63 protein-coding genes and 1 pseudogene (1 of these 64 running past the window's edge) are annotated in these 57671 nt (G+C 39.1%); 55 read left to right on the top strand and 9 right to left on the bottom strand.

Annotated elements, in window-relative coordinates:
* The first annotated feature begins 230 nt into the window (after positions 1-230).
* From BLO53_RS01060 to BLO53_RS01005, 12 genes are all read left to right on the top strand, one after another.
* Complete coding sequence (locus BLO53_RS01060) at positions 231-1151, top strand: class B sortase (RefSeq protein ID WP_176757100.1); 921 nt, start codon at positions 231-233, stop codon at positions 1149-1151.
* A 139-nt stretch (positions 1152-1290) separates the two neighbouring features.
* Entirely contained in the window at positions 1291-2310 is a 1020-nt protein-coding gene (locus tag BLO53_RS01055) for a leucine-rich repeat domain-containing protein (protein ID WP_092058403.1), read from the top strand.
* Positions 2279-2494, top strand: a complete 216-nt coding sequence (locus tag BLO53_RS01050) for a hypothetical protein (protein WP_092058401.1) — start codon at positions 2279-2281, stop codon at positions 2492-2494. Before BLO53_RS01055 ends, BLO53_RS01050 begins: the two co-directional genes overlap by 32 nt.
* A gap of 35 nt (positions 2495-2529) precedes the next feature.
* Positions 2530-3144 carry an MBL fold metallo-hydrolase gene (locus BLO53_RS01045; protein ID WP_092058399.1) on the top strand — a complete coding sequence of 205 codons (615 nt, stop codon included), beginning with the start codon at positions 2530-2532 and terminating at the stop codon, positions 3142-3144.
* Between the two features lie 22 nt (positions 3145-3166).
* Positions 3167-4327, top strand: a complete 1161-nt coding sequence (locus BLO53_RS01040; RefSeq protein WP_092058397.1) for a macrolide family glycosyltransferase — start codon at positions 3167-3169, stop codon at positions 4325-4327.
* Positions 4328-4688: 361 nt separating this feature from the next.
* Positions 4689-6098 carry an ATP-binding cassette domain-containing protein gene (locus tag BLO53_RS01035; protein ID WP_330388776.1) on the top strand — a complete coding sequence of 470 codons (1410 nt, stop codon included), beginning with the start codon at positions 4689-4691 and terminating at the stop codon, positions 6096-6098.
* Positions 6099-6225: 127 nt separating this feature from the next.
* Positions 6226-6678, top strand: a complete 453-nt coding sequence (locus BLO53_RS01030; RefSeq protein WP_092058395.1) for a GNAT family N-acetyltransferase — start codon at positions 6226-6228, stop codon at positions 6676-6678.
* Between the two features lie 38 nt (positions 6679-6716).
* The gene (locus tag BLO53_RS01025; RefSeq protein WP_092058394.1) at positions 6717-7481 is read left to right on the top strand and encodes a hypothetical protein; all 765 of its coding nucleotides are present in this window, start codon (positions 6717-6719) and stop codon (positions 7479-7481) included.
* A gap of 24 nt (positions 7482-7505) precedes the next feature.
* Complete coding sequence (locus BLO53_RS01020; protein ID WP_092058392.1) at positions 7506-8381, top strand: aminoglycoside 6-adenylyltransferase; 876 nt, start codon at positions 7506-7508, stop codon at positions 8379-8381.
* Entirely contained in the window at positions 8359-8988 is a 630-nt protein-coding gene (locus tag BLO53_RS01015; protein ID WP_092058389.1) for an esterase, read from the top strand. Before BLO53_RS01020 ends, BLO53_RS01015 begins: the two co-directional genes overlap by 23 nt.
* 18 nt (positions 8989-9006) lie before the next feature.
* Positions 9007-9885 (top strand): SPL family radical SAM protein, encoded by an 879-nt coding sequence (locus tag BLO53_RS01010; protein ID WP_092058388.1) that lies wholly within the window; start codon positions 9007-9009, stop codon positions 9883-9885.
* Complete coding sequence (locus BLO53_RS01005) at positions 9882-10652, top strand: HD domain-containing protein (RefSeq protein WP_092058386.1); 771 nt, start codon at positions 9882-9884, stop codon at positions 10650-10652. The genes BLO53_RS01010 and BLO53_RS01005 overlap by 4 nt, the downstream gene beginning before the upstream one ends.
* A 55-nt stretch (positions 10653-10707) precedes the next feature.
* Here the strand turns inward: BLO53_RS01005 and BLO53_RS01000 are convergent, their stop codons facing one another.
* On the bottom strand, positions 10708-10992 hold the full coding sequence (locus tag BLO53_RS01000; RefSeq protein ID WP_092058384.1) for a hypothetical protein: 285 nt from the start codon (positions 10990-10992) through the stop codon (positions 10708-10710).
* Between the two features lie 245 nt (positions 10993-11237).
* Here BLO53_RS01000 and BLO53_RS00995 point away from each other — a divergent pair, with 245 nt between their 5' ends.
* The 38 genes from BLO53_RS00995 to BLO53_RS00805 all read left to right on the top strand — a co-directional run bounded on the left by BLO53_RS00995 (position 11238) and on the right by BLO53_RS00805 (position 42170).
* On the top strand, positions 11238-11492 hold the full coding sequence (locus tag BLO53_RS00995; RefSeq protein ID WP_092058382.1) for a flavin reductase family protein: 255 nt from the start codon (positions 11238-11240) through the stop codon (positions 11490-11492).
* Positions 11493-11526: 34 nt separating this feature from the next.
* Positions 11527-11964, top strand: a complete 438-nt coding sequence (locus BLO53_RS00990; RefSeq protein WP_092058380.1) for a GNAT family N-acetyltransferase — start codon at positions 11527-11529, stop codon at positions 11962-11964.
* Positions 11965-12033: 69 nt separating this feature from the next.
* On the top strand, positions 12034-12249 hold the full coding sequence (locus tag BLO53_RS00985) for an aspartate dehydrogenase (RefSeq protein ID WP_092058378.1): 216 nt from the start codon (positions 12034-12036) through the stop codon (positions 12247-12249).
* A gap of 699 nt (positions 12250-12948) precedes the next feature.
* A complete protein-coding gene (locus tag BLO53_RS00980) occupies positions 12949-13314 on the top strand; it encodes a hypothetical protein (RefSeq protein WP_092058376.1) in 366 nt (121 codons plus the stop codon).
* A 139-nt stretch (positions 13315-13453) separates the two neighbouring features.
* The gene (locus BLO53_RS00975; protein ID WP_242875263.1) at positions 13454-13738 is read left to right on the top strand and encodes a helix-turn-helix domain-containing protein; all 285 of its coding nucleotides are present in this window, start codon (positions 13454-13456) and stop codon (positions 13736-13738) included.
* Positions 13728-14018 (top strand): hypothetical protein, encoded by a 291-nt coding sequence (locus tag BLO53_RS00970; RefSeq protein ID WP_092058375.1) that lies wholly within the window; start codon positions 13728-13730, stop codon positions 14016-14018. The genes BLO53_RS00975 and BLO53_RS00970 overlap by 11 nt, the downstream gene beginning before the upstream one ends.
* Positions 14019-14301: 283 nt before the next feature.
* Positions 14302-15381, top strand: coding sequence for a DUF5688 family protein (locus BLO53_RS00965; protein ID WP_092058373.1), 1080 nt, complete (start codon positions 14302-14304; stop codon positions 15379-15381).
* 104 nt (positions 15382-15485) lie between these two features.
* Positions 15486-15692, top strand: a complete 207-nt coding sequence (locus BLO53_RS00960; RefSeq protein ID WP_092058371.1) for a hypothetical protein — start codon at positions 15486-15488, stop codon at positions 15690-15692.
* 4 nt (positions 15693-15696) lie between these two features.
* Positions 15697-16566, top strand: a complete 870-nt coding sequence (locus tag BLO53_RS00955; RefSeq protein WP_092058369.1) for a DUF6017 domain-containing protein — start codon at positions 15697-15699, stop codon at positions 16564-16566.
* A gap of 15 nt (positions 16567-16581) precedes the next feature.
* Positions 16582-16992 carry a hypothetical protein gene (locus BLO53_RS00950; RefSeq protein ID WP_092058367.1) on the top strand — a complete coding sequence of 137 codons (411 nt, stop codon included), beginning with the start codon at positions 16582-16584 and terminating at the stop codon, positions 16990-16992.
* A gap of 34 nt (positions 16993-17026) precedes the next feature.
* Positions 17027-17530, top strand: a complete 504-nt coding sequence (locus BLO53_RS00945; RefSeq protein ID WP_092058365.1) for a PcfB family protein — start codon at positions 17027-17029, stop codon at positions 17528-17530.
* Positions 17527-19287, top strand: a complete 1761-nt coding sequence (locus tag BLO53_RS00940) for a VirD4-like conjugal transfer protein, CD1115 family (protein ID WP_092058363.1) — start codon at positions 17527-17529, stop codon at positions 19285-19287. Before BLO53_RS00945 ends, BLO53_RS00940 begins: the two co-directional genes overlap by 4 nt.
* Positions 19288-19581: 294 nt before the next feature.
* Positions 19582-19794 (top strand): Maff2 family mobile element protein, encoded by a 213-nt coding sequence (locus BLO53_RS00935; protein WP_092058361.1) that lies wholly within the window; start codon positions 19582-19584, stop codon positions 19792-19794.
* A gap of 95 nt (positions 19795-19889) precedes the next feature.
* Entirely contained in the window at positions 19890-20756 is an 867-nt protein-coding gene (locus BLO53_RS00930; protein ID WP_092058360.1) for a VirB6/TrbL-like conjugal transfer protein, CD1112 family, read from the top strand.
* 15 nt (positions 20757-20771) lie between these two features.
* Positions 20772-21191, top strand: a complete 420-nt coding sequence (locus BLO53_RS00925) for a PrgI family protein (protein WP_092058358.1) — start codon at positions 20772-20774, stop codon at positions 21189-21191.
* The gene (locus BLO53_RS00920) at positions 21172-23565 is read left to right on the top strand and encodes a VirB4-like conjugal transfer ATPase, CD1110 family (RefSeq protein ID WP_176757109.1); all 2394 of its coding nucleotides are present in this window, start codon (positions 21172-21174) and stop codon (positions 23563-23565) included. Before BLO53_RS00925 ends, BLO53_RS00920 begins: the two co-directional genes overlap by 20 nt.
* A gap of 18 nt (positions 23566-23583) precedes the next feature.
* Complete coding sequence (locus BLO53_RS00915) at positions 23584-25329, top strand: C40 family peptidase (RefSeq protein ID WP_092058354.1); 1746 nt, start codon at positions 23584-23586, stop codon at positions 25327-25329.
* 9 nt (positions 25330-25338) lie between these two features.
* Complete coding sequence (locus BLO53_RS00910; RefSeq protein WP_092058352.1) at positions 25339-25659, top strand: DUF4315 family protein; 321 nt, start codon at positions 25339-25341, stop codon at positions 25657-25659.
* Positions 25646-26461 carry a DUF4366 domain-containing protein gene (locus tag BLO53_RS00905; RefSeq protein ID WP_242875262.1) on the top strand — a complete coding sequence of 272 codons (816 nt, stop codon included), beginning with the start codon at positions 25646-25648 and terminating at the stop codon, positions 26459-26461. Before BLO53_RS00910 ends, BLO53_RS00905 begins: the two co-directional genes overlap by 14 nt.
* Positions 26461-26619, top strand: coding sequence for a hypothetical protein (locus BLO53_RS19035; protein WP_176757098.1), 159 nt, complete (start codon positions 26461-26463; stop codon positions 26617-26619). Before BLO53_RS00905 ends, BLO53_RS19035 begins: the two co-directional genes overlap by 1 nt.
* Positions 26620-27867, top strand: coding sequence for an ArdC family protein (locus tag BLO53_RS00900; protein WP_092058350.1), 1248 nt, complete (start codon positions 26620-26622; stop codon positions 27865-27867).
* Between the two features lie 17 nt (positions 27868-27884).
* On the top strand, positions 27885-28091 hold the full coding sequence (locus BLO53_RS00895) for a hypothetical protein (protein ID WP_092058348.1): 207 nt from the start codon (positions 27885-27887) through the stop codon (positions 28089-28091).
* Positions 28092-28096: 5 nt separating this feature from the next.
* Positions 28097-28453, top strand: a complete 357-nt coding sequence (locus BLO53_RS00890; RefSeq protein WP_092058346.1) for a DUF4316 domain-containing protein — start codon at positions 28097-28099, stop codon at positions 28451-28453.
* 2 nt (positions 28454-28455) lie between these two features.
* Positions 28456-28785, top strand: coding sequence for a plasmid mobilization protein (locus BLO53_RS00885; RefSeq protein WP_092058344.1), 330 nt, complete (start codon positions 28456-28458; stop codon positions 28783-28785).
* A 19-nt stretch (positions 28786-28804) separates the two neighbouring features.
* Positions 28805-30226: a relaxase/mobilization nuclease domain-containing protein gene (locus BLO53_RS00880; RefSeq protein WP_092058342.1), complete on the top strand. Its 1422-nt coding sequence runs from the start codon at positions 28805-28807 to the stop codon at positions 30224-30226.
* A 303-nt stretch (positions 30227-30529) separates the two neighbouring features.
* Positions 30530-31135, top strand: coding sequence for a recombinase family protein (locus BLO53_RS00870; protein WP_092058339.1), 606 nt, complete (start codon positions 30530-30532; stop codon positions 31133-31135).
* Positions 31136-31364: 229 nt separating this feature from the next.
* Complete coding sequence (locus BLO53_RS00865) at positions 31365-32381, top strand: glycosyltransferase family 2 protein (protein ID WP_092058337.1); 1017 nt, start codon at positions 31365-31367, stop codon at positions 32379-32381.
* Positions 32368-33228 carry a glycosyltransferase family 2 protein gene (locus BLO53_RS00860; protein WP_092058335.1) on the top strand — a complete coding sequence of 287 codons (861 nt, stop codon included), beginning with the start codon at positions 32368-32370 and terminating at the stop codon, positions 33226-33228. Before BLO53_RS00865 ends, BLO53_RS00860 begins: the two co-directional genes overlap by 14 nt.
* On the top strand, positions 33191-34171 hold the full coding sequence (locus BLO53_RS00855) for a glycosyltransferase (protein ID WP_176757097.1): 981 nt from the start codon (positions 33191-33193) through the stop codon (positions 34169-34171). Before BLO53_RS00860 ends, BLO53_RS00855 begins: the two co-directional genes overlap by 38 nt.
* Positions 34171-34578: a sugar 3,4-ketoisomerase gene (locus tag BLO53_RS00850; protein WP_092058332.1), complete on the top strand. Its 408-nt coding sequence runs from the start codon at positions 34171-34173 to the stop codon at positions 34576-34578. The genes BLO53_RS00855 and BLO53_RS00850 overlap by 1 nt, the downstream gene beginning before the upstream one ends.
* Positions 34575-35108 (top strand): GNAT family N-acetyltransferase, encoded by a 534-nt coding sequence (locus tag BLO53_RS00845; RefSeq protein WP_092058330.1) that lies wholly within the window; start codon positions 34575-34577, stop codon positions 35106-35108. The genes BLO53_RS00850 and BLO53_RS00845 overlap by 4 nt, the downstream gene beginning before the upstream one ends.
* On the top strand, positions 35092-36105 hold the full coding sequence (locus BLO53_RS00840; protein WP_092058329.1) for a glycosyltransferase family 2 protein: 1014 nt from the start codon (positions 35092-35094) through the stop codon (positions 36103-36105). The genes BLO53_RS00845 and BLO53_RS00840 overlap by 17 nt, the downstream gene beginning before the upstream one ends.
* The gene (locus BLO53_RS00835; RefSeq protein WP_092058327.1) at positions 36071-37090 is read left to right on the top strand and encodes a hypothetical protein; all 1020 of its coding nucleotides are present in this window, start codon (positions 36071-36073) and stop codon (positions 37088-37090) included. The genes BLO53_RS00840 and BLO53_RS00835 overlap by 35 nt, the downstream gene beginning before the upstream one ends.
* Before the next feature lie 26 nt (positions 37091-37116).
* Positions 37117-38001, top strand: coding sequence for a putative sugar O-methyltransferase (locus BLO53_RS00830; RefSeq protein ID WP_092058325.1), 885 nt, complete (start codon positions 37117-37119; stop codon positions 37999-38001).
* Between the two features lie 13 nt (positions 38002-38014).
* Positions 38015-39532: a lipopolysaccharide biosynthesis protein gene (locus BLO53_RS00825; RefSeq protein ID WP_092058324.1), complete on the top strand. Its 1518-nt coding sequence runs from the start codon at positions 38015-38017 to the stop codon at positions 39530-39532.
* A gap of 39 nt (positions 39533-39571) precedes the next feature.
* On the top strand, positions 39572-40174 hold the full coding sequence (locus BLO53_RS00820; protein WP_092058322.1) for a hypothetical protein: 603 nt from the start codon (positions 39572-39574) through the stop codon (positions 40172-40174).
* Between the two features lie 25 nt (positions 40175-40199).
* On the top strand, positions 40200-41303 hold the full coding sequence (locus tag BLO53_RS00815) for a DegT/DnrJ/EryC1/StrS family aminotransferase (protein WP_330388773.1): 1104 nt from the start codon (positions 40200-40202) through the stop codon (positions 41301-41303).
* Positions 41304-41450: 147 nt separating this feature from the next.
* Positions 41451-42170, top strand: coding sequence for an acyltransferase family protein (locus BLO53_RS00805; RefSeq protein ID WP_176757096.1), 720 nt, complete (start codon positions 41451-41453; stop codon positions 42168-42170).
* Positions 42171-42250: 80 nt separating this feature from the next.
* Here the strand turns inward: BLO53_RS00805 and BLO53_RS19920 are convergent.
* Positions 42251-42556: pseudogene (locus BLO53_RS19920) on the bottom strand (hypothetical protein); the annotation flags it as partial.
* A gap of 172 nt (positions 42557-42728) precedes the next feature.
* Here BLO53_RS19920 and BLO53_RS00795 point away from each other — a divergent pair.
* The 3 genes from BLO53_RS00795 to BLO53_RS00785 are packed head-to-tail and all read left to right on the top strand — an operon-like array spanning position 42729 to position 46715.
* A complete protein-coding gene (locus tag BLO53_RS00795; protein WP_092058313.1) occupies positions 42729-44708 on the top strand; it encodes a tyrosine-type recombinase/integrase in 1980 nt (659 codons plus the stop codon).
* Positions 44695-45678, top strand: a complete 984-nt coding sequence (locus BLO53_RS00790) for a tyrosine-type recombinase/integrase (protein WP_092058311.1) — start codon at positions 44695-44697, stop codon at positions 45676-45678. Before BLO53_RS00795 ends, BLO53_RS00790 begins: the two co-directional genes overlap by 14 nt.
* A complete protein-coding gene (locus tag BLO53_RS00785; protein WP_092058310.1) occupies positions 45675-46715 on the top strand; it encodes a tyrosine-type recombinase/integrase in 1041 nt (346 codons plus the stop codon). The genes BLO53_RS00790 and BLO53_RS00785 overlap by 4 nt, the downstream gene beginning before the upstream one ends.
* A 5-nt stretch (positions 46716-46720) precedes the next feature.
* Here the strand turns inward: BLO53_RS00785 and tnpC are convergent, their stop codons facing one another.
* From tnpC to tnpA, 6 genes are all read right to left on the bottom strand, one after another.
* Positions 46721-48154: an IS66 family transposase gene (gene tnpC / locus BLO53_RS00780; RefSeq protein ID WP_176757095.1), complete on the bottom strand. Its 1434-nt coding sequence runs from the start codon at positions 48152-48154 to the stop codon at positions 46721-46723.
* Between the two features lie 270 nt (positions 48155-48424).
* On the bottom strand, positions 48425-48721 hold the full coding sequence (gene tnpB / locus BLO53_RS00775) for an IS66 family insertion sequence element accessory protein TnpB (RefSeq protein WP_092058306.1): 297 nt from the start codon (positions 48719-48721) through the stop codon (positions 48425-48427).
* Positions 48722-48839: 118 nt separating this feature from the next.
* On the bottom strand, positions 48840-49862 hold the full coding sequence (locus BLO53_RS00770; protein ID WP_092058304.1) for a tyrosine-type recombinase/integrase: 1023 nt from the start codon (positions 49860-49862) through the stop codon (positions 48840-48842).
* Complete coding sequence (locus tag BLO53_RS00765) at positions 49855-50844, bottom strand: tyrosine-type recombinase/integrase (protein WP_092058303.1); 990 nt, start codon at positions 50842-50844, stop codon at positions 49855-49857. The genes BLO53_RS00770 and BLO53_RS00765 overlap by 8 nt, the downstream gene beginning before the upstream one ends.
* Position 50845: 1 nt before the next feature.
* Positions 50846-52063: a tyrosine-type recombinase/integrase gene (locus BLO53_RS00760; RefSeq protein ID WP_092058301.1), complete on the bottom strand. Its 1218-nt coding sequence runs from the start codon at positions 52061-52063 to the stop codon at positions 50846-50848.
* 188 nt (positions 52064-52251) lie between these two features.
* Positions 52252-52644 carry an IS66 family insertion sequence element accessory protein TnpA gene (gene tnpA / locus BLO53_RS00755; RefSeq protein WP_092058299.1) on the bottom strand — a complete coding sequence of 131 codons (393 nt, stop codon included), beginning with the start codon at positions 52642-52644 and terminating at the stop codon, positions 52252-52254.
* Between the two features lie 518 nt (positions 52645-53162).
* Here tnpA and BLO53_RS00745 point away from each other — a divergent pair.
* Together BLO53_RS00745 and BLO53_RS00740 are read left to right on the top strand one after the other, a co-directional pair.
* Entirely contained in the window at positions 53163-54482 is a 1320-nt protein-coding gene (locus tag BLO53_RS00745) for a hypothetical protein (RefSeq protein WP_092058295.1), read from the top strand.
* A gap of 192 nt (positions 54483-54674) precedes the next feature.
* Positions 54675-56063: an ATP-binding protein gene (locus BLO53_RS00740; RefSeq protein ID WP_092058293.1), complete on the top strand. Its 1389-nt coding sequence runs from the start codon at positions 54675-54677 to the stop codon at positions 56061-56063.
* 60 nt (positions 56064-56123) lie between these two features.
* On the opposite strand, the gene BLO53_RS00735 is transcribed toward BLO53_RS00740, so the two are convergent.
* Positions 56124-57671, bottom strand: partial view of an AAA family ATPase gene (locus BLO53_RS00735; RefSeq protein WP_092058291.1) — the 3' portion only. Its footprint extends 291 nt past the window's final position; the window shows 1548 of its 1839 coding nt (coding positions 292-1839); its start codon lies off the right edge, out of view; the stop codon is at positions 56124-56126.

Here is a 57671-nt window from a genome sequence, read left to right as displayed (position 1 = left end):
GTGCAAAAAGCATAGCACCGGTTTTCTTTTTGATGTTCACAAAATGTTTTCTTTTTTAGGATTGACTTATTGGGGACTAATTAGATAAAATCTTTCGGTGTGCTTTTTGGTATGGTTTTTTCAGATTATAAATTGGTAAAAGAGAAATGAAGAATTTACTATCGAAATTTAAAACTTTTAATAATAATCATAGAAAGCTTGTTCCTTTTTTGATTTATTTTGAGATTCTAGTGATTTTTTTTGCCAGTATCTTTAAGGGAATCAGGAGACATTTTGTAGTGGTGCTTGCAGCTCTTTTGCTGATACTTGGCATGTTTGCTGCTGTGAAGCTGATTCCGGGAAGAAGTGAATCTTCTGGGGCTTGCAATGGGCCTGAGGTTGTAGAAACGGTTTCTGTAGCATCAATATCTGAGGCTTCTTCTGAGGCGGATGAGGCAGGTGATACATTGAGTTCTTCTGAGACTATTGACTTAGGTGATGCGGTGACTTCCACTGAAAGTACTGAATCTTCCTCAAAGAATGGTGAGAAGAGTTCGGAAACCAAGGAAATTGTTGATACGATCATAATTGGTGAGGATGTGGGCCAGAATATATCTCAGGAAGCTTTTGATAAGTTTGTGCAGAGATATACTGATACTGTGGGCTGGCTTTATTTTGAAGATGAGAGATTGAGTTACCCTATAATGCGCAGTAACGACAATGACAAGTATGCTGAAGATGATTATGCGGGCAATGAGTCTGAGACGGGAGCGATTTTCCTTGATTTTAGATGCGATCCAGAGTTTACAGATTCTAATTCCATCATATATGGCCATAATATGAGAAACCGCACTATGTTTGGTGCACTCAGAATTTACAAAGAGGATCTTAGCTTTTTGGATCAGCACAAGTACTTCCAGATCAGGACCTCTAATGGAATATCAAGATATATGATCTTTGCATTTATGGATGTTCCCAAGGATTCTTATATCTATGATGTTTATGGTAAGAATCCTTCCAATATGAGGGAGTATCTTGATACAATCGAGTACAAGACTTACATAGATACTGGTATTGAGCCAACAGTAGATGACCAGATCGTGATGTTGTCTACCTGCACTAAGTCAGATGACCTTTATTTTGTAATGTTCGCAGTTAAGGTTGATGAATAAGATAAATGAAAGATGAGGCAGACTTTAAGTCTGTCTTATTTTTTTCTTATTTGATGTGATGATATTGAATCGCTAAATCGTTGATGATACTATGTTTTTTGGGGAAGAAATACAAAAAACTAAAAAGGGGATTTAGTGTATGAGAAAAAAGTTATGGGGTGTTACTATGTCTACGTTGTGTGCTGTAGTATCAGCAGCCACAGTCTTTTCTTCAACAGTTTCCTACGCTTCTGACAATTCAGACGAAATTACAACTGAAGATGAAATCGAAGCCGAAAGTGATGAGGCTAGCGAGGCTGCTAGAGAGAGCTCCGAGGATGACGCAGCTTCTTTGAATGTGACATTAAGCGAAGATACCTTGGATGAAGCTGACACTGAGGCAGAAGCAGTTACTGATTTTATTAGCGAGAGTAAGATTCTATCAGAAAAAGAGAGCGGCGTTTCTGTAAATGATCTGTCAGAGGAAGAAGATAATATTTCCTGGTCCTATGACACAAAGACCAACACTCTTACAATTAGTGGTTCTGGTGCAATAGGAGATTTTGACAGCAATAAGGATCAGCCCTGGTATAGTTATAGAACTAAGGCCAAATATGTTGTTATCGAAGAAGGTATTACAAGAATTGGCAAGAGGAGCTTTGCCGACTTTAATAACTACTCATCCACAATTGGAGGAAGAGTTGAGTTTAAATTTCCTTCTACATTAAAGTCAATTGGAGCTTATGCTTTTGCCTATGCAAGCACTTTTGATGATTTTGTGATTCCTGAAAGTGTTACGGAAATTGAGTCTTATGCACTGGCAAATGCTCGAATTAATGGACGCCTATATATAAAAGCACCAGTTAAAAAACTTGAAGCAAATAGCTTTAATGGTATTCAGGTTAATAAGTTTTTCTTACCTGATACACTTGAAGAGATTGGTGAAAAGGCATTTTGTAATGCACTTAGTATAAGGGACGTTACTTTCCCTGCAAGCGTTAAGAAGATTGATTCAAAAGCTTTTTCTATCAGAGCTCTTAAAACTGTTAAGTTTGAAGGCGAAGCTCCCGAGATAGCTGCAGATGCTTTTAAAGGTTCAGTTAAAAACTTAGCTGTTACATATGATGGATGTAAAAGATCTTTTAGAGATGTTACAGCAGACAGGCTTTATCTCTTTTGACGGCAAAGATTACTATGCTAATGAGAAGGGACACCTTGCCAAGCAGACATTCTTCTATGTGGATGGCAGCAAGTACTATGCTAAGGGTGACTTCACACTTGCCAAGAATGAGACCATTACAAAGTGGGGCAAGAAATATACTTTTGATGAAAATGGACGAATTGCCGTAGAATTTTTGCTATAATTAAGATAAACTAGGCTTGATTGGAGGGACAGAACATGGCAGCAACACTACTATATCAGGGACATGCAAGTGTCAGAATTGTCACAGTTGATAAGAAGGTTATTTACATCGATCCCTTTATGGGTGATGGGTACGACCTTCCTGCAGATCTTATTCTAATGACTCATGATCATTATGATCATGTCCAGGATAAGCTTATTTCAAAAAGAAATGATGGCTGCAGAGTTATAAAGTGGTCAGATGCTCTATCTGGTGGCCAGCATAATGATTACAAGCTTGGCTATGTTCACGTTGAAAGCGTTGAGGCAGGATACAACAAGAACCATGATGCTTCAGAGTGTGTGGGATTTATACTTACCTTTCCTGATGGTATACAGGTTTATTTTTCCGGGGACACATCTACAACACCGCATATGACAAGGCTGGAATCTAGAACGCTTGATTATGCCTTTTTGTGCTGTGATGGCGTTTACAATATGAACGTAGATGAGGCCTCGAGGTGCGCCAAAATTATTGGCGCCAGGCACAATATACCTTATCACATGGAACCAGTTAAAGATAAGACCGGCTTTGATATTAAGGTCGCTGAGAGATTTGATGGACCGGGCAAGATAATATTACGACCCGGAGAAGAACTGGAACTTGTTTGACAGGATATAAAAGGGGAGAAAAATGAGAATAGCATGGTTTTGTATTCCTGCTCACGGGCATACCAATCCGACACTTGGGCTAGTTAGAGCTTTAACTGACGCTGGGCATGAAATCTATTATTTTTCATTTGAGATGTTTAGAGAAAAAATAGAAAATGCCGGTGCTTTTTTTATTCCATGTGATAGTTTTGATTTCAAGATGGAAGATAAAGAAAACGCTGATCGGGTTGGCAAGGATCAGGCTTTTGCTGTTGAACTTCTTGTTTCATCGACACTGGCTTTGGATGAGATGGTAACAGAAAAAATATGTGAACTGCGGCCAGATGCTATTGTGGCAGATTCTATAGCGTATTGGGGCAAACTTGCGGCAATGAAGCATGGTATTCCATTTATCTCATCAACGACTACATTTGCCTTTAATAGATATTCATCCAGGTATATGAAACATGGTATCGCGGAAACTCTGAAAATGTTGTTCTCTATGCCTAAGGTGAATAAGCAGATCAGACGACTTCAGGAAAAAGGATACCCAGTCAAAGGACTCCTTGATATTGTACAGAATGATAATGATACAAACACGATTGTGTATACATCAAAATATTTTCAGCCGTGTTCAGATACTTTTTCTGACAAGTATCATTTCATAGGCCCGTCAATTCGGCCAATCAGTGATAACTTTGAAAAGAAGGCAGAGAAGACTATTTATATTTCTATGGGTACAGTAAATCAGAATAGGGAGTTTTACCGCAACTGCATCAGTGCTTTGGGTAAAAAAGATTATCAAGTAATCATATCGATGGGAACAAATACCGATCATTTCGATGATATGCCTGATAATATTGAAATTTATGAGAGCGTAGATCAGATGGCAGTTCTTTCAATTGCTGATGCTTTCATTACTCATTGCGGAATGAATTCGGCTTCAGAAGGGCTGTATTTTGGTGTTCCACTTATCTTATTTCCGCAGACGCCGGAGCAGGGTGCGGTGGCTAGAAGAGTAGAAGAACTTGGAGCCGGTATAAGGTTATCTTCAATAGATGAAGCTGCTATTCTAGACACGGTTACACGGATTTTTGGAGACAAGAGTTTTAAGCAAGGGGCTGAAAAAGTATCTGAAAGCTTCAAGAATAGTGGTGGTATCAAAGAAGCAGTGGGTTTTATAGAAAGTATAGGAAAAATATGATGGACCCTAGTGACGAAGTCAGCGGTCCATTTTCAGCTGACAAGATAAAATTATATTGCAACTGTTTGGGACCAATGCTATCATGAAAATAGTTTTAAAATATAAGGAAAGAGCGCTTTGCGTTTAGGTGAAGGAATGTTTATTAGATAATTTAGCTTGAGTGAACACTATTATTTTTTTTATAGCTGCTTATGCGGCTGTTTTGTGTACGCTTAAACTAGATTATCATGCATTTTTAGCCTAACTGTTTTAGTTGGTTTATTTGTGTGAGTCTATTTTGCGTATGCAAAATAGGCTCATTTTTATGATACGAGGAAATCGTCATAGGAGCGGCATTAAGCAGCGGAATTGGAGGCGATATATGCTACAGATTAAGGACTTGACTATAACACATCGCAAAGATTTAAGGATTATACTTGAAAAATTTAATATGACTTTAAACGACGGGGATAAAGCGGTTATTATTGGAGAAGAAGGAAATGGAAAATCTACTCTTATGAAGTGGATTTATGATCCGCAGATGGCTGAAGAGTACACTGAATGCGAGGGAGAACTGATAACTGGCGGAGAAGTGATGAGGTATCTTCCCCAGGAACTGCCTGATGCAGACAAAAACAAATCTCTTTATGAGTACTTCTCAGAGGGAAATCTCTTTTTTGACAAGGATCCAAAAGAACTATCTGAACTAGCCAAGGAATTTAATGTTCCGATTGATTTTTTTTATAGCGAACAGAGCATGGGGAGCCTCTCTGGTGGTGAGAAGGTAAAGGCCCAGTTATTAAGGATTATAATCGATAAGCCGTCAGTTCTTTTGCTGGACGAGCCGTCAAACGATATCGATATCAGTACGCTGGAATTGTTGGAAAAACTAATAAATGGGTGGAAGCAAATAGTTCTTTTTATATCCCATGATGAGACCCTTATCGAGAATACTGCGAATGTAGTGATACATATTGAGCAGATCATGAGGAAAACTAAGAGCAGGTACACGATTGTCAGGGATGGATACAGGAATTATATTGAGAAAAGAGCCGAAAACTTCCAGAGGCAGGAACAGCAGGCGTTAAATGACAGACGAGCCAAGAAAATCAGAGATGAAAAATACAAAAGAGTGTATGATTCCGTAGATAGTGCTCTTGCCAATATTTCCAAAGGAGCTAGAGATGCACCAGGTAAAAATTTAAAAGACAAGATGCACACTGTTAAGGCCATGGGAAAGCGCTTTGCAAAAGAAGATGAGAACATGACCAAGATGCCCGAGCAGGAAGAAGCAATATTTTTTAAGCTGGGGGCTGATGATGCCAGGATGCCTGCTGGCAAGACGGTTATTGAGTATCAGCTTGATGAGCTTAGAACTCCGGATGATACAAAGGTTTTGGCAAAAGATATATTTCTGAGAGTAAGAGGCTCTGAGAAAATCTGCATTGTTGGAACTAATGGAGCAGGAAAGACGACACTTCTTAAAAAGATGGCCAAGGAACTACTATCAAGGAGCGATATAAAGGCTCAGTACATGCCACAAAACTATGAGGAACTTCTTGACCTTGATATGACGCCTGTGGAGTTTCTGGATGAAACAGGAGATAAAGAAGTACGGACCCGCATCAGGACTTACCTTGGGTCACTTAAATATACAGCAGATGAGATGGACCACCCTATAAGAGAGCTGTCGGGCGGGCAAAAAGCAAAGGTGCTTCTACTAAAGATGAGCTTATCTGATGCGAATGTTCTAATCCTAGATGAGCCTACAAGAAACTTTTCGCCGCTCTAGGGACCAGTTATCAGGAAGATGATAGCTCTTTTCCCAGGGGCTGTGATCAGCATTTCACATGACAGAAAGTTTATTGATGAGGTTTGTACAACAGTATATACACTAACAGAGAAGGGGCTTTATAAAAATGAGTGAATATAAATATTGTAATCTTAGAGAAAAACAAGAATTAAAGGAAACTGCAGCCAATTGGTTTCATGAAAAATGGGGCGTTCCTAAAGAGGCTTATCTGGAATGTATGGAGGCGTATCTTAAGGGGGATACGGAGTATGGCTGGTATTTGTGCCTTGATGGTGACAAGATAGTTGGTGGCCTTGGTGTTATAGACAATGATTTTCATGACAGAAAAGATCTTACGCCCAATATTTGCACTGTGTACACAGAAGAGGAGTATAGGTGTCAGGGAATTGCAGGTGTGTTGCTTAATATGGCGGTTGAGAATCTGAAAACCAAAGGAATTACGCCAGTTTATCTTGTTACGGATCATGTAGGATTCTACGAGCGATATGGCTGGGAGTTCTTCTGTATGGCACAGGGCGATGGAGAACCTGAAATGACTAGACTCTATATGCATAGGTGATGGATTTTGGTGGCCAGAGTCTACGAAAGGAGAAATGAATGAATTATTTTATCGAAGGAATTCAAGGTAGTGGCAAGAGTACTCTTGTAAGGAAACTTTCTGAGAAATATACTGATTATAAGGCTATATGTGAAGGCGACTATTCACCTGTTGAACTTGCCTGGTGTGCTTATGTTGATGAGAAAACATATAGTGAGATTCTAGATAAATACAGCGCTATTCGAAGTGAAATTGAGGAAAAGAGTTTTGAGGAAGATGACCACATAATTATCTGCTATACCCAAATTATTACCGATATTCCGGGATTTCATAAGGATCTTGAACAATATGAAATCTATAATGGGCGCATTAGTAAAGAGGACTTTAGAGAGCTGGTACTTAGGAGATTTCTAAAATGGAACGGGGATAAGAATATCTTTGAATGCTCCATATTCCAGAACATTGTTGAGGATATGATCCTGTTTCAGAATTGTAGTGATCAGGATATTATCGATTTTTATAAGAGGGTAAAAGAGGCTCTTTCTGGAAAGGAGTATCAGATACTGTATCTTAAAACTGATGATATAGCTTCAAATATTGATACTATAAGAAAAGAGAGATCTGATGATAAAGGAAATGAAATGTGGTTTCCTCTTATGATGCAGTATTTTGATAATTCGCCTTATGCGTTGGAAAAGGATGTTTCAGGAACTGAGGCGCTTTATGAACATTTCAAGCATAGGCAGGAATTGGAACTTAGGATTTGTAAAGAAGTATTTGAAGGTAACTGCAAAGTGCTATGTTCGAAGAACTATAGCTTGTGACACATGAAAGTATTCGGGGAAAATATGAAAACATACGATGAAATGCTTGAACTTATCATAAAAACAGCTAAAGAAGACGAGAGAATTCGTGCGGCGACAATGGAAGGCTCTGCGGTTACACCAGGTGCAGTCCGGGATGGCTTTTCAGACTTTGACATAACCTTTTTTGTCTCAGATATCAGAGAATTCACTTCTGACAAAGAATACATGAAAAGATTTGGAGACATCCTGATCATGCAGACTCCGGATGACTGGTATATGGAACCTTATGATTACGACGGGAAGAACCGATTCGCATATCTTACACAATACAAGGACGGCAACAGGATTGATCTGACTTTTCTAGATGTTTCACAGATTGGAAAACAGAAAGGCTTTAATGAGCCTAGAACAATACTCATAAACAAAGACGGTTTTTCTGAGTTAAAAGAGATTACATCTGGCGATATATTTTTTGTCAAAAAGCCAAGTGAGTTTGAATTTTATAATACTGTAAATGAATTTAGATGGGTCAGTAATTATGCCACAAAGGGGCTTTGTAGGCATCAGTTTTACTATGCCAGATATTCCATGGAACATTTGATGATGAATATGTTCATGAAGATGATAAACTGGAAGGTTGGTATCGATAATGACTTTAAGGTAACCACCGGTTCTTTTTCCAAGTATCTTAGCAAATATCTCACGGAAGAAGAGATGCAGCGTTTTGAGGGAATCTTTGCAGGCGGAACCTATGAAGACATGTGGGATAAGCTATTTCGCATGTATGATTACTTTGAAGACTTATCAATTTACGTTGCTGACAAACTTGGATTTTCACTTGACCTTGAAGAATCCCGGAATGTACGGGACTTCATGCAGAAGAGACACGAAAGCTATGAAAACATACGAATTTGGTAATGCAGATTCCAATATTGTTCTGATTCAGCCAGTTGATGATCACGACCTTGAAGAAATCGAAAATGAATTTGCGGCAATCTCTAGTAGCTGCGATATGAACGTGCACCTGATTGCTGTCAGGATAAATAATTGGAACAATGATCTTTCCCCTTGGGAAGCGCCGGCAGTATTTGGAAAAGAGAACTTTGGAGGAGATGCATCAACGACTCTTTGCGAGCTTTTGAAGTTATGCAATGACAAAGGAAAAAAATATTACATTGGCGGCTATTCGCTAGCTGGCCTATTTGCCCTGTGGGCAGCATATCAGACGGATATTTTTGAAGGTGTTGCGGCTGCGTCCCCTTCCATGTGGTTTCCGGGATTTGTTGATTATATGAAAAAGAATGAAATTAAAACTGATTCAGTTTACCTTAGCCTTGGAGATAGGGAAGAAAAGGCACGTAATCCTATTATGGCGACTGTAGGAGATAGAATAAGGGAAGCTCAGATAATGTTAAAAGAGAAAGGCGTAAACTGCATTCTCGAATGGAACGAGGGTAATCATTTTAAAGATGCTGACATTAGGACAGCCAAGGCATTTGCCTGGGTTCTGAATAACAAAAACTAAAAAGAGGATTTTGTAAATATGCATTTTGTAAGCGCAAAAGGAATTTTGACGAAGAATTCAGGATTTACAGGAATGAACATATATCGCGGCTGCAGTCACGGATGCATCTACTGTGACAGCAGAAGTAAATGTTATCAGTTTACTCATCCCTTTGAAGATATAGAAGTGAAGCAAAACGCGCCAGAACTTCTAGATGCGGCATTAAGATCCAAAAGAAAAAAGTGTATGATCGGTACAGGTTCGATGTCCGACCCTTATATGCACTGCGAGGAAAACTTGAGGTTGACGAGAAGGTGTTTTGAGATTATTTTGCAATATGGTTTTGGAGCTGCAGTTATAACCAAGTCGGATCGCATTCTTCAGGACCTGGATCTTCTTGATGAAATCAATAAAAGAGCTAAATGTGTAGTGCAGATCACGCTTACAACCTATGATGACGAGTTATGCAAGATTATTGAGCCTAATGTTTGTAACACAAAACGCCGTATACAGGTACTTAAAAAGATGCAGGAAAGAGGGATACCTACCGTTGTTTGGCTATCTCCAATACTGCCTTATATCAATGATACCAAGGATAATATAACAGCAATCTTAAATGAATGTGCAGAGGCAGGCGTAAAAGGAATCATCAATTTCGGAATGGGGCTGACACTTAGAGAAGGTGATCGCGAGTATTACTATGCGGCACTTGATAAGCATTTTCCTGGGCTGAAGGAGAAGTATATAAAAAAATATGGTAATTCTTATAACCTTGTAAGCCCTAATGCTAAGGAACTTACAGAAGCTTTTTATGAAATTTGCCAAAAGAACAAGATCATTTGCAAACCGGAGGAATGCTTTCAGTATATAAACGAATTACCAGAAAAATATGAGCAGATGAGGTTATTTGATTTATGAAAATAGACAGAAAAAAAGTTAGAGAGCTGTTTGCAGCGTATACGAGGAATTATGATCCAAATGATCCTAAGATAGCGCTTAAGATAGCTCATACTTATAGAGTTGCAGATAATTGTGAGAAAATAGCAGTGAGTCTGAACCTTACCGAAGAGGAGATCGAGTTTGCTTGGCTGTCGGGAATGCTACATGATATTGGCAGATTTGAGCAGGTCAAAAGATATAACACCTTCATAGACTCTGAATCGGTAGACCATGCCGAATTTGGTGCGGATCTTCTTTTTGGTGATGAAGGGCTTATTACAGAATATGTTGATTTTAGGTCATGGGACAATGAACTTGAGACAGTTATCAGACAGCATAATAAGTACAGGATAGACGAATCCATTTCTGGAAAAACACTTATCTTTTGCAATATCTTAAGAGATGCTGACAAGGTTGATATTCTGAGAGTGAATGTAGAAACTCCCATGGAGGAAATTTACAACGTAACTGAGGATGTATTATTCAATGCAGGTGTTTCAGAGAAGGTCATGGAGCAGGTCAGAGAGCATCATGCTGTAAATCGTGATATCATGGATTCGCCTGCTGAACATTTAATCGGCCATATAGCTCTTGCCTTTGAACTTGTATATCCAAAGAGCTGGGAACTTGCCAGGGAGCAGGGCTATTTATACAAGATGTTTGACTTTCCAACCAAAAATGCCAGCACCAAAAAGGCGCTGGCAGAATCGAGAACTGAGCTTGAAAGTTTTTATTTACTAAGATGACAGCAAACCGTGGGGACGGAGTTAGCAGGCCATTTGCTCCCGTTCCCTAGATCCATTATACTGTAGCAGCATCTGCTTCAATACGGAAGAAGGACATTTCTTCGTCGAGAACCTTTGCTATATCGTTAAGGCCACTGGCTTTCTGGGACAGCACATCCATGGTGTCTGAAAGATTCTGCATAGAAGCTCTTGTCTCTTCTGAACTTGCTGCATTCTGCTGGGATATAGCAGAAAGGCTTGTGATCAGTCCACCAATAAGGATAAGAGATATCATAACAAGACCGGTGAGGAAAATTTTAAGGGACATTTTTCTACTTTTTTCTTCCAATTTTATATCCATTTCTAACCTCCTTTTAAGGCTGGAAAAGTTGTGCGGGCCAATTACAATCATACCATTAAAATGAACAAAATATGTCGATAAAGCGATTGCATTTTTTAAAATTAAATAAAATTTCTATAAAGTAGAATGCAGTATGGAAGATGTTGTATTCTGTATTTTTGCGATTCAAAATGTAGTTGTAGAAGTTCATGCTTTTTAAAATACCTATTTTTACATAACCTGTGATATGCTAGTACTGCCACGGCATGAGTGGGGCGAGATATAGGAAAGTAAAGAAAAATGTTTTGAGAACAGGCATTTTCAGTGCAAATCTTGTTAGTACTGATATGCTTCCGCTCATGGATTATTTTGGCTCTAAGCATGCTAAAGATGGTGCTAAGAATGATATCTCCTACGAGGCTGTTCGTGGCGAAGTTTTAGATGTTCCTGTTTTGGATGAGAGCCGATGGGTGTATGAATGCGAAGTTGCAAGAACTGTTGAGACTGGGGATTATATTTAATTCCTATTTGGGCAGAGGAGGAAAACGAGATAAGATGACTGTACTTGATTTAGATGAGACATATTTGGAGAAGATAAAAGAATTATTTCAATCAGTCTTTAGTGCACCACCTTGGAATGAAGACTGGGACGATGATCAGCTTGATAATTATATAAGAGAATTGATGGAAGTAAGACAGCCTATTTTCTATGGTTTATTTGAAGGTGATGAGCTAATTGGAATGTCTTTAGGAAGAGTAAAACATTGGTGTGGCGGAACGGAGTATTTCATTGAAGAATTTTGTATCCGAAGGGATTATCAGGATAAAGGAAATGGAAAGAAATTCTTATCACTGATTGAGGAAAAGATTAAAGCCCAAGGGCTGAATACTATTTTTCTAATGACAGAGAGAACGCAGCCAGCATATGAATTTTATAAGCATATTGGCTTTACAGAACATCCGGATTTGACAGCATTTGTAAAAGAACTATAGGTATTTAGAAGACTGTTTACGTCTAAACCTTGGAAGCCACCGGTGAAGGAATGAGATAGGAGGAGCCAGATGTTCTTTAAAAAGAAAACAGTTAAGAAAACCTATAACAGAGAAAACAAAAAGCCTGTAATAAAGGCAAGCATCTGTACTGGAGAGCAGGTTGCAGGATTTCAAGATATTCACACCGGTTCTTTTGAAGAAATTATGCTGATCAGAAATTCAGAAGACCTGCTTCAGTTTAAGGAAGAATATGGAGTTAGCGGAGATATAGAGAAAATTTATTGAACATATATGAGTTTTGAAGGAGATGCGAAAATGGCTTTGCTTTGCACCTTGTTTGCACCTTTAAATCAGGTCTGAAAAACAAGGAAAAGAATAGCAAGTTAGGAGTTGATTTTTACTATGATTAAGATATTATTTGTCTGCCACGGCAGCGTACCGACTATAGTGGCAAAATGCCATAGTTAAGGCATTTCTTGAATACTTTATCATTCGATTTGCACCTCGTTTGCACCCTTTACAGTAACAATAAAAACCGGCTCCGATATGGCACTATATATGTATGATAAACAGCTTGGCTTTTGCTGAGCTGTTATTTTTTACGGATTTATTATATGATGTAGACTCTTTTTACGTGGCGGACTAGTTATGTATACCTCGTTTTTTATTATATGTATATAAACAGTTGGGGCTGATACTGTAAGCGTTGATTGAAAGGGAAAGGTAAGAGATGTTTGAGAGAAAATATAAAATGGACGTTATTTATGATCTTTTTGAAGGCGAGGAAATAACCAAGACTCAAGCGGAAACAGCAGATATTGTCTGATGGATTGTAACCAACATAGATGGAGAGAACAAAGGCCGAAGCATATAGCGTTTCGACCTTTATTTTACAATGTTGACAAATTTTTGTAAATGTAATAACATGTATATACAAGTAAATACATATAACTTTAGATAATAATAATCACGGAGGGGGATTTCATGGGAGTAGAATCCATTGAGAAGAAGGGTAATACAATAAATATAAGGGTGTCATCAAGCCAGCTTGATACAATAGAGGCAGCTAAAGTTAGAAACCCAAGAATAAGTACGACGGATGTAATGATGTCCGGAGCCAATTTGTTAAGGGTGCTTTCGGGGTTAAGCGCAGATACGGCTGGGGTATATAATGAGCTCGTTAATGCCTTGATCATTCATGATGATTTATTACGATGCTTGGCAAAGCCAAAGAATCCACAAATTGACGATGATAGAAATAAATCTGAATTAAAGAAAAGCTTGATGGAGAATGAGAAGAAAATCATTACATTTTTGAAATGTATTATTGAGAACAATGGCATTTCCTGATAAATAAATGATTAAATATAACATTTTTGTGGTGGACATATAATATGTCTGCCATTTTTTTATGTCTTGACGTGTAGTCATTGACTACATATAATTAATTTGCAATTACACGCATTGACTACATGGAAAGGGATTGCCTATGGAAAAGGAAATCTATGATGTTGAAGGTATTCAGATAGAAGTAGAGAAGCCTGAGAAGAGTGATAACGATGCTGAACGCAGGAAGATGGCTTACGCATTTAAAGTCATAAGGGAACAGTCCGGTATGAGTCGCAACGAGTTTTCGGCATGGCTTGGTGTCCCATATAGAACAATGCAGGAGTGGGAACTTGGCAGGAGAATGATGCCAGAGTATGTGCTTCGTCTTATTGCATATAAAGTATTGAATGAAAAACAGAAAGGGAGGATTGGCAATGATGATTAAGATTCTTTCGAAGATTGTTGCAGCGTTGATGGTAGTGATTCTTGGATCACTGTGCATGGTTGCAAATGGAGCAGCCAAGGTTTACTGTCGTATAGCAGGCATCTTTTTTAACTTTATTGGTATATGTGTATTACTGGCTGTGATCACATCACAGTGGAATAATGTATTTATTCTTGCGATTATTTCAGGCGCAGGCTTCCTTTCATATTTAGCAGTGGGGCTTATTATGACTGTTCTTGAGAGTGGGAAGGACTTCTTTAATACAGTTTTGCATGGCTAAAATGATATATTGCCCAAAAGTTCCCTCGTCGGGTACCAAAAGTTCCCTCGCCATGCATCTTTTCAAGCTTTTTTAGACGTGTTATATTTACAATGGACAAAGCGAACGGAACAAAACAAGTAACCGTAAGCCGAGTCCATTTCTTTTGCAAAAGAATAAAGGCAGATTAAGCGTCAGCTCAAATTTGAGTCGTCAGATTTGGGATTGGCGCTTTTCTTATGCCTGTAACTAAGCCAGAGGATGACGATCCAAGGCTAAACGCAAACAGAAAGGACAATAGAATATGGATTATGAATCATTTAAAGAGCAGTTTGTCGAGGATGTGAAGAATAAGCTTTACGAACAGGGCTCTGAGGCAGAAATTACTGTAAATCCTGTGAACAAGCTCAATGAGCATTATGAGGCAATGACAGTAAAGCCTGAGGGTGACAGAGTTGGTGTAAACCTTGGCCTTGATAAGTTTTATGAGGCTGTAGAGAACGGTACTCCTTATGGTGTGGTTGTAGATAAGGCGGTTCAGACAATCCACGATGGCATTGAGAACAGACCTGACTTTGATCTTGATTCTTTAACTGACTATTCAAAGATGAAGGACAAGCTTGTAATGGAAGTTGTTTCTGCGGAGGCAAACAAGGACCTACTGGATACTGTACCTCATAAGAATATGGAGGACATGGCGGTTGTATATCGCTTTGTTCTCAGTTCCGATGATGAAGGCAGGGCATCAATCCTTGTTACAAATCAGCTGATCGAGACCATGGGGGTTACTCCTGAACAGCTTCATGCTGATGCAATGGAGAATGCTCCCCAAATCAAGCCTCTTGAAATCAAGGGCATGGGCGAGGTCCTTGCTGAGATGATGGGAGTTGAACAGGCAGAAATGCTTGGCCTTTATCCTGTAAAACCTGAGGATGAACAGATTTTTGTAGCTTCTGTGCCGGATAAGGTTCATGGTGCAGGTGTTCTTGCTTATCAGGACTTCATGGACAAAGCTGCAGAGAAGGCAGGCGGTGACTTCTATATTTTACCTTCGAGTATCCATGAAATTCTCATTGTTCCTGACAACGGGAAAATGGGACTTAAGGATCTGGAAAACATGGTAAAAGAGGTAAACGCCACGCAGGTTTCTCCGGCAGATAAGCTTACGGATAACGTCTATCACTATGATTCCCAGGCTAAAATCTTTGAGCTTGGTGAGAAGTTTGTGGAACGTCAGTCCGAGCGGGATGAGATTGCTCCTGAGAAGGAAGAGAAAGCGTCACTTCTTGGTGATCTTAAGGCAAAGAAGGAGGAAGTGGCCAAGATTCCAAAAAAGGAATCCATCGACAAGGGTGCTAAATCCAAAGGCGGAGAAGCACTTTGATCTCTGAAATGAACTAATAACAAATAATGGCCATGGGCATAAAGCGTCAAGCTGAAGGTATATCCACAGTTTGGCGCTTTTCTTGTGCCCGGAAAGGAAATGCGATGTCAAGAACAGTAGTGGACAGAAGAACAGGTAAAACAAAGAATCATGGCTCATCAGCAGCAGGACATAGAGAGAGTCTTGCACATCCAAAGAATTGCAAATGTGAATGCCCTTATGGATATGGAAGAGCTTTTTGTTGGCCCTGTATGAATAAGATTGTCTCCGAACATAACGCAGCAAGGAAAGCTACTCCACAGGGGGTATGAGGTCATGAAGTTTGACTATTTTTATGAGGAGCAGTCAGAGAGTTACGCATTTTATCGCATTCCCAAAGTCTTTTTCACCGATGAGAAGTTCAGGGAACTAACATCTGATGCCAAAATCTTATACGGCATCCTCTTGGACAGGGTTTCGCTATCTACAAAGAATAAGTGGCTGGATGAAAAAGGTCGTATCTATGTTTACATGACTATTTCTAGCATAGAGAAGGCTTTGGGGCGCTGTCATCAGAAGTCCTGCAAACTTTTAGCTGAACTTGAAAGATTTGGACTGATTGAGCGATATAGGCAGGGACAAGGCAAGCCTACCAGGATTTATGTAAAGAATTTTATAGTGGTATGCGATTCATACATGCAGAAATATGACAGACATACTGGTGATAGTGTGTCCGGCATACCTCTAAAAGTCTCCGGTTCATACACTAATAATACTGAGATTAATAATACTGATTACAGTAAGAACAATCCTATCCTATCAGGAATGGATGTGGATAAGGATGAGAGGGCATCATATCACGAATATCTTATGGAACAGCTTGATATGGATATTCTTTATGAACGTTATCCCTTTGATAAGGAGACTCTTGATGCCATTATGAATCTTATGCTGGATGTCATCTGTTCCAAACGCAAGATGATCCGCATTGCAGGGGATGACAAGCCAGTGAGCGTGGTAAAGTCTCAGTTTTTGAAGGTTAATTCATCACATATTGAGTATGTTATGGATTGTATGCAAAAGAACCCTGTGAAGGTGCGTAATATCAAGCAGTATCTTTTGGCTGCAATATATAATGCTCCACTTACAATGCAAAGCTATTATCAGGCCTGGGTCAATAATGACATGGCTGAAGGCCGTATTTAATGGAGGAAAACACAGATGAAAGTATTAGAAATTGATATTAAGCTTGATCCGGTTAATGACGGAGCCAGGCTATTAGAAACTGAGGCAATCCATAAGGATGAGGGTGCGCTTGTTATCGCTACAAATGGCAAGTACAAGAAGGTCACGCCTGAAGAAGCTGATGTCATTTTGGAAAAGCTTTCCGGTTATACAGAGAGCGAGTTTATGGGCAACAGTCCTTATATTGTCATCGTGAATAAGGACAAGACCTTTTCTTATCATGGTGGCAGGTACTTTATAGGTTCTGCACTTGTAATGAAAGGCACTCGGAAAGGCCTGAGTTTTCTTACAGGTGATGATTATGATGCTGCCGGGAAAGAGTTTATGAGCAGACTCGTTGATTTTGTTGCAAATGGCGAGAGATACCCTGCTTATGAGCTTCAGTAATGGCGGTTTTAGGTAACAGAGAGGAAGTGATGAATTGCAGGAAGATGTAGCAAGACAAACAGTACAACTTGCGATCAGATCCGGTAAAGTATCAGGTCAGCTTCTTTGGAAAGCGTTAAAAGCGTACGTAGCACATCACAACAAGAAAAAGGCTGCTAAGGAAGTGGCTAAGAATACTCCAATAAAAGGAAAACAGTCTGTAAAGCAACTTGTTGGTCAGGGACAGGGTGTCTCCAGTATGGATATAGGGGATTCTGGTATCCGTGATTTTAAGCGTATTGCTAATAAGTACGGCGTTGATTTTGCAATAACTAAGGATAGATCAATAGATCCGCCAAAATACACCGTATTTTTCAAGGCGAAGGATGCAGATGCAATAACAGCAGTTCTTAAGGAATATGCGGCTAAGCAGACTAAGCGTAAGGAATCAAAGGAGAAAGAACGTCCGAGTATCCTGCAGAAACTCAAGAAATTCAAGGAGATTGTTGCTAAGACTCCCAACAAGCAGAAGGAGAGGAGAAAGGAGCAGGAACGATGAAAAAGAATGTAAATAAGCTCCTTATCCTGAACATACCATATGTGATAGTGGGGCTTATTGGAACCAATATAGGCGAGGCAGTTCGGATAGCTTCTGGTACTAATGCATCCGAAAAGCTTCAGAGTATTGTATTGAATGGCACTATTATTAAAGCATTTGCTAATCCACTGCCGAGCTTAAGCGCAATGGATTTACTTGTGGGAGCTGCTATAGGAGCTGCTTTACGGCTTGCTGTGTATATCAAAGGTAAGAATGCCAAGAAATTTCGCCACAACATCGAATATGGGTCTGCCAGGTGGGGAAAAAGTGAGGACATAGAACCCTATGTAGATCCTGTTTTTGAAAACAATGTGATTCTGTCCAAGACAGAAAGGCTTACCATGAACAGCAGACCTGCTAATCCCAAGTATGCGCGAAACAAGAATGTCCTTGTAGTCGGTGGTTCTGGCTCAGGTAAAACAAGATTTGTAATCAAGCCAAACATATTGCAGATGCATTCAAGCTATGTGGTCACAGATCCCAAGGGCACAGTAGTAAATGAGGTTGGAACAGCACTCCTGAAAAATGGTTATAGGATGAAAATCTTTAACACCATCAATTTCAAGAAATCAATGCATTATAATCCATTTGCCTATGTGCACAATGAAAAGGACATCCTGAAGCTTGTAACTACGCTTATAGCCAACACAAAGGGCGAAGGTAAGAGTAATGATGAATTTTGGGAAAAGGCAGAAAAACTGCTATATTCAGCACTTATAGGATATATCCACTACGAAGCGCCTGAGGAAGAGCAGAACTTTTCTACACTTCTTGAAATGCTTAATGCAATGGAAGTCAGGGAGGATGATGAGGAGTTTAAGAATCCTGTAGACCTGATGTTTGAGGAATTGGCAGAAAGAGATCCGGATCACTTTGCGGTTCGCCAATATGCTAAATACAAGTTAAGTGCCGGCAAAACAGCTAAATCTATACTTGTTAGCTGCGGTGCCAGACTTGCTCCATTTGATATTAAGGAACTCAGGGAGATTACTGCTTATGATGAACTGGAGCTTGATACGCTTGGTGACAGGAAAACAGCACTGTTCCTGATTATGTCAGATACAGATGCAACCTTTAATTTCCTGATTTCTATGGTATATACACAGCTTTTCAACCTACTCTGCGAAAAAGCAGATGATGTGTATGGTGGCAGGCTTCCGGTGCATGTCAGATGTCTTATCGATGAGGCAGCCAATATTGGGCAGATACCCAACCTGGAAAAGCTGATGGCAACAATCCGAAGCCGTGAGATTTCCGCGGCTCTGGTACTACAGGCAAAGTCACAGTTAAAGGCAATCTATAAGGATAATGCTGATACCATCATAGGCAACTGTGATAGCCAGATATTTCTTGGAGGCTCAGAGCAGACTACCCTTAAAGATCTTAATACCATGCTCGGCAAAGAGACTATAGACATGTACAACACAGGTGAGAGCAGGGGAACGTCACAGAGCTACAACATGAATTACCAAAAACTTGGTCATGATCTTATGAGTATTGATGAATTGGCGGTAATGGACGGGAGCAAGTGCATTGTTCAAGTCCGTGGCGTAAGACCTTTTTTGTCAGATAAGTATGACCTTACCCAGCATCCCAAGTATTCACTGACAGCGGATGCAGACAAGAGGAACTGGTTTGATATCGAAAAGTTTCTTGATCACAACTTAATACTGAAAGCTGATGACGAATATGAAGTCATCGAAATGGATGGAGAATAAAGCCCTCTGTTATGTCAATAAAAGGCATTTCAGATAGGGCTTTTTCTTATGCCCAAGATCAGGCCACAGAGCTGTGAGGGCATTAAATATGCGCGCATATCTGCAAGTCAGTCGACGGGCTTGCGGAACGACAACTGAATACAGAAAAGCAGGCTCCAAATAAGTACACATTATAAGGAGGATAATCAAGAACGCAGTTAGAAAGAGTTGTTTTACAGCAGCCCTTTTTATATTTGGAGTCTGCAAAACAAAACGACAAAAAAACAATAAGCTGCGTTTTTGGTTTTAAGAAATATGGCATTTTTTCAGAGTTCAATTACAGCATTACAGACAGTAGTTATCGCACTTGGCGCAGGCCTTGGAATTTGGGGAGGCATTAACCTTCTTGAAGGATACGGCAACGACAACCCTGGAGCGAAGTCACAGGGAATGAAGCAGCTGATGGCTGGTGGCGGTGTTGCGCTCATCGGAACAACCCTTGTTCCCCTTCTTTCAGGACTTTTTTGATCGTCCCGCAGGAAACAACCCAATCATGGCAAGAGGGGGCGGATTATCCGCCTCCGGCCTTGCCATGAATCAATTGGAATAATAGGAGGTAACAAGTGGACAGCATAATTGAGGCGATAGAGGACTGGTTTAGAGGTCTGCTTGTTTCAGGCATTATGAGTAATGTTACAAATACCTTCTCTTCACTGAATCATCAGGTTGGTGAGATTGCTACGGAGGTCGGAAGGACACCGGCAAACTTCTCACCAACTATCTTTAATATGATCAAAGATCTATCAGAGAATGTAATCATGCCGATTGCCGGTATTTTGCTTACCTTTATTGCCTGTTATGAGCTGATTCAACTGGTTATAGGCCATAACAATTTGGCTAACTTTGAAACTTGGATCTTCTGGAAATGGATATTTAAGACCTTTTTGGCGGTTACCCTGATAACTAACACGATGAATATTACAATGGCTGTCTTTGATGTGGCACAGCATGTGGTAAATAACGCAGGCGGTATCATAGCAGGTTCTACTGCGATAGATGATAGTGCTCTTGCTGCAATGGAAAGTACCTTGGAAACGATGGAGATAGGACCACTTTTATCCATATATCTTCAGTCATTTGTCGTACAGTTCCTAATCTACATCCTGTCAGCACTTATATTCGTCATTGTTTACGCAAGAATGATTGAGATTTATCTCATGGTCAGCCTTGCACCTATTCCATTTGCAACCTTTGGAAACAGGGAGCAGTCAATGATTGGTCAGAACTATCTGAGATCACTATTTGCATTAGGATTCCAGGGGTTCCTGATCATGGTATGTGTTGGAATATATGCTGTTTTGATTCAGACAGTAGCATTCACAACAGATATCATCGGCTCTTTGTGGGGAGTGATGGGCTACACAATACTTCTTGCTTTCACGCTCTTCAAGACCGGAGCTATAGCAAAGTCGATTCTCCACGCGCATTAAAAGAAAGGACAAATCATGGCAGCATCTTATATTTCAGTGCCTCGTGATCTTACAAAGGTCAAAAGTAAGATTGTGTTCAATCTGACCAAAAGACAGCTGATCTGCTTTAGTGTGGCGGCACTCTTCGGAGTGCCAACATTCTTTCTGATAAAGCATGTAGCAGCTACGACAGCAGCGGCCATGGGAATGATGGTCGTTATGATGCCGTTCTTCTTTTTGGCTATGTATGAAAAGAACGGGCAGTACCTTGAGGTCATATTAGGACATCTTATAAAGGCAACATTCATCAGGCCTAAGCAGAGGCCATACAAAACAGACAATAACTATTCAGCACTTGAAAGATTTGAAAAAGCACAGAAGGAGGTAGATAAGATTGTTCAAGCTTCTATCGAAAGAGAAGAAAAGAGATCTGGTCATGCCAAAGCATCTGACTAAAGCTGAGAAGAAAGAAATCAGGCAGATCATGAAGAACGCACAGAAAAATGATGGCGTTCCGAGAACAGCCCAGCAGTCCATCCCTTTTGACAGGATGTTTCAGGATGGTATCTGCAGAATAGGGCAGGACTATTACACAAAAACAATTCAGTTCCAGGATATCAACTATCAGTTGGCTCAACAGGAGGATAAAACAGAGATTTTTGAGGAGTGGTGTTCATTTCTTAATTTCTTTGATAGCTCAGTTCATTTTCAGGTTTCCTTCATGAACATGGCTACAGATATAGATGATTTCAGGACAAGCATTGCAATTCCCCATAATAACGATGGATTCAACAGTGTTAGAGATGAGTACAGTTCAATGCTGTTTCATCAGATGGAAGCTGGCAATAACGGACTTACTAAGACAAAGTTCCTTACCTTTGGAATCCATGCTGATTCCATGAAGGCAGCTAAGCCAAGGATAGTTCATATTGAGACGGATATTCTGAATAACTTTAAGAGGCTTGGTGTTCAGGCAAAAATCCTGAATGGAAAAGAAAGACTTGCCCTTATGCATCAGCAGTTCCACATGGGGGATATGGAGAAATTTATCTTTGACTGGAGATACCTGAACAGAACAGGACTTACTGTTAAAGACTTCATTGCACCAAGTGGTTTTGCTTTTCCTACAGGCAGGAAATTCCAAATGGGAAGTCTGTATGGCGCTATGAGCTTCTTATCTATTGATGCATCAGATATCAATGACAGAATGCTTGCTGATTTCCTGAATATGGAATCAAGCATGATAGTTACGATGCATATCCAGTCTGTAGACCAGCATGAAGCAATCAAAACAGTGAAGCATACCATAACGGAGCTTGATAGAAGTAAGATTGAGGAACAGAAAAAGGCTGTTCGAGCCGGTTATGACATGGATATCATCCCTTCAGACCTTGCAACTTTTGGTAAGGATGCCAAAGACCTTCTGAAAGAGTTACAGAGCCAGAATGAGCGAATGTTCCTTCTGACATTCCTTGTTATGAATACCGGAAGAACAGAGCAGGAGCTTGAAAATAATATATTCCAGGCAAAGTCCATTGCTCAGAAACATAACTGTAACCTTATCCGTTTGGACTTCCAGCAGGAACAAGGACTCATGAGTTCTCTACCTCTAGCCAATAATCTCATAGAGATTCAGCGTGGCATGACCACAAGCAGTACCGCTATTTTCGTTCCATTTACAACGCAGGAACTGTTTCAGGCAGGAGATGAAAGCCTATATTATGGCTTAAATGCACTTTCCAATAACCTGATCATGGTAGACAGGAAACTACTTAAGAATCCTAACGGTCTTATCCTGGGTACTCCCGGTTCCGGTAAATCATTTGCTGCAAAGAGAGAAATTGCTAATGCATTTCTTGTGACTGACGATGACATAATCATCTCAGATCCAGAAGCCGAATATGCAGCCCTAGTACAGCGTTTCAATGGGCAGGTAATCAAGATAAGCCCTACATCTACCCAGTATATCAATCCAATGGATATCAACATGAACTATTCGGATGATGATAATCCGATAGCTCTTAAGGCAGACTTCATCCTGTCCTTGTGTGAGCTGATTGTAGGCGGTAAGGAAGGACTACAGCCTGTAGAAAAGACTGTTATAGACCGTTGTATCCATCAGATTTATAACAAGTATTTCGAAGATCCGAACCCGGAGAAGATGCCGCTGTTGGAAGACTTGTACAATGCTCTTCTTAAGCAGGATGAACCTGAAGCTAAGCATGTGGCAACTGCTCTTGAAATCTATGTCACAGGTTCACTTAATGTCTTTAACCACAGAACCAACGTGGATATCACAAACAGACTTGTTTGTTATGACATAAAGGAACTTGGTAAGCAGCTTAAGAAAATCGGAATGCTTGTAGTTCAGGATCAGGTCTGGGGCAGAGTTACAGAGAATCGTTCTCAGGGACGAAGCACCAGATACTACATGGATGAAATGCACCTTCTTCTGCGTGAGGAACAGACAGCAGCATACACTGTAGAGATTTGGAAGAGATTTCGTAAGTGGGGAGGTATTCCGACAGGTATCACGCAGAACGTAAAGGACCTGCTTGCTTCAAGGGAAGTCGAGAATATCTTTGAAAACTCTGACTTCATTTATATGCTTAATCAGGCTGTTGGTGACAGACAGATCCTTGCCAAGCAGCTCAATATAAGTCCACATCAGCTCTCTTATGTTACACATTCAGGAGCTGGTGAAGGACTTATTTTTTATGGCAATGTAATCCTTCCGTTTGTTGACAGATTCCCTACAGATATTGAGCTTTACCGTATTATGACAACCAAGCTGTCCGAGGTAACTGAGGCTAAGGAAGAGAACAAGTAAGGGAAAGGATGCGAGTAAATGAATGAAGGAGTTTACACAAGAGATACGAGCAAAACCCAAAAGAGAATAGAACCGGGGCAGACACCAAAGAAAAAGACTCATGCTGGGAAGCTTAAGAAAGAAGCTTCCCGTGCGGAGTATGCCCGAAAAAAGCTTCGTGTTGGAAAAGCTGATATCACCTTGACCAAAGAGGAAAAAGAGGAACTTAAGAAACTTCGTAAACAGGGAAGGAAAAAGATATATGCAGATGCGGCGGTTACAAGAAGTGTCCATAGTGAAGTCCGTAGCAAAAACGAAGATAACAATGCAGGCGTTGATGCGGTAAATGCCGGGGCAGAAGCTGCTGAGGATATAGGATATGGTGTTAGAAGCAGGTTGACGGATTCCAAAACGGAAAAAGAGTATCTGTCTAAGCTTCAGGAAAAAAGCACAAAAACAGAGAATGGTTACAGCAAAAAGATTCATAACAGAACCGGAAAAGAAGAGGTAAAAAGGTCTTCCAAAGAAGTTCAAAAGAACCTGATGCGAAAAGAAATACAGCGTCATGCTCATGAGGTTCAGGCGAAAGAAAGTGCCAATGCCTTTGGAAGTATTGCGAAACGCTTTACGGATAAAGCAGAGGATATCGCTGGCAGACTTGCTGAAATGATAAAAGAGTTTGCTGAGAATCATCCTTTGGGACTTCTGATTGCAGTTCTTATTCTCATAGTTATCTTGGTGTTGTCGGGGACACTTAGTTCCTGTTCCATGATGGCAGGTGGAAGTAATGACCTTGTGGTAGGAACAAGTTATACCGCTGATGAAGCGGACATTGTAGCTGCGGAAGCTGATTACCAGGAACTTGAAGCTGACCTTCAGGAACAGATAGATAATATCGAAACCGACTACCCTGATTACGATGAATACAACTATGATCTGACAGAAATAGGACATGACCCCTTTGAACTTGCAGCGCTTCTGACAGTCCTTTATGAGGATTATACGGAAGCAGAAGTTCAAACTATGCTACAGACTATTTTTGAGTATCAGTACAACCTTGAAATTGAGGAAGTAGTTGAGACCAGAGAAAGAGAAGTTGAACGTTCCGGTATCAGGTGGGTAGAGGATGACGACTACGAGGATGGCGGCTATTGGGAGCCATACACTTACACGGAAACAGAAGAGTATGAGTACTATATACTGAACGTCACTCTTACCAATGAAGGAATACAGGCTGCTATTGATGCTCTTGACCTTACTGTAGATCAGATAAAGCGCTATGAAGTAATCGTAGAGCTTAAGGGTAATAAGCCAGATGTATTCGGTGATGCACCTTATCTTAATCCTGGTACTCCGAATCCTTATGATGACTATGATGTTCCTGGAGAATATCTCACTGATGCACAGTTTGCGAGAATGCTTGCTGAGGCTGAGAGGTATCTTGGATATCCTTACGTTTGGGGCGGAAGTAATCCGTCAACAAGCTTTGACTGTTCAGGGTATGTTAGCTGGGTTATCAATAACTGTGGCAACGGATGGAACTACGGAAGACTCACAGCAAATGGTTGGAAGAATGTAACAGCCAGAGTCAGAGAGTCTGATGTAAAGCCCGGCGACCTTATCTTTTTCCAAGGGACCTACAACACTGTAGGAGCTAGTCACGTTGGAATCGTAGTGGATCCGATAAACAAAATTATGATTCATTGTGGCTCACCAATTAAGTATGCAAGCTATGATACACGCTATTGGAGAGCACATTTTTACTGCTACGGCAGAATTCGATAGGAGGTAAATATGTACGAGAGATTAGACAAGCTCCGCGCTGAAGTGGAGCGATGCAAAAAGAGAATTGAAGATGATAAAGGAAAGCTGCGAGCTGCTGAACAGCGTTTGCAGGAAGCAGAGAACTCACAGATTCTTGCAGATGTGGGAGCGTTAAATCTGTCTCCTGAGCAGTTGGCAGAATTCTTGAAACTTGCTACAAGCGGACAGCTTGGAAATCCTGGAACTTCAAATGCGTATGCGGTGGCAGAAAACGAGAATGTGCAGGATTCTAAGGCTGAAGAAGATGAAGATGATTATGATTTGGAGGGCATAGGCAATGAAGAAAACTAAACTGAATATCAAAACAAAGGTACTGGGTGCTGTGGCTATGGCTGCAGCATTTTTTATTGGGGCAATGCCTATTACGGCTTTTGCGGGAGGACATGAATGTATTTGCGAGACCAAGTGCACAGAGGATTGCATCAATCCCGACTGTGAGCTTTGCAAGATTGATTACACCTTATGCTGCGGCGAAGATCCTACAGAGGCAGAACCCGAGGAAGAGCCTGAGGAGAAGTGGGGACCACTTACTCCTGATGGAAACATGACTCTTGTGGATGATTATGGAAGTCTTGAGGCTGGTGGAAAACAGTTCATTACAGTTGTTACCAAGTCTGGCAATTATTTTTACATCATCATAGACCGTGATGATCAGGGACAGGAAACAGTACATTTCCTGAATATGGTTGATGAATCAGATTTACTGGCACTTATGGATGAGGATGAAGTTAAAGAGTATATGGCTTCAAAGGGAATAAAGGAAGAGGAAACTGCTCCTGTAGTAGAGACTCCAAAGGAAGAACCTGCTCCTGTTGAGGAACCGGTAGAGCCTGAACCTGAAAAGAAAAATCCTACAGGCGTATTTGCAATTGTGCTTCTGTTAGGAATAGGCGGTGCAGGCGGATATATGTACCTGACACGTTCTAAGAGCAAGAAGCAGGAACAGAGCTTTGAAGATCCTGATGCAGATTACAACGAGGATGACGAGGATTATCTCGATAGTCTTCCAAAGGATTTAGATGATGATTTTGATGGTTCAGAGGATACAGGAACAGATGATGACCAGACAGATTCGGATACGGAGGAAGTGTAATGAACAGGAAATCAAGATATCTGGAATATGCAAAGCGTATTCATGAGGGGCAGGCCAAAGAGCCTGCTCCTTCTATTAAGGACAAGTTGTCACAGATGAAGGAAAAGTCAAAAGAGGTCAACAAGAAAACTGAAAAAGATGGAAAGGGGGATTCATAAATGGCATACGACAAAAACAATTTTGATCCGAAGGCAGCGGCTGAAGCCAGAAAAAAGGAAATGGATGAGATCACAGTAAAGCTGGAGAATGGCGTAAAGAATATCTTTGAAGGTGATATCTATCAGGACTACCTTAAGTTCTGCGCTAAGCTCCCAAGGTATTCCGTGAATAATCAGATTCTCATCATGATGCAAAGACCTGATGCAACCATGTGTCAGTCTTTTTCTGGATGGAAGGAAATGAATCGCCATGTACTTAAGGGTGAGAAAGGAATCCGTATCCTTGCACCTGCTCCTTACAAAATGGAACGTGAGCAGGACAAGCTTGATAGCAATGGAAAAGTAATTCTTGATAAGGATGGCGAACCTATAAAGGAAAAGGTGGAAGTTACAATAAATGCCTTTAAGCCTGTCAGTACTTTTGACATAAGCCAGACCGATGGTGATCCGATTCCTACACTTGGAATAGAGGAACTAACCGGAAGTGTTGATGGTTACAAAACACTCCTTGAGGCGATACAGGAAGTAGTTCCGGTGCCAATTACCTTTGAAAACATTGAGTCTGGTGCAAAGGGTTACTTCCATCTTGAAGAGAACCGCATAGCTGTACAGGAAGGCATGAGTGAGGCTCAGACTGTGAAAACTATCATTCATGAGGCTGCACATCAGGCACTTCATTCCAAAGAAAAATATGATTCTAACAGTGAAAAGAAGACTAAGAATCAGAAAGAAACAGAAGCGGAGTCCGTGGCATTTGTAGTATGTCAGCACTATGGCATTGATACTTCAGATTACTCTTTTGGATATCTTGCAAGCTGGTCAGAGGGAAAAGAAGTACCTGAGCTTAAGGCTTCCCTTAACACGATTAGGCAGGCTGCTTCAGACTTGATTACCAAGATTGATGATAAGGTTCGCGAGAAGACTACTGTAAAAGAAATGGATGAGTTTATGGAGGCACATGGCGATGAACTCCCTTTCGATAATCCGGAGGCTGACCAGCCTATAGGCTATATCAAGGTCACACCTCCGGTTGATTTTAGTGAGTATAAACCTGAAAAGAAGATAACTATTACAGCTGAGAAAATAGATACAGCAAAAGAGAAATCTTCTGAAAAGGATAATGCTGTGGCAAAGAAAACAGCAAAAAAGACATCCATAAAGGACAAAATTACAGCCGGAAAAAAGAAAGCGGCAGAACAAAAGAAAAGCAAATCTAAGCCTGACAAAGACTTACAGGCAGCAATGTAAAGAGAGGAGAACGTAGCATGAATAAGAAAGTAGTATTTGGAGTAGTAGCAGGCTTTAGCGTTGTAACAGGAGTGGTAGCCAGCATCGTTCATAGGAGCAACAAGAGATACGCTGCAGCTAATGAACTCATTGAAGAGACCGAGCGTATCCTTGAGAGAACAATCGATGTTCTTGAAGAGGCGGAAGATATCTTTGATGGCTATGAGTTTTGTGAGGAGGATTAACCACTATGGAGAAAAAGAGAAAAACCAAGATTAGGAAATGGGATGAAGTAGGCGGAGCTGCTGAAACAGAAATCGAAGAGGCTACAGGTATTACAGAAGAAGATCCCGGTGCTGGTCCTGCTATCAGCAAAAACTTTATGCGTGGTATAGAGGATATGGTTGAACAGAATGATAATAACTTTGACGGTGTTATCAATAATCTGCCTGAGTCTAAGCCTGTATGTCAGGTTGATGCGGCTGAAGTCATAGAGGAAGAGCAAGAGAAAAAATCTATTCTGAAGAAGCTTCAGGAAACATCGGTTGTACCGGATAAGCCTAAGCCTGCAACAGTCTGTCCGCTTTGTGATGCTATGGAGAGATAGTAATGCGTGAGTACACTGATTATATCCGTATAAAGCTGAAAAAGGGTGAGCGAGAGAAAATCCTCAAGCGTATGGAAGAGGCAGGCATAAATAATATGTCTGCCTATATTCGTAAAATGGCCATTGATGGATATGTGATCAGACTGGACTTAAGCGATGTGAAGGAGGTGTCTCGCCTCCTTCGCATCAACGCCAACAATATCAACCAATGTGCAAAACGCGCCAATGAAACCGGCAGCTTCTATTACGGAGAAATCCAACGGATACAGGTTCAGCAGGAGCAACTTTGGTCACTCTTGAAAGCAATATTACAGAGGCTATCAACGATTTAGTGAAAAGAGGTGGTGACTTGTGGCAGCGACAAGGCTGATTGCCATGCATATGAATAAAGGCAAATCCATCCAGCAGTGCATCAAGGACAGAACGGATTACGCTCAGAATCCTGAGAAAACAGAACGTGGACAATTGGTCAGTAGTTATGAGTGTGATCCGAAGCTTGTTGAGGAACAATTCGCTGTTTCCAAGAGGGAATATCTTCAAAAGACCGGCAGAAAGTATAATGGCGATGTGATTGCATATCAGATCAGACAGGCATTTAAACCCGGAGAGATAACACCGGAAAAAGCAAACAAGATTGGCTATGAAACAGCAATGCGATGGACTAAGGGCAGACATGCTTTTATCGTTGCAACCCACATTGACAGAGCACATATTCATAACCATATCATCTATAACTCTACGAACCTTAATTGTGATGGTAAGTTCAGGGATTTTATATTATCCGGTGTGGCTTTACGAAAAGTCAGCGATATAGTCTGTATCGAAAATGGATTATCTGTCATTACTCCAAGAAGACCAAGTGAGCGTTCAAAGCGAACTGTATATCCCAGCCGAAAGAGCTTCCGAGAAGAAATTCGAGAGGCTATCGATATCTGTATGGAACAAAAACCAAAGGATATGGATGAGCTGATAAAGCTTCTTCTGGAAATGGGATATGAGTGTAAACGAGGCAAATATGTTTCCCTTAAGGGTAAAGGTCAGCGTAAGTTTCTGCGAATGCGTTCTCTTGGAGCTGGCTATAGAGAACAAGATCTGGAAAAAGTATTTGCAGGTGAAGCAAGCTTTATTCCTAATCCGAAACAGGATAAAAATGAAGTTATGACTCCTGTGAAGGATGAGCCGAAGATTGATATGCTGCTTGATATTCAGGCTATGATTGCAAAAGGGAAAGGCCCTGGCTTTGAACGCTGGGCTAAGGTTCATAACATCAAACAGATGGCACAGACACTTCTGTTTTTGGAAGAGCATGATATCAGGGATTATGCAGATCTCGAAGCAAGAGCTAAGTCAGCTTCTGAAAGATTTGGTGAAATTACTACCAGACAAAAGGAGTTGGAAGGCAGGCTTGAAGAAATCGCTACTCTGAAAAAACACATCATAAACTATTCCAAGACCAAGGATGTTTATGCTGAATACAGAAAGAGCGGTTATAGCAAAAGATTCTTTGAAGAACATCGTGAGGCGATTACTTTGTGTAAGGCTGCGAAGGAAACCTTTTCAAAGATTCAGGGAAATATCCCAAAGATAAAAGAACTGAATTTGGAATATGGACAGGTTCTTCAGGAGAAAAAACAGACCTATGCTGAATACCGGCAGGCTAAAAAAGATATGAAAGATTATCAGACTGCAAAATACAACGTGGATCTGTTCCTCAAATTTGAGGAGCAGAGGAACCTATCTGAAAAACAAAAAACTACAGAACATACCCGATAAAAGTTGGGGCAATTCCATTTATGAAAAAAGTGGAGTTGCCCCACTTTCTTTGTATAAATCAAATCATGAGAGCACTTAATTGGTAACAATAACGTTTGCATTTAGCAGTTACCTGTCAGGAATTATGGCTCCGAGCAAAGCGAGGTTCTGGGGGATTGGGGGTGCGCCATCCAACAAGCGAGCTGCATCCGGTGATAACCGATGCCCTGCTTGCGAAAAACGGAAAATAAGACTTTATCATTCCAATAAAAAGTATTTTATCAGCAACATAGAAGAAATTTTCATAAGAAGGGAGAAAACAAAATGAGCAGTATTTATGGTTATGTCAGAGTTAGTACCAAGGATCAGAACGAGGGTAGACAGATGATTGCCATGGAAGAAATGGGTGTTCCAAAAGAAAACATCTACATGGATAAACTTTCTGGTAAGGATTTTAACCGTCCTGAATATAAGAAGCTTATCAGAAGAATAAAGGAAAACGACACTATATTCATTAAGAGCATTGATCGTCTTGGCAGAAATTATGAGGAAATCATCGAGCAATGGAGAATCATAACAAAAGAAAAAAGAGCGGACATTGTTGTGATTGATATGCCCCTTCTTGATACTCGTAGAGGAAAAGATCTCATGGGGACATTCCTGGCAGATATAGTTCTCGCTCTATTATCTTATGTGGCAGAAAATGAAAGAAAAAATATAAAACAACGTCAGCGTGAAGGAATAGATGCAGCAAAAGCAAGAGGTGTGAAGTTTGGAAGACCGGCTGAAGAACTTCCTACAAATTTTCGAGAGGTATATCAAAGATGGGCAACACAGGATATATCGCTTACAACAGCTGCAAAGCTCTTAAACATGCCTGTTTCAACATTCAGATATAGAGCTAAGGTTTACAAAAATGCTACTTTTTGACAAATAAAAAAATTTGCAGAAAAGTGTACTTTCCTGCAAATCTGTTTCTTCTAATAATAGACAACCTACAAATTATACCATACCCCCCCGAATTTGTATACCCTCTAGAACACGCATGGTATCTGCGCTTTCAGGCATTTCAAGCGGATATTTATAAAGGAGACCTCGCTATTTTGAAGCCTCCTTATTATTGTGCCAAAAAGTACACTTTTTGACAGGGGCGGTTTTTATGGAAAACTCAATATTAACGATAGGCATCACTTCATATAACAGACTTAGGGAGTTGGAGAGATGCCTTGAAAGTATTAAAGCAGGTTATCAGACAGGAGTTGAAGTTTTAATTTGTGAGGATAAATCTCCAAAGAGGGAAGAGATAAAAAATCTTGTAAGCGACTTTTGTAGTCGTAACCCAGAGATGGATATTGTGTTTCATCCTAATGAGAAAAATATTGGTTATGACAGAAATCTTAAAAACATAATTGATCATGCTCATGGTGAGTGGGTAATGCTTATGAGTGATGATGACAAGTTTTTTCCGGAAGCTATAAAAAGCACTTTGGATGTTATTAAAGAAAACAATCCTGCTATGATTTACTCACCTTTTTATCAGACAGAGTTTTCTCAGTATAGGAGAAAGTACGACTCCAGTTTTGGAATAGAATCCGGAAGTGGATATGTTAGCAAACATGTTTATGATGGGGTTTTGTTCTCAGGACTTACTTTTAAGAAAGAGTTTGTGAAAGATTTGGACGCTGAACCATTTCTTAATAAGCACTATTTCCAGATATACATGTTCATATATACTCTCATGAATCATGGTGGTTATTACATGAATGTTCCAACGGTAGAGGCGGTAGGCGATGGAGAAAATGGTTATGGAAAATCAGAGTCATCTGAGAAGAATCCATTGCTGGCAGATAGAACTTCAATCTTTTCAAACCTCGAATTTCATAAGGGACTTATCTGGACCATTAAGAGATATGACAGTGATTATGGAACGGATGTGTTCAAAGATTTTGAAAAAGAATACAATTTGAGATCTTATGGCGGACTGAGTAATGCTAGAGCACTTGGGAAGAAAACATACAAAAAATATTGGGAGATGTTAAATTCTCTTGATCTTAATCTGGGTATGTTACCTAAGACGTATCACTTTCTTCTTGGAATATTTGGTGCGAACTTCATGAACAAGATTATGTCTATACCAAGAGTATTACTTTTAAGGAAAAGGCATGCAAACGAATAATACCAATGGTGTTGCAGCACTGATAATTACATACAATCCGGACGCAGAAAGGCTCAAGGCTAATGCTGAAGCTGTAAGAGATCAAGCATCTAAGGTGGTGATTGTTGATAATGCTTCACGTAACTCAGATATGATACGTGATATAGCAGAAGAATGTGGATGTAGAGTTATCTTCCAAAGTGAAAACGTTGGAATAGCCAAAGCGCTAAACGAGGGAATGAAGTATCTTTCTACGGAAGGTTATGATTGGGTGCTCACTCTTGATCAGGATTCTGTGATAGGAGAGAGGTTAATACCTGAGTTGATGACATGCGCCCTCTCAGACAGTAAGTGTGCAATTGCATGCCCGGAAATAAATTACGAAGGCTGGAGCCAAAAGCTCCAGAACAATAAAGAAAAGTATCAGGAAGTTAAGGCCTGCATGACCAGCGCCAGCTTAACAAGCACAAAGTGTTGGAATGAGGTTGGAGGCTATGACGAAAGCTATTTTATAGATTTTGTAGATAATGAATTCTGCATGAAACTTAAGCTTGCAGGATACAAAGTTATTAGGAACCATGATGTGGTACTGTCTCATATGCTTGGAGATTCCGGGGAAGTAAATCTGATATTTACAAAGATTCGCTATTCGCATCATGCTCCGTTAAGGTACTACTACATGACTCGAAACAACATTGTATTTGTAGATAAGTACAAAGGATACCTTAATTATCCAAAAGAAATAATAAAAATAATCTACAACATACTGATGGGGGCTTTTACTGAGCATAACAGAGAAACACTTAAGTACATCAGGCTAGGAATAAATGATGCCAGAAGCAAAAAGATGGGGAGATATGAGGACTGAGGATAAACCACTGATTACGGTGGTAACAATTACATACTGTAAATTTGAAAAGATTTATGACTGTATTTTATCAGTGCTTAACCAGGATTATCCAAACATTGAATACATAATTTCTGATGATGGATCTTCAAATTTTGAGCAGGGAAAGATAGAGAAATATATAGGCGAAAACAAAAAGAGCAATTTAAAAGATCTTTATATTCTTACTCATGAGCAGAATGTTGGCACGGTAAAAAATATCAATGGAGCATATAGAAAAGCGCATGGCGAATACATAATAAATGTTTCTGGGGATGATGCATTTGCTTCAAATGATGTTATTAGCAAAATTGTTAACAAGATAAACACATACAAGCCTGAAGTAATGGGTGTGTCAAGGGTTGCATTAGATGAAAAAGGGCGAGAAATGTACTACATGCCGCATGCATCTTATGTAAAAAAGCTGTCTTCTTTTGACAGGGAAAAGCAGTTTAAAAAGTATGTTTCAGGACAATTCTACGCTATGTTTTCGGGTAGTGCGCTTGTGTATAGTAAACAGTTCATGGAAAAGATGAACTATTTTGACGAGCAGTATAGGTTATGGGAAGATGGCCCTTTTGTTGCAAGAACACTAGAGACAACTAGGATAACACCAGCTTATGACATTGTTGGAATTCGTTATTCAACTGGCGGAGTATCTGGCAGCAATACAAATACTTTGTTACTAAGAGATGTTGAACGGTACAACAGAACAACGAGGCGTGAAAATGCTCATAAGCTTGGGGCGTTTTATAAGGCATTGACGCTATTCAATATCAAGGATTGTGGGCTTGATTATCGGGAAAGATTAACATATGCCGTGATGATAATACCGATTGTGGTTTATAAACTCATTTATAAAATGATTTATTTGATTACAGAAAAAAAGGATATTGCTAATTTGCGAAAGGGTGAAAGACACTAATGCAAGTTGTTAAATATATGTTTCAGCCCCACGGCGACGATAGGGGGCAGTTAGTAGCATTAGAAGAGTTTAAAGATATTCCATTCAGAGTAAAACGATTCTATTACATGTATGATACGATTCCGGAAGTTGTGAGAGGAAAACATGCACATAGAAACCTCGAGCAGATTCTTATCTGTATACATGGAAGTTGCAAAGTTCGTCTTGATAATGGAAAAGAGAAAAAGGAAGTTTCACTTGAGAAACCATACGAAGGATTGTACATACCAGGTTCTATGTGGCGTGAAATGTATGATTTTTCAGAAGATGCAGTGTTAGTTGTTTTGGCATCGGAACTATATGATGAAGCTGATTATATCAGGGATTATCAGGAATTTCTAAGATTTGTTGAAGAGAGTGAAAAATGAAATTGAGACCTCTTAATATCAATGATGCTGAACTGATGCTTGAATGGATGCATGACGATAGCGTAGTACATCATTTGGACAAGGATTTTTCTAAGTTAACATTAGAGGATTGCAAGAACTTTATAGAAGCAGCTGGATTGATGAATCAAAAGAGTACTGATGATCGAGAGTTTATCCATATGGCTATTGCTGATGACAATGATGAGTACTTGGGTACGGTTAGCCTGAAAGATATTGATAGAGAAGATAAGAGCGCGGAATTTGGAATATCTATCAGAGTAAAAGCTATGGGATGTGGTGTTGCTAGCGAAGCTATGTGCCAGATCATCAAGGTTGGTTTTGAAGATTATGGACTTGATAAAATCTTTTGGTATGTGAATGCAGAAAACAAAAGAGCTTTAAGATTCTATGAAAAAAATGGGTACCAAGTTGTTGAAGATACAGACTTAAGAATCAGTAATCATGTAAAGACAGCTGAAAATCGTAAATATATATGGTTCCTAGTAGAAAAAAATGATGCAAAACATTAAGTTTACATTTTTAATGGCAGCATACAATGCTGAAAAATACATAACAGAAGCAATAGAGTCAGCTATAAATCAGACCTATGGAAACTTTGAGCTGCTAATTCTTGATGATAAGTCTACTGATAACACGGTGAACGTAGTTGAATCTTTCAATGATAACAGAATCAGATTAGTTAAACTTCCTCACTATGGCTCTGGTGGAAAAGTTAGAGCAGAGGGCTACAAGTATATTACTGGTGATTATGTTCAAATCTTAGATGCTGACGATTATATAAGCCCTGATTTGCTTGAAAATTATGTTGGAGCTTTGGAGAAGGATTCTTTAGATATTATAGTTCCGCAACCATATTCTGTTACACATGGCGAAATAAAGCGCATTACTAAAACTAATGAGTACCTTGGCAAAACTATAGATGGAAAGACAGCTTTTGATTTGTCAATTTTCTGGAACCTTCATGCTTGGATGTGCGTAAGAAAGGAACTGCTTATAAGTGTAGGATACGATTATGAAGACTATAGGATTAAGACTGATGAATTAAATAATAGAAAGCTGTTTTTTTATGCAAATAAGGTTCATGTATCACAAGGCAGTTATTATTACAGAACAAATGAGAGTAGCGTCACCAGGTTAAGAGCAAACTTCATCAAAACAGTTGAGTCTCTTGTGGATGAAAAAATGCTATTGGAATTTGCAACTGAAAATGCAGCTGAGTGTACCCAAAAGAAGTGCAGAGATTTATTGATTCAAAATTTGTTTGTATACCAACGAAAATATGATTCATATAGAAGTGAATTAGGAAAAGATGATTCGCAGTTTGTACTGAGAGTATTAGAAGGTACATATTATGTGAAAGAACTTCGTAAGGGAAAATATGGGATAAATAATTTGTTTGGTATAGTTTTCTGGCTTTCAGGAAATGATTATGAAAAATATAGCAGGGTAGTTAGTAGATTAAATAAAGCATATGGATGTATCAAAAGAAATAAAAACAAGGCTTAGAAGGCTTATATATAACAGATATTACTACTGGTATGTTGTGAGAAAACAGCGAGAAAAAGAGCAAACCAGTATTCTCTTAGAGAAATATGAACAAAAGGAGAATAAAGGAGAACATGATTCTTTTGTTTTAAATATTTACGATGGAGGCATTAAATCTGGAGGTTTGGCAGACCGTCTTCGAGGCATAGTCAGTACTTATAGTGTTTGTAAAGAGAAAGGCCTTAATTACAAACTGAAGTTTACAGATCCTTTTCCACTAACAGATTTCCTTGTTCCAGCGAAGTATGACTGGACCATACCGGATGAAGAGATATCCTTTGATACTGATTATACGCATATAGTTGTTTTAGATACTACGGATGAGAGTAGTTATCAGAAAAGGAAACAAGAGAGATTTTTAAAAAATAGGTTAAGTAAGCTATCTGGGCAGATACATGTATATACAAATGCAGGCTTTGCTTATGAAAAGAGATTTAATCTTTTATACAACGAAATGTTTACACCAAGTATAAGACTAAGAAATGCAATAGATATGATGTTGAATGGTCTTGGAACGAAGTATGTTAGTGTTTCATGTCGTTTTCTAAATTTACTCGGAGATTTTAATGAGCCTTATGGCTATGAAAAAGAATTAGACGAGGAAGAAAAAGAAGCTCTCATTTCAAAAATAGAGGAAATAGTTGAAGAAATACATGAGAAGTGGCCTGGATATAAGGTGTTGTTAAACTCAGATAGCAAAACGTTTTTAAACAGATTTTTAGCACACACATATATAGAAATTAATGATGGCAACATAACTCATATAGATAATGAAAAATCTTGTTATTCATATGAAAGATATGAAAAGACTTTTTTGGATCTTTATGGAATAGCAAACGCTGAATATATATACCTCATAAAAGATAAGAGAATGTTTAAAAGCGGTTTTCCCTATATGGCTTCAAAGATTGGAATGAAAAAATTTGAGATTATTGAAATAGAATGACATAAGACATTTAGAGAGGAATAAAGATGAATTATTTAAAGAATCATATTCTAAAGATGAAATATAGAAAAGAAAGAAAAAGAATTGATAGAATCTTTATTGATAACGTTCAAAAGAAACAAGTTACAGCAAACGTCAGGAATACCAGTATTTCAGATTCTGATGGAACTAACTATTTGCTATTTGTAAACGCAGCAGTAAGTAATGAGGAGGTGTTTAGTAGTTTTAGGTCGTGTTCTATATACAGACAGATTGTAACTGGTCTTTCGGTCAACCTCGCAGAGCAATGTTGGAAGATTATAAAAAAGCAAGCTTTGTCAGATGAATGCTTGGATCTTTATTTAGAGAGTGACAAGATTGGTGAACCAGAGAGATATTATTTTGATGATCTTGACAAAAAAGTAGCACCTTCGACAATACGATATATTAAGATACTTTACGATATTCAAAAACTAATGCCGGCAGAAATAAATTCTATTGCAGAAATTGGAATCGGGTATGGTGGTCAATGCAAAATAATCATGGATAAGTGTAATATCCAACGTTATGATCTTATCGATTTGCCAGAAGTTACGGAGCTAGCTAAGAAGTATCTGACTGAGATAAGCAGTACTAATGAAAAGATTTCTTTGGTCAATTATGTAGATGGGACCAAGTTAGAAGGAATTGCTGATTCATACGATCTTGTTATTAGCAATTATGCATTTTCTGAGTTGGGCAGAGAAGTTCAGGATGCTTATTTGCAAAGCGTTATATTGAAAGCAAAACATGGCTATATGATTTGGAATAGCCTTTCTTATTTGACATTGGGGGGATATTCTGTAGATGAACTTAGAAAGATAATACCTAATTCAAAAGTGGCTAATGAGGAGCCTTTGAGCGCCAAAGATAATGTTTTGATTTTTTGGTGAGTGGAGATGATTTGTGAATGTTGATAGAAGAACTATAGCAAGGAAAAGTAGTGCAGTTGGCTTTGCATTCCAGATAGTAAATATATTGCTTTCTTTTGCCACACGAAAGATGTTTTTGGTGGTATTGGGGGCAGATTATTTAGGGTTAAATTCAACATTAGCTCAGTTGCTGGGGGCATTATCAATATCTGAATTGGGTATACAGACGGTAATCATTTATAGACTATATAAACCAGTTGCCGAGGATAGACATGACGAGGTTTGCGATATAATGACTGTTTTTAGAACATTATATCGCTGGATAGCATTAATAATTGCGTTAGGGACATTTGCTCTATTGCCATTGCTGAAATATGTGATTACAAATGTATCGATACCGATGCGTGAGATTAGTATTGCGTGGCTTATGATGGCACTAACATCAGCACTATCATACTTATTGTCATATAATAATGCTTTACTATACGCAGATCAGAAACAGTATCTGGTTACATATTGTGATTTGATAATAAATGTAGCATTTTCCTTATTGAATCTTTGGATGTTATATATGTATCGGAGCATATATTTGTATTTTTGCATTATCTTACTTCGAACACTAGCATCTAATGTAATGTTGCTCGTAATAAGAAAGGCTCATTATCGATGGTTCAAGTTTAATCGCCCACCAAGATACTTGGTTAGAGAGGTTTTAGCTGACACGAAAGATATGTTTGCTAGTAAAATTGCTGGCTATGTTTTTAACTCAACTGATAATGTCGTGATTTCGACACTAATTGGTACGGCGGTAGTTGGCGTAGTAGGAAATTATATAACAATAGTCTCATCGGCGAAGGCTATAGTTTACTCTATAATTGGACCAATTCAAAATTTGGCTGGAAATCTATTGGCGAGTGATACAGAAAACGATAGAACTGGTTTTTTTAAGAATTTCACGTATATTACCTTTTTTATTGAAAGTTGTCTTCTTATACCGGTTGCGTTATCTATTAATGACTTCGTTATTCTTTTTTATGGAAAACAATATGAACTAAGATTGACAGTAATTACCATGATAATAATAGACGCATACGTTGCATTAGGTCAGGCAACAGTAGGGTGTATGGTAGATGCTTCTGGATTATTCAAGGAGCAAAAACGATTTTATAGGATTGGAGCTATAATCAATATTTTTCTATCAATAATTGGAGCCAAAATTATCGGTGTAGAGGGGGTAATATTAGGAACAATAATAGGAAATATATATTGCTGGTATAAAAGAGCATATTATACATATAAAAAGGTTTTATATACCGGTAATGAAGGGCTCAGAAGATATTTGATATATGTGATTATCTTAACACTGTTCTTTTTTGGCGAGTTTGCTGTTCTTATGAAGGTGTTTGGTATTCTTTGGTCTGATTCTTCATTTATCATTATGATAGTTAAGGCATTTATATCATTAATATGTGTTTTGGTAGGACATATTATTGTATTTGGCAGGAAAGAAGAGTTTATTTACATGGTAAATCTTGGTAGAAGAAAAAAGTAAAATACCAAGTTTTTAATTATAAAGTGGAGGAAAAGTAAAATGGCTAATATTTTTGGTAAAGTAATTTATGTGATTAAGATGAAATTCAAGATAGGAATACCAGCAACGCACGAGTACAAGGAAGAGATGATGGAGGAATATGCAAACGAGTATGGCTGCAATGTACTGATAGAAACGGGAACGTATAAAGGTGATATGCTAGTGCAGGTCTATGAGCTGTTTGAGTATTTGGCATCTGTTGAGATTTCTTCACAATTGTATGAAGAGGCAAAAAAACGCTTTGAAAATGATATTAAAATACATCTATATAATGGTAATTCTTCTGATAAATTACCGCAGATGATAGATGACGCCAAAGGGAAAATTGACAACGCAAGAATAATATTTTGGTTGGATGGACATTATTCTGGAGGCGTGACAGAAAAAGCAGAGAAGGACACACCGATTGTTGAAGAACTGTTAGCTATAAAAAAACAAGGCATCGATGATGGTGTTATTTTAATCGATGATGCTAGATGCTTCAAGCATAAAGGGGAGTATATAGACTATCCTACGATTAAGTCTTTGAAAAAAATCGTTCATGAACAATGGGAAAATGCTGCGATACAAGTAAAGAATGATATTATTAGGATTGTGCTTTGATATAAAGCGGACTGTGTGAAGTAAAATGATGAGAATACCGTTTGTTACATTCAAGCCTATGGAATGTGAACTGGATAATGATATAAGAGCAGCTTTTGAGAGAACGTTTGAACGTTCATATTACATAGGTGGGCCGGAAGATGAAAAATTTGAGCAGAGTTTTGCTGAGTATTGTGGAACAAAAGAATGTGTTGGCGTAGGCAATGGTTTAGATGCTTTGATGCTAAGCTTGAAAGCCCTGGGAATCGGATCTGGTGATGAAGTTATAGTGCCTTCAAACACATATATTGCTACAGCTCTAGCGGTTACTTATGTTGGGGCAATACCTGTTTTTGTTGAACCATTTTTAGAGACATTTAATTTAAATCCATATAATACTGAGAAGGCTATTACAGAAAAGACAAAAGCTATTATTCCTGTACATTTATATGGTCAACCATGTGACATGGATCCAATAATGGAAATAGCCAATAAGTACAAGTTAGTCATTGTAGAAGACTGCGCTCAAGCACATGGTGCTACATACAAAGGACAAAAAGTCGGTACATTTGGTAAAGTTGGCTGTTTTTCTTTCTATCCTGGAAAAAATCTGGGGGCTCTTGGAGATGCAGGTGCAATTGTGACTGATGATCAGGAAATAGCTGACAAGGTGCGTGCACTTGGCAATTATGGTTCAGATTTTAAATATCATCATATATACAAAGGCAATAACAGTAGACTTGATGAAATGCAGGCTGCATTTCTTTCTGCCAAGTTACCACATCTTGATAGAATGAATGAAAATCGCAGGTACATAGCATCAAGGTACTTGGCCGAGATAAAAAATGAATATATAGAACTTCCAAAGGTTATAGATGATGTCACTCCTGTATGGCATGTATTCGGCATAAGGTGTAATCATAGAGATATGCTTGAGAAATACCTTAATGATAATGGCATAGGTACAAATAAGCATTATCCGATACCAATGCATTTACAGGAATGTTATAAAGATTTAAATTATTCAGAAGGTGATTTTTCTATAGCGGAGGAGATAAGTTCAACGGAGCTTAGTATTCCTATGTATTATGGTATGACGGATGAAGAGATTGGTTATGTGGTGCATGTGATCAATAACTTTTCTCTTTAATAATTTCGCGTTTCTATCTGAAATGTTGATGTTTTTTGATAAATATAGGTTGACTAATGTTGATATGAAAGACAAAATCTTGACAGACAGACAGACAGACAGACAGACAGACAGACAGACAGACAGACAGACAGACAGACAAGGATAGTGGGCGTAGATGCGTATAGAATCATAGCTGTACTGGCTATTTATTTGTTCCATTCTAACGTTCATATACAGTGTAGTTATGGCGTCCTTACACCATTTATCAATATGGGCGCTATATACATGACTGCGTTCTTTATATTATCTGGCTTTTCTCTTTATATTTCCTGGCATAAACAAAATTTCTATAGCATTGATGTGATTAAAAAGTTTTATATTAAGCGTTTTATAGGAATTATGCCATTGTATTACGTGGTTGCACTTTTGTTTGTTCTTGTAATGGGAAATGAGAGCACTGCACAGAATCTTTTGTTGGCACCAATAGAAATATTGGGGATTCAGGCGAGTTTTGATACACTTTTTAACGTGAGTCATAATGGTGGAACTTGGTTTGTTTCCTGTATTATAATGTGCTACCTTGTTTACCCATTGATTCAAGAAATAGTGAAACAGATTAGTACTAAGATCAAAATAATTATTATGGCTATAGCGAGTTTGATTTTGCTGTATTCCCCATTCATTGTGGCTTTTTTCAATACGAGTGGAACTTATCCAAAGCCTTTCTTTAGGATTATGGAGTTTATTATAGGGGCTATTGCTTGCTCTTTGATTCCGGAAATAAAGAACAGCAACTATGCAAAGTTTGTTTTTTCATGGCAGGCATTAGTAGCAGAATATATTATTTTGTTTTGTGGAGTGACATTGGCTATAAGACGTAAGTAAGCACTCAATCATGAGTACCACATAAAGAAGAAACCGCCATTTTACTGGCGATTTCATAGATTTGCACATTGATAATAAAATTATGATTTTTTCTTCGGAAGATGGAACTGCTTTTGAATATTTTTGGACCATGGAAGGAGATCCTGGATATATTTTCGGTCAGGAATATATTTGTCACCTAAGAGTTTTTTCTGCTTTGCTTCTTCGCGTAGATGCCTGGACATTTCAGCAATAAGGTATTCGAAGTAGTCATAGAGTCTAAGGTCATTGGCTTTTGCGGTTTCAACAAGGCTGTAGATGATTGCGCTGGCAGAGGCTCCTTTTGGAGAATACATTGTTACCCAGTTCTTGCGTCCAAGAGTGAATGGTCTTATTGCCTGTTCTGCACGTTATGCGAATGTTCGCATAAACTTCCTTATCCGACGGAATTACTTATCCGAAGTTTTATCCCAAAAGCCTCGCCATTACTGCATTCTATGTAAAAAGATGCGCATAAAATCCTACATGGATTATAATGACGTCACCTAAAGATTGTTTTAAAAGGAGGTGACGGTACTTATGGCAAGACCAAAAGATGTTCGTTTCTATGAAATTCCGCTTCCCAAGGAAATTCCTAAGCATGAAGAATGGCTCCGTGATTACTACGAGCATAGCAGGCAGCTTGTAGATTACATGTCATCGAAAGAAGCTGGTTCTACCGCGTATCATACTACAATCAACTGCTTAAAAGAACTTAAGGAATATCTTCTTGAAAAAAAGCAGTCTTATTCCATTGATACATCATTGCAATGGTTTGAAAACAATGGGCCTTATCCTAAAGGCTACAAGATAACGCTTCTACGCCTTTCAGATATTTATGGCTTTGGAGAAGTTCAGGCTGTAAATGCCTATCCTATTGCAATGCCTTACTCAAAGCTTTTACAGGAACCATGGAATGAGCTGATGGAAGGTTATCTTGGTACTCTTGAATTACCAGAATCATATGCTGGTTGTGTAAAAACCCGAATTGCACGATTTTTGTATAAGATTCAGAAGCAAGGCATATCTGATCCTTCTGAGATTACCTTTGAGCTTATTGAGTACTACTGTCATACTGAAGCTCATCGTTCTAAGAAGACTGGCGCCATATATATGTATTCAATTGGAGACATTCTTTTATATATGGCGGATATGGGATTGTGTCAGCATGGACTTGGGTGGTATCCGTATTTCAGAATGCATGATCGTATATTTGATATCACCGATTTCACTAATAGTCAGAAAGCAAAAATAACAGCACTTGCAGCTGAAAGCATGGATTTTCCCGCAGAGGATTTTGCTGTTGCAATTGAATTATTCCTAAATGATTACCGGGCTCTTGGCTATAGCAAATCCTCAAAAGAAAGGGCAGCCTATACATTACATAATCTTTTGCTGTTTTTGGAAATGAATTCTTTGGGATATCATAAGAGAATAGCTGCTATCTGGCTTGAACACGAAAAAACGTATCATGAAGGAAATGGCTGGAATCAGTCTGCAAGGGTTCTGTACCAGTTTGATATTTATTGCAACGAAGGCAGTATTATTCCTCAGCGTCTGAATAAAACCAAACCGGTTAAATGTGAAAGCCTGCCTGACTGGTGTAAGGATGAGCTATACAAGTATCTTGATGTTAAGATCAAAGAAGGTTGGGCATCATCAACCATAGACATGGTCAGATCTTCTGTTACAAGGTTCTGCGAATATTTGGTCAAGTGTGACCTCAGTGGGTTTGGCCAGATAACTCCTGAAGTCATTAAGGGCTTCAACTTAACTGATCAGCACTCTTCTGCCGAAGGTAAGAATGCTTATAACTCAAGGATACGTAAGTTCATAAAGTATCTTGAACGTAAATGCATTCTTCCGTACGGAATCCATAAGGCATTGCTTTGTTCTTCTGAAGCAAGAGAAAAGCTTGTTATCACTCTTACAGATGATGAGAAACAATCCATTATGCAAAAACATGATACGTGCTTAACAGCCATGGATCTCCGCGATAATGCAATGATTCTTTTGGGTATGAAGATGGGAATCAGATCCATAGACATAGTTAATCTGAGATTAAAAGATATTGATTGGAAAAGACAGTGCATCAGGATATATCAAAAGAAAACAAGCCACGAGATCGTGCTTCCTATGCCCACAGAAGTAGGAAATGCTGTTTATCTTTACATAAAGCATGGCCGACCTAATGAAAAAACTCAAAATGACAGACTCTTTATAAAACACAGAGTACCTTATGATTCAATACAGAGAGGTGTTTGTTTACAGGCTCTGGGAAGAGCTCTTCCTGAGAGAAATGTACCAGGATCAGGATTCCATGTGACAAGAAGAACATACGCTACAGATCAGTTAAGGAAAGGAACCAAGAAGCAGGGACTGGCCGATCTGCTTGGTCATAAAGACACAACCTCAATAAAGCACTACTTGAATCTTGATGATGAGCGCATGATGATGTGCCCCATATCATTGTCAGAAGCAGGCCTTCTGATGAAAGGAGGTCGCTATGATACAGTATAGAGACTATCCATACACCAGTGTTCTGGCGCCTTACATCCGTGACTACGTAAGCGAGATGCGCTCCTTGGGATATATTTACAACGTTAAAGGATATCAGTTATTCCGCTTTGATCAGTATTGGGCAGACAATGAATATACTGACGCCAGAATAACACCGGAAAAGCTTGATAAATGGTTATGCTCTCTGCCAGGTGAAAGTAAGAGCAGCCATAACAGCCGCATTGGCGCAGTTCGTAGTATTACCAGGTATCTTAATACACATGGTGTTGAATGTTATGTTCCGATGTTATATGTAGGAAAAGACCAGAAAAAGATACATGTCATGGATAAAACTGAACTCAAAGAATTTTTTTCTGTTGTTGATTCATACTCACCACGCACGAACAAACCTTATGATCACAGAATGGCCAATGAGTATCCTGTTATTTTCAGACTCTTTTACTGTTGTGGGATGAGAAACAATGAGGTATGCGAGTTAAAAACGACTGATGTTGACATGGATAAAGGCATAATCACGATAGTTGACGGTAAAAATCATCGTGACAGACTGGTCTATCTGCCGGAAGACTTAAGAATCCTGATCAATAAGTACTATGGATATTTAAAAAACGAGCTTGGAGAGGAGTCAGAATGGCTTTTTCCAGGAAGATTCCCTAAAGGACATGTTCTTAAAACCTCTATCGACAGAAACTTTCATGATTTTTGGGATAAGACCAGTGCATCTGAGCGCTGTGATAAGCGGCCTACGCCTCATTCACTGAGACATGGATTTGTAGTTGACAGGCTTAATAAATGGATTAAAGCAGGCGTTGATATAAACGTCATGTTCATATATCTAAGCAAGTATCTGGGCCATAAAGATCCGGATGAAACTTTTTACTATTATCATCTGGTAAGGGAAGCTTATGACATCATTAAGCAGAAAGATACTGTGACCGACGATGTTATTCCGGAGGTGAGACGCAGATGAAAAAGAACATACTAAAAGATGATTTATTCTTTTCAATGACATGGGATTACCTGAATGTATACCTGCCTACGCAGCATCAGAATAGCGAAAAGACAGCAGAAGCCTACGAAGATGGTCTTACAGTATTCAGAAGATATGTGACTGATAAATGTAACATTTCAATTGATAAGTTCAGGTTTGAAGATCTTACATATGATTTTATGCTGGACTACAGAATATATTTGGTGAATAAAGGGTACAAACCAGCTACAGTTAACCATCGACTCGCAGTGATCAATGCATATATGAAGTATGCAGCTTCCAGAAAGATTTCAGTTTACCAGATATATATGAATGTTTCTGAGGTGCCATATGTTACAGTACCCTCCAGGATAAAAGAAATCATAGAGGATAAGGATGCGATTAAGAAGTTACTTGCAGCTCCGGGGATGTCTGATAAGGGAATTAGGGATCAGATAATTCTGGTTTTGCTGTATGATACAGCTATACGTGCAGACGAGCTGATATGCCTGGACATTTCGGATGTCAATATCGAAGCAGATGAACCTTACCTTCGGATTCGCGGAAAAGGAGACAAAGAGCGTGTTGTAGCACTATCAGAAAAAGTGGTACCATTAGTGAAACGGTATATTTCTGTATTTCATCCTGACTTAAGGAGGCGTTCTGTACCCTTTATATATACAACAATAAAGGGCGTTACTGGAAGAATGTCAGAAAGAAATGTAGAACGCATCGTGAAGAAATATGCCGACATCATCAGGAAAGACAATCCGGATATCCCAGAGAAAATATACCCACATATGCTCCGCAGAACCCGTGCAAGCGGGTGGTACAGGGATGGAGTTCCTATTGAAACAATAGCTGTAATACTGGGGCACTCAGATACAAAGACAACTCGGAAGTCATATGCAAGTCCATCTGTTGGAATGTTAAGGGAACAGATGAATGCAGGTGATGGAGAAGAACAAAATGTCCCCGAAGAAAAACCAATGTGGCAAAATGATGAAGAACTGGCACGACTGTGTGGTATAAGATGAGATTATTATGCGCATCTTTTTTGTGGAAAGCCAGTATTCATCAGTGCTCTGAGAGAAAGGTGCGCATAAGTAATTCCGTCGGATAATGCACGGTTATTATCCATAGGAACGTTTCCGTCAGAAAGAAAGACGCGAAGGTGGCTTTCCTGATTTATGCAGTAGGTCAGACCTCTGGCTGTGGCACTGCCGGCAGGGAGGGTGATGACAACCTTTTTTGCCCACTCAAAGAAATCGTCAACTTTTGGCTTCAGAACCAGTTGCCGCTGTTTCTCACGAGCTCTTTTGCTGAGATCCTCCCACTGATTATCGAGATGGAACATCTCCGATATTTTCTTTGATGCTTTGACTGCTATGGCACTTCCGGCGTTTTCCGGGCCGACGGCCTTGACAATCTCGGCAAACTTCCTTTTCGCGTGGATCCAACATCCCGCGACTTTCAGGTCACTTCGCCGCCGGTCAAGAGCATCGTAACCTGAAAAACCATCTGTGACGAGTGTCCCGGAATAACCTTTGAGAAATTCATCGGCATGGCTTCCGTTTCGTGTACGTTGGAAGTCATAAATGACCACCGGATACTTGTCGTCACATTTGCCATTTCGATAGACAAACATGTAGTTGACATCGCCATCTTCAGGATGGTCCTTCATTATCACTCTGAATGGAGTTTCATCTGCATGGACTACTCTGGAGTCATAAAGGTAGTTGTGGAGCTCGTCACAGATAGGTGCCAGGTGCCTTTCAGAAACATTTATCATCCAGTTGGCGAGAGTATTGACTTCAAGATTCACTCCATTTTCCTTGTAGCACTTAGACTGGCGCTCCAGGGGAAGATGGTTGACATACTTTCCGGTGATAAGTGCAGCGATAAGTGATGGAGTGGCGATGCAGTCATGCATTACATCAGCCGGGCGCTCTGCTCTCACGATGGTTCCATCATTATTCTTGGATGCGTAGACGTGGACATGATGCTCGTCAACAAGGAATGTTTGTGGGATAACTGATAAGCGCTTGTATGTTTCAAAAGGAAGCTCCTTGTAGCCATTGGGGAACTTCTCAGCAAGCTCTTCTTTGGTGAGTGTATGCTCAAAAATACGCGCAGGAAGTCCTTCCAGATCATGCTCGCGCTTCTGGGCGGCCTTCTTTCGTGTATGTGAAGATACTATGATCTCAGAAACTTCAGGCTCTGGTGAATTATCACTGTAAACCTCAGGCTCGTTGAAGACGTCAAATAGATTTAACTGGTTGGGATCAAGCTGATTATCACGCTCAGTCTTCCGGCCAAAAGAACGCTGGTTCATAAGAGCAATCTGTTCGGTAAGCAGTTCAAGCTGACCGCTTATAGAATTGAGTTGGTTCTGGAGTGAACCAATAATGGCTATAAGAACCTGCTTGTTCATCTTATTCAGTTCTTCTGGTGACAACTGGGCAAAATCTCTCATCTGATACCTCATTTACTGTATCTATTTTATCATGAATGCAGTATTCATGCGAGTTTGATGGCATTGAAGGACTGGCAAAATGCCTATTAATTATTCTTCATGTAAGGCCCAATGACAAGAGATACTGATGAGTGTCAGAGAATAGAAAAAAGCCTGCAGAATGCCGCATAAATCCGTAGGATGACATATCCAAGGAGATTATGAAGCACAGCAGGCAGTTGAAAGATGGCTGCTATAGCCGAAGAAAATTTCTATGTTTTGCACAAAGGATTAAGCGGTTTTCTCAGGATGGACAAGCCTTATCCCTGGATCGATGCTGTAACCGTCTTTGAGAAGACGGAACTGTTCAGCTGACAGCATTCTGGCTTCCTGTGAATTGCGGGGCCAGGAAAAACGCCCATCCTCAACTCTTTTTGTAAAGAGAAGGAAGCCATCTCCTTCCCAGACAAGGCCTTTTATCTTGTTTGACCTGCGACCGCAGAAGAGAAACATGGATCCTGGGACGAAAAGAGATATGTGGTATCTGCTTTCAATGATTGCAGCAAGGGAATCCATACCGAGGCGCATGTCAGTATTATTCCAGAACTCGAATAATACTGATTATCCGAGAAGAATTATTATTCGAGAAGTTTTGGGAAAACACTGATAATCTCTTCATTTTCAATAATTCTTCTCAGATAACAAACTACTTCTTTTTCAGAAAATCCGGAATATCCTTTTTGGATTCCTTCATCTCAATCTTGTTTCCAAACCAGGCATCATTCCATTCTTTCAGTTTCTTGTCTACAGAATCCTGCGACATTTCTGCATAAATTTGGGTTGTCTGAACAGACACGTGACCTAATATATTTCTTATCGTGACGATATCGACTCCCGCTTCCAGTAGATGGCATGCTGTACTATGTCTCATAGAATGAGGCGGATAGCTGTCCTGCAGGAACAAATCAGGATGTTTCTTCTTCGCAATGGTAACATACTTTTTATATATGCCTTCGACGCAAGATACTGTCATCAGTTCATGTGTCTGACTTGAAAAAACATGTCTTTCCGGATATCTTTCTATACGCCTATGTCTTATGTATTTTTGTACAGACCCTGCTAGTGTGAGGGAAACACCTACTTGACGGGCCTTTGATCCTTTTCCACGCAATGTAACAGATGCACTTTTGTCATTTATATGCAGATCTGAAACTGTGAAGTCACATATTTCCTGTGCTCTTGCACCCGTCGCATACATGAACGAAAGTAGAACTTTATCCCTAAGTCCAGTTTCATATCTTTCGTCAGGAAGTGACAATAGTATTTTTATTTCTTCCCTTGAAAAGACAGCCCTTTGCTTTTTATTCCCACGCTTTATCGGTATTTTTATAATGGCACTTCTGAACACTGATGCGGCATCAAAATCTCTATTCTGTGCATACTCCGAAAATGCTGAAAGTGCTGATAAACGTTGGTTTCTGGTAACCGGTTTGCATTGTCGTTCTTTCTCAAGCCAGTTAAAGAATTCTAGCAATGTATCATAATCCATGTTTGAAAACCTGATATCATCAGCATCTATTCCCTTTACATCCTGCATGAACCGAAGCAAAAGCATAAAGCTTTGCTTGTAGGATTCTATGGTATTCCGGCTAAGACCACGACTATAGGGCAGGTATGTCTCAAAATAATCTTCCAGTAATGACATAAACTCTATTTTCCGCCTACTCATATATGATCACCTCCGGAAATAATTCCCCAGAATAATCGTCAAACTTTGTAAGCGTATCCTCAAAGTAATTACCACTGTATTTCAAATATTTTTCCGTCTCGTAAAGGCTGTCATGCCCTAAATATGTAGACAAGAACGGGACAGACTCGCTGGCTTTAATTCCACTACGCTCGTTTTTATCAAAGCTTCTTACCGCAAACGAATGTCTAAAACAGTGAAGACAGGCGCCGCGTCCGTGCTCAGCTTGATCATTGCAGCTTATACCAGCCTTTTCTCTGATAATTCTAAAATAATTTCCGACATTGTTAGGTGAAATATGACTGTTCCTGTCGTCGGCCGGAAATAAATATGCATCAGAATCATTCAGTATCCCCATGCCAATACAGTACCTATAAATGATTTCTGCCAAATCTTTTCCAAAAGGAACCAACCGCTGTTTGTACCTCTTGGTAACCCGAAGAACAATCAGGTTCCTTTCAAAATCTAGATCGCTGACTTTAATGTTTACAGTTTCTCCAACACGTAGGCCGCAACAGTATAACAAACGCAGTATCAAGGGTATTTCTTTTTCTGCAAACTTATTCTTTCTTGCCCTTGAAACCCTCAATGAGTCTGCAGCAGCAAAGATTCTTTCTATATCTTCATCAGAATAAAGATAGGGCACATATGTATCACGGGTAGTAAGCGTTCTTGGAATAAAGCATGTATAACCTGAATTCGTCAGGAATAGAAGGAGTTGCCTGATATAATGTACATGCTGACCTGATGTATTTACTGAGATATCTGCGCTGACTTCTTTAATCCATGATTCGATTACCGGTTCAGGTATTTCCTTATCAGTCTGGTTGATCCTGCAAAGATATTCATCAAACAGAATCATAGTTCTTCTGCAGTGCCTATATGCCTCATAACTAAGTTCCGCCTCCATTACACAGAGATGCATTGATATTTCTTCACGAAAAACTGAGTTAAACTCTGACATCTTATTCCACCTCCCCGTGTAAAAAATCAAAAAATCTATCAGAAGGTGGTGGCGGTGTTAAGCTATATTTTCTTAGATTCTCAACGTCTACACGTGCATAATGTTTGATGGCACTCTTGGAACTGTGTCCCAATACCTTTCTTACGGTTTCATAGCTTATATCATTGTTGACCATGGAACTGGCCAGCGATGCCCTGAGAGCATGAGGCCCTCTTTTTCGATTACCGGAATCAATACCAGCAAAGCCGATATATTTCCTTAATGCAGCTCTGATGGTAGAAGTTGTTACAGGATTATATGGAGCATAAACGTTTATAAATACTATATCTGTCTGCGATTCCGGTCGGACTGATAAATAATCGTCAATGGCTGATTTCACTTCACTGATCAATGGAAGATGAAGTACGTTTCCTGTCTTTGTCTGAATGATATCCAAATCCGTTCTGTTCAGCACCTCTTCAATCGTCAGCCTTACAATATCACCAGAGCGCATGCCCATTCTCGATGCAAGAAGAATCATCGCGTAATCACGTTTCCCTAAAACGGTACTGGTATCTACGGCTTCTTCTATTCTTTTTATCTCTTCAATAGAATATACGCTAGGGATGATATATGGTTTACTATAACGAGGCACTATTGTTGAATAATCAGATGTTACACCCTCAAACTCTGTAAGATATGTTAAAAACAGTCTGATCTCACCCCAAAGGCTATGATTAGTTACTTTTAGGCTGGCGCGTGCAACACATGACGGAGACAGTACATCGAGCGATTTGCAGTCCTGTTTTGAAAGCTCATCCAGAAACCAGGATATAGCATATCTCTTATTCCTGATGGTTCCAGAAGCGTGCCCAATATTTTCGTTCCAGTTACAATAATGGTCAACTATTTCTGCAAATGTATCAGGCAAGCAAAAATGTTTTCCTTTATCAGAATGCACATCTGACCATTGTCCCTTCAATAAATCATTTAATCTCTGCACTACTGTACGTAAAGAGAGATAGTACTGATTTTCTCCGTGCTCAGATTGATAATGCTGCAAAAACAGGGATCCTGCTTTCTCGGTGTAGCAATCGAAACCATTATCTGACAGCCATGTAAAAATGCTGTTGCATAAATACCTATAGCCGGTAATGGTTATAGTGGTACAGCCCCGGTCACGCAGCTTTCCCAGAAGTTCCGTCCTCAATTCCGTAAATGAATGATTTGTTTCTTGCATAGTGGTAATACCTCCTTATTGTAGTTTGTACAATAAGAATATCGGTAATATCATTATTCAAGAAAAAAACTAAGAAGAATAGAATCTACGGTACTTCACCAAAAACTTCTCGAATAATAATTCTTCTCGGATAATCGGTGTAGCCACATACCACATATATGGCAGAGAAAGAACTAAAGTTGGCATCTTTAAACATGGCGCACCGCCTTAATGATGCTGGCAATGGCATCGTCAGATGCAGAAGGGCCGATGTTGATCTGGATATCGCCAAATGAAACTGATAGTGTTGATGAAGGCAGACACGATTTACGCGAATCGGGCATATCGGGTCCTGTGGGATAATGGGAAGCTGGAAGTTGCAGCATGTCTGTTTCAGGTTGTTGTAAAGGGACAATTTCAGGAAGTGAGATACTTTTTAGAGCCTCTTCCTTTAACAGATGCTTCCAGTAGTTATAGGCATGAATAGTGTAACCTTTTTCATTGCACCATTGCCTGACAGTGAGACCGCTGTCGGACTGTTCCTTGATAAGGACAGCCCATTTGGCCATCTTGGCCTGATGGATCTTTTGTTTTGTGTTCATGGGATGAACCTCCTTAAGCTGATGAGATGAATTGCGCGAATCGCGCAAATCGACCAATAGTATTTAAAGAAATCATCTCATAAACGTGGTAGTATTATAAGGTACTCGTGGTTGAGTGCTTACAGACGTAATATTTCTGTTGGCAATTATATGCTATACAGTAGTTGGATAGGGCTGCCGATGTTTGTTCTTCAAATAGTGACTCTTGCCGGCATGCAATTTCCTATGTGGATGCAGAATTCAAGGCTAATTAGATATTTATGCGAGATTTCTTATGCTTTTTTCTTTGCGCAATTTTTTACATGGAAGTCTACGATGTTTATTATTGCCAAGATAGGATTTGACACTAACGTAATCAGAATAGTATTTTCATTCCTAATCTGCATGATGATTGCAATTGTTTTGCATGAGATTTTTGAAAAACCATTGACTAAATATTTGCTGAAGAGGTTATCATAACAGTAATGAGGTGTTTAAAGTTATATTAGACATTGCTAAAACAATTTAGGGGGGCTGTTATGGAAAATATGAATTATGGAAAGATTATGGGGACAGATGAGGAAGTTCGCGTTGTTCAGTATGACGAGGGCTTTTCTTTTGATTTTATAAATGAAAATAAGAAACAGATATCTATTACGCCACAAAATGATTTTATCCAAACAAGAACAATGAGTGGAGATGATCTGCTTATCTTTAAGAAAGGTGCGTTTGAATTAAAACAGGGGCTTAGTCATTATCAGTCAGATATCTATGTTTTGGGAAAGAAGATAAAGAATCAATCATGTGTCGGATTAAAGTTCACAGGTGGGATCCTTGCCAAGCTATTTACACCTAATAGGCTTGAAATTGATATGGAAAATGGCGAGTACAAAATAAAATGCCACGATGACGCTATTGACTATACTGTGATGGCAAAAGGTAAAAAAATTCATTTACATATTGAGTCTCATATTTCAGAAAAGCAGGGAATAAGTGGAAAAACATTGGATAATATTGTTACAAGTATGGTGGTATCAATACCAAGTGGAATATGCATGGATGAGGTAATACCGCTTTATAATGCTGTGCTGAAAATGTGTCAATTTCTTGCGTTTAGAAAGAATATAGCATTTGATGAAATCGCCCTATTAAAGAACGAAGAGTACGGAGGACATCAGTTTATAACTGAGTATGCAGAGTTGCATGTTGTGAACAGATTTAAAGCTCTAACGAATAAAGACTGGTTTAGATGTATAAGCTTTGAAAATCTTGGGGGAGCAGTAGTTCCACTGTTTGCGGCTATTTATGATGAAAAAGAAAAAAAGCCGTATTTTTCTTTAGAGTTTTTGCCGGAAGATGAGGATGATGTTAATTGGATAACTCCTGATAGAATCAAGAAAATATGCACATGTCTGGAATGTGAGGCAGCACTCCATAAGATTACTGCAGAAGATAATCCTTCATTCCAGAAATTAATTTATGATGTTAGGCAGTTGGTTGAAACACATGAAAAAAGCAGTGATGCACTTCAACCTAAGACATATGATCTTATAAGGGGGAGTATCAATCATTGGGATTTGGCCGCTGGTGATAAAATAAAAGCTCTTTTTCATATGTATAAGGAAATATTGATTCAGCCAGCTTGTTTTACTGGAAGCATTAAGTCTTTTGAGGATAGTATAGATGCATTTATTAAGTTTAGGAATACGACCACACATGGGAATTATATGAAAGTAACTGGCGAACATGCAGATACTGCAGCAAATCTTATGAATCTCATTTATATAAGCAGATTGGATCGTATTGGTATGCAAAAGAGTGTGATAACGGAAAAAATCTGCGCGGGAGTTGTGTATTGATATTGTTTTTCTTTACTAAGAAGTTATATTCAGGCAGCGGGTTATGATATGATCTGCTGCTTTCTTTATGTAGAAAAATGACAAGGTAGGCGTTGACTTTTTTGTCCTTTCAAAATAAAATACTTATAAGTAGACTACATATAAGTAGACTATTTATAAGTAGTTAAATTATTTGCGGCAAAGGAGCACACAATGATAGGACGTTCTAGTGAACTTAATCTTTTAAATTCATTATATGAGAGTTCTAAATTTGAGTATTTGGTCATGTATGGAAGGCGAAGAGTAGGTAAAACGACTCTTTTACAGGAATTTGCCAAGGATAAAAATGCAGTTTTTTTTCCTGCACAGGAGAAAAATGATGCACTTAACCTGCAGGATTTTTCTAAAATGATACAGATGAGACTCGATGGGATGTTCATTTCATCATTTGAAGGATGGAAAGAGGCTTTTGAATACATTGATAAGAAGGTGAGCGAGAGGACTTTGATCATCATAGATGAATTTCCTTTTATTGCAGAAGAAAATCCTACTATCAAGTCTATATTGCAGCATGCAATTGATCATCTTTGGAAGAAGAACAAGAATATTTTTTTGATTTTATGTGGATCTTCAGTCAGTTTTATGGAATCTGACATTATGGGAAGAAAGAGTTCATTACATGACAGACAGACTTCAAGTATGGAAGTGGTTCCATTTGACTATTATGAAAGCAGTCTTTTTTACCCATCCTATACATACGAACAGAAGCTGATAGCCTACGGAATCCTCGGAGGAGTACCCAGGTATCTGGAGGCTTTTGATGACAGTGTTTCAATTGAGGAAAACATATCAAAAACAATCATAAGGAAGGGGGCATATTTGAATGAAGAGCCCTCAAACCTATTAAAGGCTGAACTGCGTGATCCTAACGTATATAACAGCATTTTAAGTGCCATAGCCGGTGGGAGAAATAGGGTACAGGAAATATCTGACTATATTCATGAAGATAAAAGTAAAGTTTCAAAGTATTTGATTACTTTACAGACAATGCGTCTTGTAGAAAAAAAGGTTCCTTGCGGGGAAAGTGAAAGCAGCCGTAAAGGGATATATAAGATTACAGACAACTTTTTCCGGTTTTGGTTTAGGTATGAATTTACTAACAATGCATACTATGAAATGCTTGGTGCAGATGCTGCTTCAAAGGAAATCATGGATGGAATATCTGATTATATGGGAGATGCCTTTGAAGGAATATGCATGGAATATTTTGTGAGAAAGGCAAAAAAGAAGGAATTGCCTTTTATACCATATCATATAGGAAAATGGTGGGGGAATAATGTGCATATCAAAGCACAGGACGATGTGGACATACTTATGATAGACAAGACTGGCAAGAAAGGTATTTTTGTAGAGTGCAAATTTACAAATTCCAAAATGCCACATTCGGAGTATGAAGATTTAAAAACAGCCATGTTGGCATTTCCTAATATAGAAGAAAAGTATATATATTTCGTCAGCAAAACAGGATATGAAAAGTCAGTGGTTAGGCATGCGGCGGAAGATGGAGCAGTATTGCTGGAACTTAACGATCTATTTGAGTGATTGCGTTTATAGATATAAGCAGTAGACTATATTGGTCTGCTGCTTATATTTATGTCTTGCTTATAATTGATCTTCAGGATTATAAACATCATTTAAGAAACCATATCTTCCATGATTTCTGTCATGTGTGAAGGTAATAGTGCGTACGCCGGCGTCTTCATTATTCTCTGGAATAAAAGGCATGCGCTTTTTCTGCTCGACGAATATTACCTGATGCTCATGAGCATGATCTATGAGATATTGTATGAAGTTTTGTTTAACGGTATCATCTTGCTCTTTATACTCAGATTCAGAGAGCTGTGTTAATGATGAGTCAACAGCATAAAAGCCTGGAGCATAGCGGTCAAGACCTATCAGGTATTTATTCATAGCTAAAGTGACAATAGTATTGAGAATTCCGCAGTTTCCACCGCCACTGCAAACGGATTTTTTCAGACCGTTGATTTCTATATCAAAGTTATCCATATTTAATCGTGCGGTTTCAGCACCACCGAACTTTGATTCTTTTAATATTCCGCGTAATAATTCTTCATAGCCATGAATAAGCTTTGAAGTATAGTCTTCCTTAATGTGATATTCGGTCTGTTTAGGAATTTCCTGAGTCTCTTTTTCAAATAACTCATTTCTTAAATCTAATTCACTTGCGCGAATATTATCAAGTTCACCGGATAAACGTATGTATTTGAGACTTTCCTCAAGTTTGACTTGAAATCGTGATAATTCTGGCTTGAGTTCTCTTGATATTAGTGTATCAATTGCTATCCGCTCTTCTTCTAGTTCATTGATGGTTGAAACAAGGTCATTTTCCTTTACGTTAAGAGATTCTTCGGCTGTAGTTAACTCGTGCAGATTCCGTTTGATCTTTTGTAACTCTGCAGCTGAGGCATCAATGATTGATGGGTCTGTAATGTTGGCTGTCTCATTTCCACAGATAGGGCAAGTGACGGTTTGTGGCTGACCGTTAGTTGCATTGGCACAGTCAATAACAAAGCTAATTCTCTTTATATCTGCCTTGTATTGTATTCGTAGATTTTTAAAGTTATCTTTTACGGTTCTTGTTTCAGAAAGTGTTCCATTTAAGCTATAAATACGTGATAACAGTTTCTGGCTCTTTTGGGTGGCGGTATCAATTTTTTCTTGTAGGATGGCTATTTGCTGACGTATCTCATCTATAGATAAGTAAGAACTGCTTTCTTTCGCAGAGGCAAGGGCATTTTCTATTTCGGCTCGCCTTGAAGCTATGTTATTGACTTTATTACTGAGATAAGTTATTAAAGCCTCGCGTTTTCCCTCGCTTACTTTTGGATCTTCCTTTGTAGAAACATTGGATGCATCTTGCCCTGTTAATAGAAATAGCAATACTGCCAATGCAGCTGTGTCCCCGGTATTTCCAGGGAAAAGTAAAGCAGAACTGGTTCTGGCAACATCTTCCTGTTTAAGAAAGAATAAGTGTAGCATGCTTCTCCAAGTAAGTGCCTGAGTTTTATCCCCTGTCTGAGCTTTCCTGATTTTTAGATTGTCATCAATTCCCAACAAATCAAGATAGAAAGAATTAATGCTTTGCTTAGCTTCGCGGCTTGTGCTGTAATAGCCGGAGCGATAATTATC

The organism is Butyrivibrio sp. INlla14 (assembly GCF_900102515.1).
GTDB lineage: Bacteria > Bacillota > Clostridia > Lachnospirales > Lachnospiraceae > Butyrivibrio.
The sequence above is the reverse complement of the archived record's forward strand: the minus strand, read 5'-3'. Positions and strand labels throughout refer to the sequence as shown.

Coding starts and splice junctions, on each gene's coding strand:
- BLO53_RS00915 (WP_092058354.1), top strand. CDS start 23,584: ATGAATGAAGGAGTTTACACAAGAGATACGAGCAAAACCCAAAAGAGA.
- BLO53_RS00965 (WP_092058373.1), top strand. CDS start 14,302: ATGGATTATGAATCATTTAAAGAGCAGTTTGTCGAGGATGTGAAGAAT.
- BLO53_RS01045 (WP_092058399.1), top strand. CDS start 2,530: ATGGCAGCAACACTACTATATCAGGGACATGCAAGTGTCAGAATTGTC.
- BLO53_RS01055 (WP_092058403.1), top strand. CDS start 1,291: ATGAGAAAAAAGTTATGGGGTGTTACTATGTCTACGTTGTGTGCTGTA.
- BLO53_RS00820 (WP_092058322.1), top strand. CDS start 39,572: ATGGCTAATATTTTTGGTAAAGTAATTTATGTGATTAAGATGAAATTC.
- BLO53_RS00785 (WP_092058310.1), top strand. CDS start 45,675: ATGAAAAAGAACATACTAAAAGATGATTTATTCTTTTCAATGACATGG.
- BLO53_RS00765 (WP_092058303.1), bottom strand. CDS start 50,844: ATGTCAGAGTTTAACTCAGTTTTTCGTGAAGAAATATCAATGCATCTC.
- BLO53_RS00935 (WP_092058361.1), top strand. CDS start 19,582: ATGGCATTTTTTCAGAGTTCAATTACAGCATTACAGACAGTAGTTATC.
- BLO53_RS00740 (WP_092058293.1), top strand. CDS start 54,675: ATGATAGGACGTTCTAGTGAACTTAATCTTTTAAATTCATTATATGAG.
- BLO53_RS00950 (WP_092058367.1), top strand. CDS start 16,582: ATGAAAGTATTAGAAATTGATATTAAGCTTGATCCGGTTAATGACGGA.
- BLO53_RS01000 (WP_092058384.1), bottom strand. CDS start 10,992: ATGGATATAAAATTGGAAGAAAAAAGTAGAAAAATGTCCCTTAAAATT.
- BLO53_RS00980 (WP_092058376.1), top strand. CDS start 12,949: ATGGGAGTAGAATCCATTGAGAAGAAGGGTAATACAATAAATATAAGG.
- BLO53_RS00925 (WP_092058358.1), top strand. CDS start 20,772: ATGGCAGCATCTTATATTTCAGTGCCTCGTGATCTTACAAAGGTCAAA.
- BLO53_RS01010 (WP_092058388.1), top strand. CDS start 9,007: ATGCATTTTGTAAGCGCAAAAGGAATTTTGACGAAGAATTCAGGATTT.
- BLO53_RS00890 (WP_092058346.1), top strand. CDS start 28,097: ATGGAGAAAAAGAGAAAAACCAAGATTAGGAAATGGGATGAAGTAGGC.
- BLO53_RS00910 (WP_092058352.1), top strand. CDS start 25,339: ATGTACGAGAGATTAGACAAGCTCCGCGCTGAAGTGGAGCGATGCAAA.
- BLO53_RS00970 (WP_092058375.1), top strand. CDS start 13,728: ATGATGATTAAGATTCTTTCGAAGATTGTTGCAGCGTTGATGGTAGTG.
- BLO53_RS00940 (WP_092058363.1), top strand. CDS start 17,527: ATGAAAAAGAATGTAAATAAGCTCCTTATCCTGAACATACCATATGTG.
- BLO53_RS00865 (WP_092058337.1), top strand. CDS start 31,365: ATGGAAAACTCAATATTAACGATAGGCATCACTTCATATAACAGACTT.
- tnpC (WP_176757095.1), bottom strand. CDS start 48,154: ATGAGAGATTTTGCCCAGTTGTCACCAGAAGAACTGAATAAGATGAAC.
- BLO53_RS00795 (WP_092058313.1), top strand. CDS start 42,729: ATGGCAAGACCAAAAGATGTTCGTTTCTATGAAATTCCGCTTCCCAAG.
- BLO53_RS01005 (WP_092058386.1), top strand. CDS start 9,882: ATGAAAATAGACAGAAAAAAAGTTAGAGAGCTGTTTGCAGCGTATACG.
- BLO53_RS00990 (WP_092058380.1), top strand. CDS start 11,527: ATGACTGTACTTGATTTAGATGAGACATATTTGGAGAAGATAAAAGAA.
- BLO53_RS00815 (WP_330388773.1), top strand. CDS start 40,200: ATGATGAGAATACCGTTTGTTACATTCAAGCCTATGGAATGTGAACTG.
- BLO53_RS01040 (WP_092058397.1), top strand. CDS start 3,167: ATGAGAATAGCATGGTTTTGTATTCCTGCTCACGGGCATACCAATCCG.
- BLO53_RS00830 (WP_092058325.1), top strand. CDS start 37,117: ATGAATTATTTAAAGAATCATATTCTAAAGATGAAATATAGAAAAGAA.
- BLO53_RS01035 (WP_330388776.1), top strand. CDS start 4,689: ATGCTACAGATTAAGGACTTGACTATAACACATCGCAAAGATTTAAGG.
- BLO53_RS00840 (WP_092058329.1), top strand. CDS start 35,092: ATGATGCAAAACATTAAGTTTACATTTTTAATGGCAGCATACAATGCT.
- BLO53_RS00920 (WP_176757109.1), top strand. CDS start 21,172: ATGCCAAAGCATCTGACTAAAGCTGAGAAGAAAGAAATCAGGCAGATC.
- BLO53_RS00860 (WP_092058335.1), top strand. CDS start 32,368: ATGCAAACGAATAATACCAATGGTGTTGCAGCACTGATAATTACATAC.
- BLO53_RS00975 (WP_242875263.1), top strand. CDS start 13,454: ATGGAAAAGGAAATCTATGATGTTGAAGGTATTCAGATAGAAGTAGAG.
- BLO53_RS01015 (WP_092058389.1), top strand. CDS start 8,359: ATGAAAACATACGAATTTGGTAATGCAGATTCCAATATTGTTCTGATT.
- BLO53_RS00870 (WP_092058339.1), top strand. CDS start 30,530: ATGAGCAGTATTTATGGTTATGTCAGAGTTAGTACCAAGGATCAGAAC.
- BLO53_RS00855 (WP_176757097.1), top strand. CDS start 33,191: ATGCCAGAAGCAAAAAGATGGGGAGATATGAGGACTGAGGATAAACCA.
- BLO53_RS00845 (WP_092058330.1), top strand. CDS start 34,575: ATGAAATTGAGACCTCTTAATATCAATGATGCTGAACTGATGCTTGAA.
- BLO53_RS00790 (WP_092058311.1), top strand. CDS start 44,695: ATGATACAGTATAGAGACTATCCATACACCAGTGTTCTGGCGCCTTAC.
- BLO53_RS00985 (WP_092058378.1), top strand. CDS start 12,034: ATGTTCTTTAAAAAGAAAACAGTTAAGAAAACCTATAACAGAGAAAAC.
- BLO53_RS00885 (WP_092058344.1), top strand. CDS start 28,456: ATGCGTGAGTACACTGATTATATCCGTATAAAGCTGAAAAAGGGTGAG.
- tnpB (WP_092058306.1), bottom strand. CDS start 48,721: ATGCGCCTCGGTATGGATTCCCTTGCTGCAATCATTGAAAGCAGATAC.
- BLO53_RS01025 (WP_092058394.1), top strand. CDS start 6,717: ATGAATTATTTTATCGAAGGAATTCAAGGTAGTGGCAAGAGTACTCTT.
- BLO53_RS00835 (WP_092058327.1), top strand. CDS start 36,071: ATGGATGTATCAAAAGAAATAAAAACAAGGCTTAGAAGGCTTATATAT.
- BLO53_RS00905 (WP_242875262.1), top strand. CDS start 25,646: ATGAAGAAAACTAAACTGAATATCAAAACAAAGGTACTGGGTGCTGTG.
- BLO53_RS00900 (WP_092058350.1), top strand. CDS start 26,620: ATGGCATACGACAAAAACAATTTTGATCCGAAGGCAGCGGCTGAAGCC.
- BLO53_RS00770 (WP_092058304.1), bottom strand. CDS start 49,862: ATGAGTAGGCGGAAAATAGAGTTTATGTCATTACTGGAAGATTATTTT.
- BLO53_RS00995 (WP_092058382.1), top strand. CDS start 11,238: ATGAGTGGGGCGAGATATAGGAAAGTAAAGAAAAATGTTTTGAGAACA.
- BLO53_RS00760 (WP_092058301.1), bottom strand. CDS start 52,063: ATGCAAGAAACAAATCATTCATTTACGGAATTGAGGACGGAACTTCTG.
- BLO53_RS01050 (WP_092058401.1), top strand. CDS start 2,279: ATGTTACAGCAGACAGGCTTTATCTCTTTTGACGGCAAAGATTACTAT.
- BLO53_RS00850 (WP_092058332.1), top strand. CDS start 34,171: ATGCAAGTTGTTAAATATATGTTTCAGCCCCACGGCGACGATAGGGGG.
- BLO53_RS00745 (WP_092058295.1), top strand. CDS start 53,163: ATGGAAAATATGAATTATGGAAAGATTATGGGGACAGATGAGGAAGTT.
- BLO53_RS01020 (WP_092058392.1), top strand. CDS start 7,506: ATGAAAACATACGATGAAATGCTTGAACTTATCATAAAAACAGCTAAA.
- BLO53_RS01030 (WP_092058395.1), top strand. CDS start 6,226: ATGAGTGAATATAAATATTGTAATCTTAGAGAAAAACAAGAATTAAAG.
- BLO53_RS00895 (WP_092058348.1), top strand. CDS start 27,885: ATGAATAAGAAAGTAGTATTTGGAGTAGTAGCAGGCTTTAGCGTTGTA.
- BLO53_RS19035 (WP_176757098.1), top strand. CDS start 26,461: ATGAACAGGAAATCAAGATATCTGGAATATGCAAAGCGTATTCATGAG.
- BLO53_RS00955 (WP_092058369.1), top strand. CDS start 15,697: ATGAAGTTTGACTATTTTTATGAGGAGCAGTCAGAGAGTTACGCATTT.
- tnpA (WP_092058299.1), bottom strand. CDS start 52,644: ATGAACACAAAACAAAAGATCCATCAGGCCAAGATGGCCAAATGGGCT.
- BLO53_RS00960 (WP_092058371.1), top strand. CDS start 15,486: ATGTCAAGAACAGTAGTGGACAGAAGAACAGGTAAAACAAAGAATCAT.